Source organism: Crossiella sp. NPDC003009 (assembly GCF_053591555.1).
On the sequence record NZ_JBSFUA010000027.1, the window covers coordinates 1 to 57,671 of the forward strand.

Consider the following 57,671-nt stretch of genomic DNA (forward strand, 5'->3'; position numbering starts at 1 on the left):
GGTTGCGGGGCTGAGCAGGCTGCCGACTCAAGACCCAGCGTGCTCGCGGTCCTCTCGTCTTCTCCGCACGACCTTCCGACAGCGAACCACATCCCGCCGAGCAGCCGCCGTCACGTTGCGAGGCTTTGGTTGCGCGCCTGTGAGCGTCTGCTCGGCGGGATGCGGTGCGCGGTCTCCAGGCCGTACGGAGAAGACGAGAGGCCCGCTTTGTGGGTTTTCACCCCGCCTTGTACCGCCGGCGCTGGTCACTCCGCGTGTCCTGATCGACACCCGACCGCAACCGCTCACCCGACCCCCGTCGTTGAGCCTTCAGCCGCCTTTAGTTAGCCTCACCTTAGTTGAGGTGCGCGAATGACGGAGGGGGCAAGCGGTGGTCTCGGCTGGTCGCGTCACCCGCAGTGCGGGGCTGGTCGTGGCTGTGGGCTTGCTGGTGCTGGTGTGCCTGCTCAGCATCGCCGTCGGCGCCAGGAGCATTCCGCTGCCCGAGGTCTGGCAGGCCCTCTGGACCCGGGACGGCTCCACCGAGTCCCTGGTCATCCACGACCTGCGCATCCCGCGCACCCTGATCGGCCTCGGCGTCGGCGCCGCCCTGGGGCTGGCCGGCGCGCTCATGCAGGCGCTGACCCGCAACCCGCTCGCCGACCCCGGCCTGCTCGGCGTCAACCTCGGGGCCTCGGCCGCCGTGGTGATCGGGATCGGCTGGTTCGGGGTGGGCAGCGCCTCCGGTTATGTCTGGTTCGCCTTCGCTGGTGCGGCGGTGGCCTCGGTGCTGGTGTTCCTGCTCGGGTCGGCGGGGCGGCGGGCGGCGACGCCGGAGCGGCTGGTGCTCTCCGGGGTGGCCATCAGCGCGGTGCTCAGTGCGTTCATCTCCACGCTGATCCTGTTGGACAGCAAGACTTTCGACCAGTTCCGCTACTGGGTGGTCGGTGCGCTCGCCGGGCGCAAGATGGAGACCGTCTACGAGCTGGCCCCGTTCCTGCTCGTCGGGATCGTGCTCGCGCTGCTGCTCTCCCGCGCGCTCAACGCGGTTGCGCTGGGCGAGGAGGCCGGGCGCGCGCTGGGGGCCAACATCGGGCGGACCCGGTTCCTCGGCGCCATCGCGGTGACCCTGCTGTGCGGGGCCGCCACCGCGGCCGCCGGGCCGATCGGGTTCGTCGGGCTGGCCGTGCCGCACATGGTGCGCGGGTTCACCGGACCCGACCAACGCTGGCTGCTGCCCTACTCCACCATCCTCGCGCCCGTGCTGCTGCTCTCCGCCGACATCCTCGGCCGGGTGCTGCTCGCGCCGGGCGAACTGGAGGTCGGCGTGGTCACCGCCTTCCTCGGCGCGCCGGTGTTCATCCTGCTGGTGCGGCGCCGGAAGCTGGTGGCGGCATGACCCAGCTGGCCACCCGCCCCCGCCCGCGCCGGGTGCTGCGCAGCCGCGGCGGCTCCGTCTCGCTCCGGCTGCACGCGCGCAGCACCGCGGCCACCATCGGCCTGGTGCTGGCCATCCTGGTGATCGGCGTGCTCACGCTGACCATCGGCGAGTACGAGCTGACCGTCAGCCAGGTGCTCTCCGCGCTCGCCGGGGAGGGCGGCCGGGCCGCGCAGTACGTGATCACCGAGTTCCGGCTGCCGCGCTGGCTGACCGGCCTGCTGGTCGGCGCGGCGCTCGCGGTCAGTGGCGCGATCATGCAGAACCTGGCCCGCAATCCCTTGGGCAGCCCCGACTTCATCGGCTTCACCACGGGCGCGGCCACCGGCGGCATCCTGATGGTGCTGGCCGGGGCGGGCGCGGCGCAGCTGGCCTTCGGCGCGATCGCGGGCGGGGTGCTGACCGCGCTGGCCATGTACCTGCTGGCCTTCACCAAGGGCGTGCACGGCTCCCGGCTGGTGCTGGTCGGCGTCGGGGTCAACGCGATCCTGATCGCGGTCAACTCCTACCTGATCAGCCGCGCCAGCCTGCGCGACGCCACCGCCGCGCAGGCCTGGCTCACCGGCAGCCTCAACTCCCGTGGCTGGGAGCACGTGCTGCCGGTGACGGTCGCGCTGGCCCTGCTGCTGCCGATCGCCTTCGCCTACGGCCGCAGGCTTTCCCTGCTGGAGATGGGCGACGAGGCGGCCAGCTCGCTCGGCGTGCCGGTGCAGCGCAGCCGGGCCATCCTGATGATCACCAGCGTCGCGCTGGCCGGCGTCGCGGTCGCCTCGGCCGGGCCGATCGGGTTCGTGGCGCTGATGGCGCCGCAGCTGACCCGGCGGCTCACCAAGGCCGCCTCCGCGGTGTTGCTGCCGACCGCGCTGATGGGCGCGTTCGTGGTCTCCCTCAGCGACTTCGCGGCGCAACGGTTCTTCTCCCCGGTGGCGGTGCCGGTCGGGGTCATGACGGCGGCGGTCGGCGGGGTCTACCTCGCCTGGCTGCTGGCCACCGAATGGCGAGGAAGGTAGATCGGACCATGGCTGTGGAACGCACCGAACCCCGGCTGCACGCCGAGGATCTCACCCTGGCCTACGAGGCCCGGATCGTGGCCGAGGGACTCGGCGTGCGCATCCCGGACGGGTCCTTCACCGTGATCGTCGGCCCCAACGCCTGCGGCAAGTCCACCTTGCTCAAGGCGCTGTCCCGGATCCTCAAGCCCAAGGCCGGGTCCGTGCTGCTCGACGGCGCCGCGATCTCCTCCTACCCGGCCAAGGAGGTGGCGCGGCGGCTCGGCCTGCTGCCGCAGACCTCCATCGCGCCCAACGGGATCACCGTGGCCGACCTGGTCGCCCGCGGCCGCTACCCGCACCAGCGGCTGCTGCGCCAGTGGTCGCCGGAGGACGAGCTCGCGGTGTCCGAGGCGCTGCGGCTGACCGGGGTGGACGAGCTGGCCGAACGGTTCGTGGACGAGCTCTCCGGCGGGCAGCGGCAGCGGGTCTGGCTGGCCATGGTGCTGGCCCAGCAGACGCCGATCCTGCTGCTGGACGAGCCCACCACGTTCCTGGACATCGCGCACCAGGTCGAGGTGCTGGACCTGTGCGCGGACCTGCACGAGGACCGGGGGCACACCCTGGTCGCGGTGCTGCACGACCTCAACCACGCCTGCCGCTACGCCACCCACCTGATCGCCATGCGCGGCGGCCGGATCGTGGCCCAGGGCGACCCCAGGGAGATCGTCACCGCCGAGCTGGTGCAGGAGGTCTTCGGCCTGGCCTGCCGGGTGATCCCGTGCCCGGAGACCGGCACCCCGCTGGTGGTGCCCGCCCGCAGGGTCCGCGAGCAGACCCCGGTCACCGTCGTCGGCTGATCCAGTGTGGACGGTGGACCATTTGGGGCCTAAGGATCCGGTCCGAAAGACCACAGCGCCAAGCCTTGCCGCGCGGGCAGCGGTTTTGTCAGCATCGGCACCATGACCCGCCGCCCGGCCGCCGCGCTCCTGCTCGCAGGCGCGCTGCTGGCCGGGTGCGGCGCGGCCCAGCCCGGACTGGTGCAGCTGCGCTACAGCGCGGAAACCCCGGTGGCGGCGGCCGAGATCGCCGGATTCACCTGGGCCGTGCCGCGCGAACCGCGGTCGCTGGACTGGCCGCACGGCGGCGAGCCGCCTGAGGACACCGTCACCGCGAACCTGTGCGAGCCGCTGGCCGCCCTGGCCGCCGAGATCGACAACCCGGGACCGCTGACCCACGTCTACCGGCTGCGCCCCGGCGTCCGTCTGCACGACGGCACTACGCTGACCGCCGCGGACGCGGTGGCCAGCCTGCGCCGTTCAGCCGACCGGGCCTCCGGTGGCAGGCTGTCCCGCGGCTTCGACAAGGTCGAGAGCATCACCGAGACCGGCCCGCTGGAGGTCACCCTCCGGCTGCGCGCCCCCGACCCGCTGTTGAGCCGCACCCTGGCCGGGCGCGCCGGCACGGTGGCCAGCCGCGAACACCTCGCCGCCGGAGCACCGTCCACTTCGGATGGTTGCAGTGGACCGTTCCGGCTCGCCGAGTGGGTGCCCGGCTCGCACATCCTGCTGACCCGCTTCGATGGCTACTGGAACCCGGCGGCCCGCGCGCTGGCCGGCGCCGTCCGGTTCACCTTCGCCAGCGGTCCGGCGCTGGTCAACGGCCTGCTGGACGCCTCGATCGAGGGCAGCTACCTGGACAGTCCCACCGCCGTGGTCCGGCTCAGCCGCAGCCCCAGCGGCCGGGTCTACTTCGGCCACGGCAACTCCGTCGCCGCCCTGGACCCGGTGCCCGGCGGCGCGCTGGACAACCCGCGCCGCCGCCGCGCGCTGGCCCTGGCACTGGACCGCAAGGCCATCGCCCGTGAGGGGTTCGCCGGACTGGCCCAGCCCGCCGACCCACCGGTGCCCGAGGGCGGCGGCACCATCCTGGCCGCGGGCCCCAGCCCCCGGCTGCCGCTGACCGTGCTGGACGAAGCCCGCCGGCTCATCGCCGAGACCGAGCCGCTCGGCCAGGACCTGGTGATCCAGGGCGGCGGGGGAGTGGAAGCGGTCGCGACCGCCGCCGAGGTGCTCGCCGCCTGCGTCCGCATCGGCCTGCCCGCCCGCATCGGTTCGGACCAGCCGGACCTGGCACTGGTCAGCGGCGCGCCCACGCCCGCCGATCCGGCCTGGACCAGGTGGATCCCGCTGGTCCAGCTGCCGAACACGCTGTACCTGAACCACCGCATCACCGGCGCGCCCACCGGCGCGGGGTATCTCGATGAGGCCTGGGCGGCCCGGATCGGCCGCAGCAGGCACTGAGTGCGGGTCAGTGCAACGCGGCCCGCACGTCGTCGAACAGCTCGAAGGTGCGGAGCAGCCCGGTCGCGGCCAGCGGCCGGGTGACCGAGCGGGCGGTGGACACCAGGCGTAGCTTGACCGAGTTGGCCGAGGTGGAGCGTTCGAACTCCACCAGCGCGGCGAGTCCGCACGAGGCGAGGAAGGACACCCCGCTAAGGTCGAGGACCAGCAGCTTCGGCGCGGTGGCTAGTTGTTCGTCCAGCGCGGCGCGAAGACTGTCCACAGTCAGCAGGTCGACCTCGCCCACCGCGGTGAGCACCACCGCATCACCCGTGGTGCGCGAGGACAGCTGCAACATCTGCTGGCTGTCCTGCGGCTCGCCGGGTTCGTGCGTAGCTGGAATCACCCGCTCACCGTAACCCCTATGTTTGCTGAGCGACAACTAATGCGCGTCCGCTGAGCGACGTGTCCTCGATCGCCCGGACAAAACAGTCGGCCACCTCGGCGGCAGGCACCCCCCGATCCGCCACTCCCAGCGTCTCCCGGACCCACCCCGGCGCGATCAGGTTGACCCGCAACCCTCGCGGCAGTTCCGCCGCGGCCGCCGCCACGAACCCGGCCAGCCCCGCGTTGATCAACGCGCCAAAACTGGCCCCTGGCAACGGTTCGGTGAACGTGCCGCCGGTCAACGTGACCGACCCGCCGTCCCGCAACCGGGGAATCGCGGCGCGCAGCAACCGCACCTGCCCGAGCAGTTTCCCCTCCAGTCCCGTGGTGAACTCCGCCTCGTCCCCTTCGTGCACCAAAGTCAGCCCCCCGCTGGCCGCGCAACACACCACCGCGTCCAGCTCCGCCACCCCATCGAGCAACGCCACCACCGACTCCGCACGCGCCAGGTCGACCACAAGTTCACCCGACCGAGAAGCGCCCAGCACCGAATGCCCCCGCGCCCGCAACGCCCGCGCCACGGCCGTCCCGATGGTCCCGGACGCCCCCACCACCAACACCTTCACCAGACCTCCAACTCCGGCCAACGCGGCGCTCGCACCGGCGTCTCGGCCGCCATCGCTCTCGTCCAACACTCCCTCGATCGTGGCCGCCGACGGGTGGGCGTGCCTGCCCCTGTCAGGTGCAGGATGCTGACGGCATGGACACGGTGCTGGGCGAGTTCCTGCGGTCGCGCCGGGCGCGGCTGACGCCGGCCGCGGCCGGACTCACCGACTACGGCGACCGGCGGCGCGTGCCGGGGCTGCGCCGCGAGGAGCTGGCCCAGCTGGCCGGGGTGAGCGTCGGCTACTACACCCGCCTGGAACAGGGCCTGAACCACAACGCGTCCGAGTCGGTGCTGGACGCGCTGGCCGCCGCGCTGCGCCTGGACGCCGACGAACGCGCCCACCTGCACACCCTGGCCCGCCCCAGGCCCAAGGCCGGCCGTAGGCACGGCCCGGAACACCTCCAGCCCCACCTGCGCAGCCTGGTAAGCACGGTCAACCTGCCCGCGCTGATCCTGGGCCGTCATACTCACGTGCTGGCCTGGAACCCGCCGGCGCACACCCTGCTGGCCGCCCACCTGGACTTCCGCGCCCCCGAGGACCCGGCCACCCGCCCCAACTGGGCCAGGCTGTTCTTCCTGGACCCGCGCCTGCGCGAGCTGTTCGGCGACTGGGCGGACAAGGCCAAGGACACCGTGGCCGATCTACGGCAGATCGCCGGGCGCGACCGCGGCGACCCGGGACTGGCCAGGCTGATCGACGAGCTGACCCGGTGCAGTCCCGAGTTCGCCGAGCTGTGGTCCGGCCACCCGGTGCGCGGCTGCGCCAGCCACACCAGGGAGTACCGGCATCCGCGGGTTGGCCCGCTCGTCCTGGCCGACGACCTGCTGACCCTGCCGGACACCGACGGTCAGCGGCTGGCGCTCTTCCACGCCGAGCCCGGGTCGGCATCGGCGGCCGCGTTGGCGCTGCTCAGCGGTACTGCCCGGCGCGCCGGGGAGGTGCTTGCGGTATGACAAATGCTTAAGGTTAGAATCCTTGCCTCATGGCAAAGAACTGGTTGGGTTAGCTCGCGGAGGGTGGGAATGCGATGGCTGCTAGGCCGTGTCCTCCCGCTGTGCTTCCAGCCCACCGGACGCCGAGTGGAAGCTGGCGAGCCCGTGCAGCAGCGCGGTCTGCTCAGCCGGGTTCATGGCCCCCAGCACCCGTCCCAGCTCGGCCTGTCGCGCGCCCCGCAGCTGCTCCAGCAGCCGGGAACCGTCCTTGGTGAGTTCCAGCGACACCTCTCGCCGGTCCGCCAGGTTCGATCGCCGCGCCAGCAGTCCCGCGGCCTGCAGCCGGTCGCACAACCGGCTCGCCGAGGACGGGATCGCACCGAGCTCCTCGGCCAGCTTGCCCAGCGTGATCGACTGGTGCCGCTCGACGACGACCAGCGCGCCCAGCTGCGAGGCCGAAACCTTCGGGTGGACACTCTCCGCGGCGCGCCCCCACACGATGACCAGTGTTTCCGCCGCAGCCTCCACCGCGGCCGCAAGCTCGGCCGGACGGTGACTGTGGTTCCGAACCAGGGCTTTACTCCACTCAGGCAGGTGTCGTGACATGCGAACCAACCGTCTCGCCTTCGCTGAGCGTGCCATGCTCTGCGCCCCGGCGCACGATCTGGGTGATGTCCTGGCAGACATTCTCCACACTGAGTATGGGGCCACCAGCACTGAGGTGTTCCTCGCCGACTACCGGATGCTCGCCCTGCAGCCGCTGCGCGCGGAGAACCCGGCCCCGATGGCCATCGCGGGCACCCCGGCCGGCCTGGCCTTCGGCGGCCAGGAGCCGGTGCGCCGAACCGAGGGCGCCGAGGAGGTCTGGTACCTGCCGATGACGGTGCGTGGCGACCGCTTCGGCGTGCTGCGGGTCACCTTCGCCGACCCGTCCGACGACGACACCGCCGAGGAACTGACCGACCTGGCGCACGCCGCGACCCAGGCCTTCCAGGTCGCCGAGGCCGCCACCGACCGCTTCCGCCTGGCCCGCCGAGCCGAACGCCTGACCCTGGCCGCCGAGATCCAGTGGCAGCTGCTCCCCGGCCGGGGCCTGGACCGCGAGGAGTTCAGCCTGGCAGGCCAGCTCGAACCGGCCTACGCCGTCCGCGGCGACAACTTCGACTGGACCGCCGACGCCGACGCCCTGACCATCGCCGTCACCAACGGCATGGGCGAAAGCGTCGACGCCGCCCTGCTGACCAGCCTGGCCATCAACGCCCTGCGCAACGCCAGGAGAGCGGGCGTCAGCCTCCCCGACCAGGCGGCCCTGGCCGACCAGGCCATCTGGTCCCAGTACGGCGGCCGCCAGCACGTCTCCACCCTGCTGCTCCACCTGGACATCGCCGACGGCCGGGTCACCGCCATCGACGCCGGCTCGCCCCGGATCTGGCGCCTCCGCGATGGCGAGGTCGAACCCGTGCACCTGGAGCCCCAACTCCCGCTGGGCATGTTCGACAGCACCGTCTACGTCGAACAGGAGTTCAACGTCCGCCCCGGCGACCGCCTGTTCCTGCTCAGCGACGGCATCTTCGAGTCCGTCTACGAAGGCCGCCGCTACGCCGACAACCTGGAACGCATGCTCCGCGCCACCGCCAGCCTTCCCCCGGGCGAGGCGATCCGGGCGCTGCTGCACGACCTGCGCGCCTTCTGCCAGGACCAGTACCTGGACGACGACGCGGTGGGCGTCTGCCTGGACTGGACGGGGAAGGACTAGCGACCGCAGGGCGAAGCCCGCGAGCAGGCGGCGGGCTGGCTTTTCAAAACCTGTCCGAAGTCTTGAGGTTCCCCATGCCCGTCAACCTGGAGAAAACTAACCACATCCCAGCCCACGGACGCACACAGCAACCGCCGCCAAGGCCACGCAACGCAAGGGCGGCCGTGGGCTGGGATGTGGTTTGATTTCGGAAGGTTGACGGGCATGGGGAACCTCAAGACCACGCCTGCGTCTTGGCCTTTGACTTTGATTTTCCCCCCCATGCTTTGATCTCTGCCCGTCCGGCGAGGACGCTCTTGACTTTGATCTTCGCTTGAAAACCTAAGATCAAAAGCAAAAGAATGTCCTCGCCGGACGGGCAGACCCCCGGAGGGGTTGACAAGTCAAAAGCCGGGACGAGCAGGTTGCGGGGCGGGGTTTGGGTTGCCGACTCAAGACCCAGCGTGCTCGCGGTCCTCTCGTCTTCTCCGCACGACCTTCCGACAGCGAACCACATCCCACCGACCAGCCGCCGTCACGCTGCGAGGGTTCGGCGGCGGTTGCTGTGAGCGTCTGCTCGGCGGGATGCGGTTAGCAGTCTCCAGGCCGTACGGAGAAGACGAGAGAACCTCTTCGTGGGTTTTCACCCCGGCCCAACTACACCAATCCGTTCAAATGCGCGTACACCACCGCATGTACCCGATCCCGCAATCCCAGCTTCGCCAATATTCGCGACACATGCGTCTTCACCGTCTCATCCCCCACGTGCAATGCCGTCGCGATCTCCGCATTGCTGTGCGCCCGGGCCATCAGCAGCAACACTTCCCGCTCCCGAGCCGTCAGCGAGTCCAACCCGGGTGCCGACGCGGGCGGCGCGATGCTCCCCGCGAACCGGGAGATCAACCGCTGCGTCACCGACGGATCGATCAACGCGTCCCCGCGCGCCGCCACCCGGATCGCGGTCAGCAGCTCCTCCGGCGGCAAGCTCTTCAACAGGAACCCGCTCGCCCCCGCGCGCAGTGCCCGGTACACGTACTCGTCGTTGTCATAAGTCGTCAGCACCACGACTTTGGTCCGGTTGTCGGGCGCGGCCAGGATCGCCTCGGTGGCGCTCAAGCCATCCACCTTCGGCATCCGGATGTCCAGCATCGCCACATCCGGGCGCAACCGGGCCACCTCGGCCACTGCCGCGCGGCCGTCCGCCGCCTCGCCGACGCATTCCAGGTCCGGTTGTGTGGTCAACAGCGCTCGCAGTCCGGATCGCAGCATCGCGTGGTCGTCGGCCAGCAGTACCCGCACCGTCACGCCCGGACCTCCAGTGGCTCCAACGGAAATGTCACCGAGGTCTGCCAAGTTCGGCCGTCCTCGGTGACGCCGTAGGTGGTGACTCCGTCGAACATGCCTGCCCTGCTCCGGATGCCGGCCAGGCCGCGTCTGCCGCTGGACTCCGGGTCGCGGGTCGTCTTGGCGGCCACCGTGTTGCGGGTGGTCAGCTCCAGGGCGCCCTCGCGGAACTCCAGTGCCACGTCGACTCCGCGAGAGTCGCCGTGCCGCAGGGCGTTGGTGAGCATCTCCTGGATGATCCGGTACAGCGTGATGCCCAGGGAGTCCGGTACCGCGCGGGGTTCGCCGCCGGTGCGCAGGCGGGCCGGGATGCCTGCCGCGCGTACGCCGTCGAAGAGTTCGTCCAGGTTGTCCAGGCCTGGTTGGCGGGCGCCGTCCAGGTTGTCGCCGTGCAGCAGGTCCAGCAGGTGGCGCAGGTCGATCATGGCGGACTGGCTGGCGGTTTCCACCGCGCTCAGGGAGCTGGCCACGGCCTCGGCGCCGGGGGCCAGGTTCAGGCGGGCGGCGCCGGCGTGCAGGTTGATCGCGCTGACGTGGTGGGCGATCACGTCGTGCAGGTCCCTGGCGATGGCGCTGCGCTCCTTGGCGATCGCCTGTGCCATGGCCTCTTCGGCGTCCCGGCGTTCCCGTTCGGCGCGCTGTTCCAGCTCGGCCAGGTGGGCGCGGCGAGCCGTGGTGTAGCGGCCGACCAGCCAGGGCAGCACCGCGCCGGAGAGCACCGCCACCGGCCACAGGTGCCAGACCTCGGGGCGGCGCATCAGCTGGACGGCCACCCTGCTGATCACCAGCACGCCCAGCGCGGTCCACGCGTGCCAGCCGGAAAGCCAGGCCCCGGCCCGATATCCGGCGATCATCAGGCCCGCGTCGTTGCCGTGCACCGGCAACATCGCCGCGGTCATGTGCACGATTCCGTGCAGGGCGGCCATGATCCCGGAGTTCCGGGCCGGGCCGGCCAGGCCGGCGTCGGCCAGCACGATCGCACCCAGCATCACCCAGGTGTCCCAGGTGGTGGCGCAGCCGGTGAGCAGGAACAGCACCGAGTCGGTCAGCAGGGCCACCGCCGCGACCAGCACCGACTGCCGGGACAGCGACCGGCTCGGCTCGTCGGTGGTCAAGCGCATCGCACCGCTCCTTCCCCTGGGCCACGGCAGCGGACCCTGAGATGATCCGGCACCGTCCCCCGGCGCCGAGTCCCCCGTGTGGGGGAGGCCGGATCACCCGCCGCCGTGACGCCCCCGGCCCCCGGCCGACCCTAACGTCCAGCGGCGATGGACATCTCCGCGAACCGGCGGCGCGGCGCGCTGGTCACCCTGCTCTGCGCGCTCGGGCTGCTGCTCGGCGCCGGTGCCGCGCACGCCGACGGCGCGGACCGCGGCGCGGACATCCAGGTCGCGCAGACCCTCGGCGAGCGTGAGCTGACCGTGGTGATCCGCGCGGTCGAACCGGTGCCGGGGCCGGTGCACGTCGACGTGGTCACGCACGCCGGCAGTCCGCCCGGCGAGCTCGCGCTGCGGCTGTCCAGCTCGGGCGTGCGGTTCAGCGCGACCCGCGTCCGCCTGGGCGCTGTCCCGGGTTTCCACCGCGCCACACTGAGCGTGGACCGCGCCGGGCCGTGGGAGCTCGCCGTCGACGACGGCAGCCGCACCGCCACCATCCCGTTCGTGGTGCCCGCAAAAGTCAAGTCCCCAGCGGAGAACACCGTCTACGGCGGGTTCGTCGCCGCCGGGATCCTGTTGCTGGTGGCCCTGTTCCTCGCCCTGCGCGGCCACGCCCTGATCGCGCTGGCCCCGGCCGCGGGCCTGGTCGCCGCGCTCGCGGTCGCGGTCACCGCGGCGCTGCTGTCGGCCACCGTGCCGCCGCCGCCCGCGCCCGGCTCGGTGCAGGACCCGACCTACGACAGCGTCGCCGACCCCTACGCCCGCACCCAGCAACCTGCCGTCGACCCGGCCCGGCCACCGGTCACCGTGCTCGCCGACCAGGTCGGCGAGGACCTGCGGCTCACCCTCGCCGACAGCGCCACCGGCCAGCCCGTTGACGACCTGCTGGTGCACGACAACGCCTTGGTGCACCTCGCGGTGGTCTCGCCGTCGGGTCGCCTGTGGCACCTGCACCCGATCCGGGTCGGCCCCGGCGACTACCGCGCCCGGCTGATCGCGCCGGAGACCGGCCGCTACGCCGTGGCCGCCGAGCTCGCCCGGCGCGGCGGCGGCCGCCAGCTGGCCCGGACCTCGGTGCGCCTCAACGAGATCGCGCCCAGCACCGCCCAGCTGGAACCGGTCGAGCTGCACCGGCGGATCGAAGCGGCAGGCACGCCGAGCACGCTCACCGCCCGCTTCGGCACCGCGGATCTCCAGCCCTGGCTGGGCATGCTGGGCCACCTCATCGTGGTCGGGCCGGTGCGCGGGGAGATCGCGGACGCCCCGGTGTGGGCGCACGTGCACTCGATGATCCCGCCGACACCCGGGCAGCCGGGCAAGCCGGATGAGAGCGTGGCCGCCTACGGCCCGGACGTGCCGTTCACCTACACCTTCCCGCTACCCGGCCGCTACCTGGTGTGGGGGCAGGCCGAACGCGGCTACGCGGTGCGCACGGTCGCGGCGGAGATCACCGTGCCGGAGGCGGCCCGATGAAGAAGGTGGTTCTCCTTGCCGCGGCGGGACTTCTGCTGCTCGGCGGGGCGCTGTTCGTGTGCTGGCCGCGCGCCGGGGCCGGGGCCACCACCGCCCAGCAGAGCACGCCCAAGCACACCGTGGCGCTGTCCATCGCCGACCCGAAACCCGGCGACAACACCGTCACCCTGGCCGTCACCGACCGCGAGGGCAGGCCCGCCGCGGTGGACCGGGTCAGCCTGGAGCCGGTGATGCCGCAGATGGGCCACGCGCTCGCCCCGGTCGGCGCGCAGGCCGAGGCACCCGGCCGGTTCCGGGCGCACGGGTTCCTGTTCCACATGTCCGGTCCCTGGCAGCTGACCGTGGTGCTGCACGGGGCCGCCGGCACCGACCGGGTTGTTTTTCCCTTGCTGGTCAAGTGAAAGGGACACCAATGGAGACGACCGCGCCGAAAGGGTTGGTAGCGGCCGGTTTTGTGCTCGGCGGCAGCCTGCTCTCGCTGACCGGGCTGACCTGGGACATCCAGTGGCACAGCGATGTCGGTCCGGACACCTTCTTCACCCTGCCGCACCTGTTCCTGTACTCCGGCAGCGCGATCGCCGGTATCGCCAGCCTGGTGGTGGTGCTGCTGACCACCGCGGCCCAGCGCGGCGGCCGGCCGGTGGATCCGCTGGTCGGTGGCCGCGCGGTGGGCGTGTTCGGGCGCACCTTCGCCGCCCCGGTCGGCTACCTGATCTGCGGGCTGGGCGCGGCCTCGTTCCTGCTGTACGGCCTGTGGGACCAGTGGTGGCACTCGCTGTACGGCTTCGACGCGGTGATCGCCTCGCCACCGCACATCGGCCTGCTGCTGTCCATCTCCATCACCATGATCGGCGCGGTGATGGTGTTCGCGGTCGCCCGGTCCTACCGCTGGGGCGCGATCGGCACCCTGGTCGGCCTCGCCGTGCTGCTCGCCTTCAGCACGGTGATCACCATCGGCCTCGGCGAGCTGCCCGCCGCCCCGGTCAACCCGATCGCCACGGGCACCGCGTTCCTGTGCGTGCTGGTGGTGATCATCGGCGCGAGAGTGCTGGACCGGCCAGGTGGCGCGATCGGCGTGGCCGCGGTGCTGGCGGTGTTGCAGGCGGTGTTCTGGTGGTTCTCGCCGTGGGCGGCCAAGACCTACGCGGACGCGATTGGGCTGCCGGTGCGCGACTTCGTCAGTGAGGTGCCGGGCATGCCCTCGCTGTGGCCGATCTGCCTGCTGCTGGTCGGCGGTGGGCTGGAGCTGTGGCTGGCCGCGGCGCGGCGCGGCGGTGCTCGGCTGACCAGGGTGGGCGCGCTGGCGGGGGGAGTGGCGGGGCTGGTGGTCGGCGGTCTCGCCCCGGTGCAGGCCTCGCTGTTGCGCGGGCTCGCGCTGCCGGGCGCGGAAGTGTTGGTCAGCACCGCGATCGCCAGCCTGGTGCTCGGCGTGCTCGGGGGATTCCTGGGTGTGCGGTTCGGCGGGATGCTGCGGCAGCTCGCCCCGGTGCGGGAAGGGTGAACGGAATGCGCAGGACACTGGCCGCGCTGCTGGGCGCGATCGGACTGCTGGTCGGCTCGGCCGCGCCGGCACTGGCCTACGAGCCGGTGAACGTGGTGCACGCCGAGCCAGTCCAAGCTGGGCCGTACAAGCTGACGGTCGGGTTCAGCACCTGGCCGGTGAAAGCCTTGCAGTCACTGGACTTCAGCTTCATGCCCGAGGGCGGCATCCAGGGCCGCACCGGCACGCTGAGCATCATGGGGCCAGGCGTGAGCCGGGAACGCCCCCGGCCGCTGGTGCGGCACCCGCGCAAGCGGGAGGTGTGGGGACTGGACGTGCAGAGCCTGCCCAGCGAGGGCGACTGGACGTTCAAGTTCACCGTCAACGGCGCCGAGGGCTCCGGCACGGGGCAGCTGACCCTGCCCGTGCTGGAGCAACCCGGCCCGCCGATGGCGCTGAGCTGGTCGATCAGCACCCTGCCGCTGTTCGGTCTGGTGGCACTATTGGTGATCGCTTGGCGCCGCAGCACACCCGAAGCGGCGCCCGCGCCCGGCTAGCGCCGGATCTTCCGCAGCAGCAACAACACTACGAGCACCGCGAGGCCGCCGAGGGCCAGCGGCACGAACTCGGCGGCCTTGTGCATCTTCTCCTCGGCCCGCCGGTTCAGCTCGTCCACGGTCTGCCCGAGCTGCGCCCGGGTGTGCTCGACCTGGTGCTGCAGTTCCTCAACCTGGTCGGTGCCGCTCATCGCAGCGTCCCTTCCTGGATCAGCTCCATGTCCTTGCGCACGTTGGCCCGTGCCTGCTCAGGGATCGGCGGCACGGCCCGCTTGAGCTGCGCGCGCCCGGCCAGCGCCAGAATCCCGGCGATCACCAGGATCCCCGCCCCGACCACAAGTGCGGACGCCCACGGCACCAGCACCGTGGCCAGCAACAACACCAGCCCCGCGATCACCGCCGCCAGTCCGTACAACGCCAGCAACCCAGCCGCGCCGGCCAGCCCCGCGCCGACCCCGGCCTTCTTGCCCTTCTCCTGCAGTTCGGCCCTGGCCAGCGCCATCTCTTCCCGGACAAGCGTGCTGACCTGCTCCGTCAAGCTCTTGACCAGCTCTCCAGTGGACCGCTGGTCAGCGTGCTCCACAACGGGTCTCATCCTCCGCGCTCCTTCCAGCGACTGCAATCGGAGTAACCCCAGGGCGCGAAGCGAAACCCCCCGTTTCCGCAGGCAGCATCCGGGGCACTGCCAGCACATGGAGACCATCGAACCCACACCCTTACGCCGCGCCTCCGCGACCGCAGCCGACGAGGGCCGAGCCACGCCCGAACAACTGCACGCGGAGGCGCTGGCAGCGTGCCTGTGGCATGCCGTGACCGAGGCCGCCGGGAGGCTGAAGCTGGAGCCGGGGGAGTTCACGGTGGAGGTGGAGTCGCAGATCGCCAGCGGCTTGAACGGTGAGTACAGCGTTGAGGTGGTGGCGAAGGTTGCGGTGCCGGGGCTCGATGAGAGGGACAGCCACCGGTTGGTCCGGGAAGCGGATCGCTTGTGGCCGTATACCAGCGGCAACTGGGGACGGATCGCGATCAGAGTTGGACTTGTCGATAGTGAACATTAATCGAGCGGTGAGTTTTGTGATTTTGTTTGGGGGGAGGCCATGCCTTAAGCTAGCCCGGCGATTGGGCAGGCCTGCGGCGCCTGCCCCTTCAGCCCAATGTGGCATGGCCTAGGGGCCCCAAACCAAATCGCAAAACTCACCGAGCAGCGCGAACAGGTTGCGATAGCCATATCGCGGACCAGCGGTAGATTCTATGATTTGGTTTGGGGTCCCTAGGCCATCCCTGATTGGGCTGAAGGGGCAGGCTGGTGAGGCCTGCCCAATCGCTGGGCTAGCTTACGGGATGGCCTCCCCCCAAACAAAATCACAGAATCTACCGTTCGCTTATGGTGATGCTGTTCCTGGCGATCCTGAAGCCCACATCGTCGATGGCGTAGGTGGGATGGCTCTTGCGGCGCACTCCCGCTCGGACGCTCCAGTGTTCGTCCAGCCAGCCGCCGCCTCTGAGGACTCGGTAGCTGCCATAGACCTCTGGGTCGTACAGGTCCCAGCACCATTCCCAGACGTTGCCGAGCATGTCGTGCAGGCCCCAGGCGTTGGGCTGCTTCTCGCCTACTGGGTGGACTTGTTCGTTAGAGTTGTCGCGGTGCCAGGCTATGTCGTCCAGGTTGCCGTATCTGGGGGCTTTTGTTCCTGCTTGGCAGGCGTATTGCCATTCGGCTTCAGTGGGGAGTCTGTAGCCGGTTGCGGTTTTGTCCCATTCGATGTTTTCACTGTCAAGATGGTATGCTGGAGTTAGTCTTTCTTGGTGCGAGAGTTTGTTGCAGAAGGTGATCGCGTCCCGCCAGGAGACTGATTCCACCGGGAGGTTTTCGCCCTTGGTGGTGCTTGGGCGGGTGCCGGTGACTTCCGCGTACTGGGACTGGGTGACCTGGTGGGTGGCGATTTGGTATGGGGCCAGGTCGACCTGCCAGGTTTGCTGGGTTCGGCGGTCGGTGAGGGTTACCTGTCCTGGGGGGACGGCGATCAGCTTCATGGTCAGAAGGTGCGGATCACGGCGAAGGACTCCGGGGGGAGGAGGAGGGTTTCGCCGGGTTCCACCGGTGCGGAGGACAGCAGGACGGTGGTGGACGGGTAGGGGAGCTCGGTGGGGGTGGCGGCCAGGTTGACTGCTACCCGGAGGTCTCCCCGGTGCATGACCAGCCAGCGTTGTTGTTCGTCGTAGTCGATCTGGAGGCGGTCCAGGCGGGGGTCGGACAGTGCTGGGTGGTCGCGGCGGAGGTGGATCAGGTTGCGGTACAGGGTGAGCAGGGTTGCGTGGGGTGGCTGGGCCAGCTCTGACCAGTCCACTGTGGACTGTTCCAGGGTTTCTGGGGCCATGGGGTCCGGGACGTCTTCGGCGGACCAGCCGTGGTCGGCGAACTCGCGGCGGCGGCCGGTGCGGACCGCTTCGGCCAGGGCCGGGTCGGGGAAGGTGGCGAAGAACTGCCAGGGGGTGTTGGCGCCCCATTCCTCGCCCATGAACAGCATGGGGGTGTACGGGCCGCACAGGACCAGGGCGGCGCCGCAGGCCAGCAGGCCGGGGGACAGGGTGGCCGAGAGGCGGTCGCCGGTGGCGCGGTTGCCGATCTGGTCGTGGTTCTGCAGGTAGGCCAGGAAACGGTGGCCGGACTGGCGGTGCGGGTCGATCGGGCGGCCGTGGGTGCGGCCGCGGAAGGAGGACCAGGTGCCGTTGTGGAAGAAGGCTTCCCGCAGGGTGCGGGCCAGGGACTCCAGGGAACCGAAGTCGGCGTAGTAGCCCTGGCGTTCGCCGGTGAGGGTGGTGTGCAGGCAGTGGTGGATGTCGTCGGCCCACTGGGCGTGCAGGCCCAGACCGCCGGCCTCGCGTGGGGTCACCAGGCGGGCGTCGTTGAGGTCGGACTCGGCGATCAGGGTCAGCGGGCGGCGCAGGTGTGCGGACAGCGACTCCACCTCCACCGCCAGCTCCTCCAGCAGGTGCGTGGCGCGGCGGTCGGACAGGGCGTGCACCGCGTCCAGGCGCAAGCCGTCCACGTGGAAGTCGCGCAGCCAGGACACCGCGTTGTCGATGACGTAACGGCGGACCTCGCCGGAGTCCGGGCCGTCCAGGTTGAGCGTCGGACCCCAGATCGTCTCGCCGGCGAAGTACGGGCCGAACCGGTCCAGGTAGGCCCCGGACGGGCCAAGGTGGTTGTAGACCACGTCCAGGATGACGCCCAGGCCCTTGCCGTGGCAGGCGTTCACGAACCGCTTGAAGCCGTCCGGGCCGCCGTAGGACTCCTGCGTGGCGTACCAGAGCACCCCGTCGTAGCCCCAGCCGTGCGGGCCGTCGAAGGAGTTGACCGGCATCACCTCCACGAAGTCCACGCCCAGCTCCACCAGGTGGTCCAGGCGTTCGATCGCGGCGTCGAAGGTGCGGCCGGGGGTGAACGTGCCGATGTGCAGCTCGTAGATCACCGAGCCCGGCAACGCCCGGCCGGTCCAGTTCTGGTCGGTCCAGGCGAAGTCGTGCCGGTAGACCCTGGACAGCCCGTGCACGCCGTCCGGCTGGCGCAGCGAGCGCGGATCGGGCAGCGCAGTCGGATCGTTGTCGAGCAGGAAGCCGTAGTCGTTGCCGGACAACGGTTCCGCCGATCGCCACCAGCCGTCCTGGTGGCGGCGCAGGTCGTGCTCGGCGCCGTCGAGGCGCAGCCGGACCCGCTCGGACTTCGGCGCCCAGACGCTGAACTCGCTCATGACCGCACCAGCAGCGCCACCGGGTACGGGGACAGCAGCTCGGCCAGCCGGGGGCAGCCGGAGACCTCACGGCCGGTCAGCGCGTCCGTCCACGAGCCCTCGCCGATCGGTAGTGGCAGCACCGTGGACCGCCAGCCACCGGCCGCGCCCAGCCCCACCGGCAACCGGGTCGCCACCGCCACCAAGTTCAGCTCCGGCCCGCGCGCGAACACCAGCGCGTGCTCAGCGGAGGGACCCTCGGCGTCCAGCGGCCGGTAGCCGGTGAACAGCTCCGGCCGGTCCCGGCGCAGCCGCAGCACCCGGGAGGTCAGCAGCAGCTTGGCCGCGCCCAGCTCGTCCACCTCCGGCAGCCAGCCGGAGTCGATGCGCGCCAACAGGTTGCGCCGCGCGGCGAAGTCCACCGGCCGCCGGTTGTCCGGGTCCACCAGGGAGAAGTCCCACAGCTCGGTGCCCTGGTACACATCCGGCACCCCCGGCCCGGCCAGCTGGATCAGCTTCTGCCCCAACGAGTTCGACCAGCCGTGCACCCGGACCGCCTGAGCGAAGGCGGCGACGTCCGCGGCCAGCTCGGTGTCGGCCAGCACCCGCTCCGGCCAGGCCGCCACCACCGCGTCGAACTCGGCGTCCGGGTCGGTCCATGAGGTGGCGACCTTGGCTTCCTTGGCCGCCTTCGCCAGGTACTCGCGCATCCGCTCCGGGCTGATCGGCCAGGCCCCCACCAGGGTCTGCCAGGCCAGCAGGTTCAGCGAGGGCTCGGGCAGCCCGGCCCGGTCGGTCCACCGGCGCACCGCACCGGCGAACTCGTCCCGCACCTCGGCCAGCACCGCCAGCCGGGCCCGCACGTCCTCCGAACGCTTGGTGTCGTGGGTGGACAGCGTGGTCATGGTGGCAGGCCAGCCCGCCTCGCGCGCGGCGTTGCGGAAGTGCAGCTCGGCCACGGACACCCCGAACCGGTCCAGCGCCCCACCCACCTCGTTCAGCGCGGCGAACCGGGTGCACCGGTAGAACGCGGTGTCCTCAACGCCCTTGGCCATCACCATGCCCGAGGTCTGCTGCACCCGCTGGGTCAGCTCGCACTCCGGATCGGTGAGCATCCGCTGACCCACCAGGCTGATCACGTCGGAGAGGTCCGGCCGGGCCATGCTCGCCGCGGCCAGCGCCGCGCACAGCGGCCCACGCCCCTCCGGCAGATAACTCCGGTAGACCCGGAAGGACGACAGCAGCTCGGCGATCCCGGCCTCCGCGCGGGCGGGGTCGAACTCCGGCAGCAGCCGGGCGATCCGCCGCACCTCCGCGGCCAGGATGGTGCCGGCCGCCCGGCGACGGCAGCCGCGCTCCACCTCGTGCACCTGCACCGGCACACCCAGTTCCGCCGCCAGCCTGGTGAACACCGGCTCGCCCTTGGGATCCACGAACACCCCGCAGATCTCCCGCAGCGCGTCATAACCCGTCGTGCCCGCCACCGGCCAGGAGGTCGGCAGCGCCTCGTCCACGCCGAGGATCTTCTCCACCACCAGCCACACCTCCGGCGCGGCCGCGCGCAGCCGCCGCAGGTAGCGGCCGGGATCGGTGAGACCGTCCGGGTGGTCGATCCGCAACCCGGTCACCTGCCCGGCGGACACCCAGCGCAGCAGCTCGCCGTGAGTGGCCTGGAAGACCTCCTCGTCCTCCACCCGCACCGCGGCCAGCTCGTTGATGTCGAAGAACCGCCGGTAGTTCAGCTCGGTGGAGGCCCGCCGCCAGTCCACCAGCCGGTAGTGCTGCCGCTCGTGCACCACCCTCGGCGAGCCCTCCTCGGTGCCCGGCGCCAGCGGGAACCGCAGGTCGCCGTAGACCAGGCAGTCCTCCTTGATCTGCAGCTCGTCCAGCGCCGCCTCGTCATCGGCCAGCACCGGGATCAGCAGCGGCCCGTGCGACCACTCCACGTCGAAGTAGTGCGCGCACGGCGAGGACTGCCCGAGCTTGAGCACGTCCCACCACCACGGGTTGGCCGCGGCGTCGGCCACCCCCATGTGGTTGGGCACGATGTCCAGCACCAGCCCCAGCCCGCGCTGGCCGAGCCTGGTGCTCAGCGCGGCCCGCCCGTCCGGCCCGCCCAGCGCCGCCGAGGGCTGGGTCGGGTCGACCACGTCGTAGCCGTGCGTGGAACCGGGGGCGGCCTGCAGCACGGGGGAGGCGTACAGCGCGCCCGCGCCCAGCTCGGCCAGGTAGTCGGCCAGTTCGGCCGCTGCGGCGAAGGTGGTCTCCGCGTTGAGCTGCAACCGGTAGGTCGAGCTGGGCGTGGTCATCGGTGGTAGCCCCCGTGTGGTGTGTGAGCTGGTCAGTCGGTGCGCTGGAGGACGAGCAGCGACCGGTCGACGACCTTGATCGTCTCCCCGCCGCGGACCGTGCGGGCCTGGGTGGGTGTGCCGCCTGCGATCACCCCGGTCACCACACCGCCGCCGGAGCCGGCCAGCGCCTCACCGGTGGCGGTGTCCAGCACGACCGCCCACTCCTGGCCGTAGTCCGAGTTGGGCACGGTCAGCTCCATCTCCCCGTCGTGGGCGTTGAAGCAGAGCAGGAACGAGTCGTCGGTGACCCGTTCGCCCCTGGCGTCCAGGTCGGTGATGCCGTCGCCGTTGAGGAAGACCATGATGCAGCGCCCGAACCCGGATTCCCAGTCCTGTTCGGTCATCTCCTCACCGGCCGGGGTGAACCAGGCGATGTCGCGCAGCTCCTCGCCCTTGCGCACCGGCCTGCCTCGGAAGAACCGACGCCGCCGGAACACCGGGTGGTCCCTGCGCAGCCGCGCGGTGGCCCTGGTGAAGTTCAGCAGGTCCACATTGGACTCCAGCAGCGACCAGTCCACCCAGGACAGCTCGTTGTCCTGGCAGTAGGCGTTGTTGTTGCCCCGCTGGGTGCGGCCGAGCTCGTCGCCGTGGGAGAGCATCGGCACGCCCTGGGCCAGGAACAGCGTGGCGATGAAGTTGCGCCGCTGCCGGGCCCGCAGCTCGTTGATCTCCGGGTCGTCGGTCGGCCCCTCGGCCCCGCAGTTCCAGGAGCGGTTGTCGTCGTGCCCGTCCCGGCCGTCCTCGCCGTTGGCCTCGTTGTGCTTGTCGTTGTAGGAGACCAGGTCGTTGAGGGTGAACCCGTCGTGCGCGGTGACGAAGTTGATCGAGGCGTACGGGCGGCGGCCGTCGTCCTGGTACAGGTCGGAGGATCCGGTGATCCGCGAGGCGAACTCGCCGAGGGTGGCCGGTTCGCCGCGCCAGAAGTCGCGCACGGTGTCCCGGTACTTGCCGTTCCACTCCGTCCACAGTGGCGGGAAGTTGCCGACCTGGTAGCCGCCGGGCCCGACGTCCCACGGCTCGGCGATCAGCTTGACCTGGCTGATGATCGGGTCCTGCTGCACGATGTCGAAGAACGCGCTCAGCTTGTCCACGTCGTAGAACTCGCGGGCCAGCGTGGAGGCCAGGTCGAACCGGAAGCCGTCCACCCGCATCTCGGTCACCCAGTACCGCAGCGAGTCCATGATCAGCTGCAGCGTGTGCGGGTTGCGCGCGTTGAGCGAGTTCCCGGTGCCGGTGTAGTCCATGTAGTGCTGCGGCTCGTCCTCCACCAGCCGGTAGTAGGCGGCGTTGTCGATACCGCGCAGTGACAGCGTCGGCCCGAGGTGGTTGCCCTCGGCGGTGTGGTTGTAGACCACGTCCAGGATCACCTCGATCCCGGCCTCGTGCAGCGCCCGCACCATCGCCTTGAACTCCTGCACCTGGTTGCCCTGTGCGGTGATCGCGGCGTAGCCGTCGTGCGGGGCGAAGAAGGCGACGGTGTTGTAGCCCCAGTAGTTGGTCAGCCCGCGCTCGGCCAGGTGGTGGTCGGTGATGAACTGGTGCACCGGCATCAGCTCCACCGCGGTGACGCCCAGCTCCTTGAAGTACTCGATCATCACCGGGTGCGCCAGCCCGGCATAGGTGCCGCGCAGCTCGTGCGGGACCTCCGGGTGCTGGATGGTCAGCCCGCGCACGTGCGCCTCGTAGATCACCGTCTGGCTGTACGGGGTGCGCGGCGGCCGGTCGCTGTTCCAGTCGAAGAACGGGTTGATCACCACCGACTTGGGCACGTGCGGCGCCGAGTCGAGGTCGTTGCGCTCCTCGTGGTCGTCGAAGCGGTACCCGAACAGGGACTCGTCCCAGTCGATCTGCCCGTCCACGGCCTTGGCGTAGGGGTCCAGCAACAGCTTGTTCGGGTTGCACCGCAGACCGTTCGCCGGATCGTGTGGTCCATATACCCGATAGCCGTACCGCTGGCCGGGTCCGACGCCCGGCAGGTAGCCGTGCCAGACGAAGCCGTCGACCTCGGGCATGCGCATCCGGGTCTCCGTGCCGTCCTCGTCGAACAGGCAGAGCTCGACCCGCTCGGCGACCTCGGAGAAGAGGGTGAAGTTGGTCCCCGCGCCGTCATAGGACGAGCCGAGGGGATAGGCGTGGCCGGGCCACGGCCGCATGGCTGCTCCAGGGTGAGTTGTCGCGGGACGACGCTGTCCTGTGGGTAATGCCCATAATCTGGCGCGACAACGCTAGCGAAGCGAACGTTCACCATCGCGGCGGGTAGGTGAACAGCTACCTCGGGCGCTCGAACTCCGCGACCCAGCAGCTGCCCCGGCTCGGCCTGCCGGTGTCCTCGGCCCGCTCCACCTGGCGTTCCCGCAGGTCATCGGCGGTGAAGAGGTCCAGGTCGGCCCGCACCAGCGGCCACGGCGGCCCGTCGGCCTCGGCCGGTGGCTGCTCGGCGGAGCGGGCGATCACCAGCAGCGTGCCGCCGGGCGCGACCAGCTCGCGCACCCCGGCCACCGCGCCTTCGCGCAGCTCACGGGGCAGGGCCTGCACGGTGAAGATCTCCACCACCAGGTCGAAGGCGCGGTGCCACTCCGGCGGCAGCGCGAACAGGTCCGCGGTGGTGTAGTGCACCGGCGAGTCCGGGCGGCGCTCCCGGTTGGTCCGGATCGCGGTCTCGGAGATGTCGAAGCCGGTGGTGGCGAAGCCCAGCCCGGCCAGGAACTCCGCGTCCGCGCCCAGCCCGCAGCCGACCACGACCGCCCGCTGCCCGGCCCCAGGCTGCCCAGCACCGGCCAGTCCGGCCCCAGCCTGCCCAGCACCCGACTGCCCGGCCCCTGGCGAGCCGGCCCCGGACAGCCCGTTCCCGGCGGCCCAGGCGGCCAGCAGCGGCTGCGGGGCCTGGCGGTCCCACGGCATGTCCACCCCGCCGTCCGCGCCGGCCTGGTAAAGCCGGTCGAACCAGGCGGTCGGGGCGCCCTCGGCCAGCGCCTCGTGCGCGAGCCTGCCCGCCAGGGGCTCCCAGTCGGTCATGCCTGCGGCAGCAGCTCTGGCGCGTGCTCGCGGACCGCGGCGGTGACCTGGCCGATGCTCGGGTTGACCATCGCGGCCGGTCCGACGAACACCGTGGGCACCACCTCGTTGCCGTTGGCCACCGAGCGCACCCGCGCCGCCGCCTCCGGGTCCTCCCAGATGTTGACCTTGCGATACGGCAGCCCCGCCTGGTTCAGCGCTCGCTCCAGGCTCATGCAGAAGCCGCAGCCCGGCCGCCAGTAGAACTCCACCGCGTTCTCGCTCATACCTCACGTTTACCCGCAGCGACCGTGCCTAGCCAAATCCGACCGATGGGCCAGCGCAGAGTGGCGGTTTTGACGACCTACCGTCACCGGCAAGCACCCTGTGTTGCTCTTTTCCGGTAGGACCTGCCTGGAGACAAGCGTGCGCTTTCGTGCGCTTCTAGGGTGTTCGATGTGTCGCGGCAGGGCGGGTTCATCGCGGCGTTCGGAATCGCCGAGTTCCGTGCGCTGTGGCTCGCGGAGCTCCAGTCGGTGGTGGGAGACCAGCTGGCCAAGGTCGCGCTCTCACTGCTGGTCTTCGAGCGCACCGGCTCGGCCCTGCTCACCGCGGGCGCCTACGCGCTGACCATGCTGCCCCAGCTGGTCGCCGGTCCACTGCTGTCCTGGCTGGCCGACCGCTACCCCCGGCGCCCGGTGATGGTGCACACCTCGCTTGCCCAAGCGCTGCTGGTCGGTCTGATGGCCGTGCCCGGCATGCCGCTGTGGCTGGTCGCCGCCCTGCTGGTGCTGGTCCAGCTCGCCCAGGCCCCGTTCGCCGCGGCCCAGGCGGCCACCGTGCCGGTGGTGCTCACCGGCGAGGTCTACCAGGCCGGGCAGGCGCTGCGGCAGATCACCGCGAACGCGGCCATGCTGCTCGGCCTGGCCGGCGGCGGCCTCGCGGTCGGCCTGCTCGGACCACATCTCGCGCTGGCCATCGACGCGGTCACCTTCGCCATGGTCGCGCTGCTCGTCCAACTCGGCGTCAAGCACCGGCCCGCGGCCCGCGAGACGGTCGCCGCCGAGGTCAGGAGCACCTCAGGGGTGCGGGTGGTGTGGCGGAGCAGGCGGCTGCGCGCGCTGCTCGGGCTGTCCTGGCTGGCCGGGATCGCGGTGGTGCCGGAGGGACTGGCCGCGCCACTGGCCCTGGAGTACGGCGCTGGCCCGGCCGCGGTGGGCTGGCTGCTCGCGGTGGACCCGGCCGCGTACGCGCTGAGCACCTTCCTGCTCACCCGCTGGACCAGCACCGAGACCCGGCTCCGGCTGCTCGGGGTGTTCGCGGTCGGCTCGGTCGCGGCCCTGCTCGGCTTCGCCGGGGTGGGCCTGGCGGGCGCGCTCGTGCTGCTCGCGATCTCGGGCGCGCTGGCCGCCTACCAGGTCACGGCGGCGGCCGAGTTCATGGCCGCGGTGCCGGACGCGGACCGGGGCGCGGCCTATGGCGTGGCTCGCACCGGGCTCCGCGTGGTGCAGGGTCTGGGCGTCGTGGCGGGCGGTGTGACCACGGAGCTGGTCGGGAGCCCGAGCACGACGGTTACCCTGGCAGGGGCCGTTGGCCTGGTCCTGGCGGTTCCGGCCGCGTGGGCATGGCGGCGGTCACGTCAGGAAGGTCCGGTGAGTCCGTCATGGGTGTGAGACTCAGCGGATGCCGGTCACACGGAGTGCAAAACGGGGTACACCGGTGTAACGACGCCGGGCTGCGGCGCCGACAAACCAAGCGAGAGTCACCAGTCGCGGTCAGTCACGGGAATCACCTCCGGTCGGCTGCGGTGGGTGCGGGCGAAAGGGGACGGCCATGACCTTCACCAGTCGCGGTCGGACACGGAGACCACCTCCCCGGGAGGTCAGCGCCACGCTCAGGCCGCAGCTACACGACACCCGTGTGCCGGGCACACGGGATAGAGGTATGAACAGTGTGGGGGGTCAGTCGCACACCGGCCAAACGAAGAAGCGGGAATCGTTCGCACGAATTCGCCCGAGTAAATGGGCGCTGTGGTCGCTGCCTCGGCGGGTAATCGTTTATCTGCTGGTAGTCGAGGCGGTGGTGCTGACTGCTCTAGTCACATCCGCGCTGGCCATGGACGCGCCCGCCGGCCGGGAATGGCTGACTTGTCTAGTCCTCATCGCCTGCGGTGCGGCGCACGTGCACCTGTCCCGGCGCACCGAGGAACAACGCCGGGGGAGCACACCGGGCCCGCATATTGATCTTACGAGTATCTGGACCCTGCCCGCGGTTCTGCTGTTGCCGGTGCCGCTAATGGCATTGGTCGTCATCGCCATTCGCACGCAGCGTTACCTCATCGCGCGCCGCCCGCTGTTCCGGTTCGCCTTCAGCACCAGCAGCATCCTGCTCGCCGCGCTGTCCGCGCACGAGGTGCTCGACCTGCTCGGCACCCCGGCCTGGACCAGCGCCCACCCGTTGACCATGCTCGCCGAGGCGGGCACCACCGCGGCCGCCGGGTTCAGCTACGGCCTGACCCAGCTGCTGGTGGTCGCGGGCGTGATCGCGCTGAGCACCCCCAAGCCCGACCTGACCGAGCTGTTCGGCACCGCCCCGGACAACGCCCTGGAGGCCATGACCGTGGCCCTGGGCGCGGTCGCCGCCGTGGTGCTGATCCACAACCCGTTCCTGGCCTTCGCCCTGGTCCCGGTCGCCGCCGTGCTGAACCGGATCGCGCTGCTGCGCCAGCTGGAGCGGGACGCCTCCACCGACGCCCTCACCGGCCTGCTCAACCGCAGGGGCTGGCTGGACCGCGCCAACCGCACCCTGGTCCGCGCCGACCACCAGGCCGCGCTGCTCATGCTGGACCTGGACCACTTCAAGTCGATCAACGACACCTACGGCCACGTGGCAGGCGACGACGTGCTGCGCGCGGTGGCCGAGGTCCTGCGCGAGAGCACCCGTGCGGGCGACCTGGTCGGCAGGTGGGGCGGCGAGGAGTTCATCGTGCTGCTGCCCGAGGTCAGCCGCCTGGAGGCGCACACCGTGGCCGAGCGCATCCGCGCCAGGGTCCGCGAGATGCAGGTCCCCACCACGCACCGCCGAGGCGGCCACGTGGTCATCATCGACGACCGCACCACCTCCGTCGGCCTGGGCATCTCCCCAGACCACGGTCCAGACCTGGACAGCCTGGTCGCCGCCACCGACGCCGCGCTGTACCGGGCGAAGGAGAGCGGCCGCGACCGGGTCGAGGCCGCCGAGGCCGCGGTCCGCCTGCCGGAACAACGCGAGGCCTGACCCCTCACCAGCTGAGCTTGTTGAGCCTGCGCATCAGGTAGAGGTCGGCCACGATCGCCTCCACCGCCAGCGCGGGCAACGCGGCCCACACCAGCACGTTCGCTGCCCGGTAGAGCCCCAGCGCCAGCCGCGGCCGCACCTGGGCCAGCCGAGGCCACCGCGGCCCGCGCAACACCCGCACCCGGTACCGGAACCGCAGCACCAGCCCGAACATCAACCCCACGACCAGCATCGCCAGCGCGAGCGGCGACAGGGAACCGGCGAGGGCCGCCTGCAGCAGCACGCCGGCGCCCTGGCCGCTCAGGTAGGCGAACAGCAGCCAGAGCAGGGCGGTGGTCAGCGCCGAGCCGAGGACGCGGAGGAAGTAGGAGGTCGGCATGGGGCGGCCACGCAGGTACTCGACGGAGGGCGGCCCCGGCGGCACGTACGGCACCGGCTGGACCGGCTTGGTCGCGGCCACCACCGCCAGCCCCGGCCACACCAGCTCCGGCGCGACCCGCACCGGGGGCTCCGCCACTTCCGCATCTGGCCGCACCGGCTCAGCTGCGCTCCGCACCGCGGGGTCCGCCACCTCCGCACCGAGCCGCACCGGCTCCAGGGCGGCCCGCACCTTGGCCTCCGCGCCCGGCCGCCCGGATTCCCGCCGCAGCAACAGGTCCCCGCTGGTGTCGCCCAAACTCCCCTTCGGCCGAGGCAGTTCCCGCCGAGCCAGCGCCGCCGACACCGACCGGAACAACTGCTGCACCGTCAACGGCGCATCCCGCAACGGCGACCCGTCCTGGAGCAGCCGGATCACCTCCCCGGTGAACGCGGTGTGCGCCTCACCCACCGGCGAGTGCGACCGCTCATTGCGCGGCGAGGACGCGATCACCGCCGTCCCCCGCACGTCCACCTCCTGGATGTCCACCCCCGCCGTCGACATCGTGCTCACCGCGAGCCCCGAGTAACAGCAGTCCAGCAACAGCAACCGGGTCCGCGCCGGCGAGCCCTCGATGATCTCCCTGACCGAGTCGAACGGCACCCCGGTACCCCACAGGCTGCGCTGACTCGTCTGCCGCACCCCCAGGAACAACCGCTCCTTGACCGCATGCCGGATCCCGTGCCCCGCGTAGTAGACCAGCAACAGGTCCTCGGCCTGCCCAGCCACCGCGGCCAGCCGGTCCAGCAGACTGGCGGGGGAGTCCGGGGTGTCGATCACCGTGCACTGGCCGCGGTCCAGGATGCCGGTGTCCGGATCGGTCAGCGCCCGGCGCAGGTCGGCGAGGTTGTTGCCGACGGCGGGCAGCGGCGGCAGCTCCTCGGCGTGCAGGTAGTCACTGGTGCCGATCAGCACCGCCCTGGACAACCGGCGCTCCGGCGGCCGGTGCACCTAGGCCTCGCCGGTGTTGATGGTGATCGGGCCGATCATCACGTCCCCCGCAGGGTCGATTACTCAAAGCGATGACGCTATCCCAGCGGGCGCGGCGGGAGTGTGCGGACAAGTCACGTTGCCGCAAAGCTTCGGCCACCACCGCCGGTGGCAACGGGAGGCCGAGCGCTCACCAGTGGAAGGCGTCCAGTGGGCGGCTTCGGCGGATGAACAGGTAGGTCACGCCTCCGATGCCCTCGGCTGCGATGAGGTAGATCGAGGATGGGGCGTCTCCGGGGTCAACGGCGATGCCGATCACGATCACGGCGAGGAGCAGCACCGCTGTCCACAAAGCCACGGTCCCCACTCGACCCAGGACGAGGGCGGCTCGTGGCCGCACGTCATCCAGCCGAGGGCGGGTCCGGCCGAAGCGCACCAGGTTCCGGTATCGCAGGTACAGGATGAGCCCGCACACCCCGGCCAGGGCGGGGCCCACCACGGCCAACGGCAGGTTGGTGCCCGTCACGCCGCGCATGCCGTCGAGGACGCTGGACAGGCCGAGGGAGGACAGCAGGATCAACAGTGTCCACAGCAGCATGGTGCAGAACCTGGACCAGGCCTCCAGGAGGAAGTAGAAGCGAGGCAGCTGGTCATCGGGTGACGGTGGCGCTGACGGCGGGAGGGGTTGCGGCGAGGTGGGCGGGGCAGTGTCCAGTGACCGAAGTCCGGTGTCCGACGGCGGCGGGCCGGCGCTCACCGGTGCGAAGGCGGGGACCGGGAGTGGGAAAAGGAAGTCCATCGGCAGGGGGGCCAGCCCTAGCTGTTCCGGAGGTGGGTTCGGGGTCGGGGCCATGGGGATCGTCGGCGGTGCGGGGCTTGGCGGTGTCATGGCGACCGGGGCTGGCTCAGGTGCCGCCGGTTCTCGCCGCAGCATCAGATCCCCGCTGGTGTCGCCCAGGTTCCCCTTGGGGCGCGGCAGATCCCGTCGGGCCAGCGCGGCCGACACCGACCGGAACAGCTGCCGCACCGTCAGCGGCGTGCCCGGCAGCGGCGACCCGTCCTGGAGCAGCCGGATCACCTCTCCGGTGAACGTGGTGTACCGCTCGCCCACCGGTGCGAGCGAGCGTTCGTTGCGCGGTGAAGACGCGATCACCGATGTCCCACGGACGTCGACGTCCTGGATGTCCAGCCCCGCGCCGGACATCGTGCCCATCGCCATCCCCGCGTAGCAGCAGTCCAGCACCAGCAACCGGGTTTGTGCCGAGGAGCTCTCGATGATGTCCCGCACCGACTCGAACGGCACCCCGGTGCCCCACAGGTTGCGCCGGGTCGTCCCGCGCACCGTGAGGAACAGCTGGTCCCGTCCGGCCTGGTTTCGCTCTCCGTGGCCCGCGTAGTAGACCAGCAACAGGTCCTCGGCCTGGTTCACCGCCGCGGCCAGCCGAGCCAACAGGCTCGCGGGGGAGTCCGGGGTGTCGATCACGGTGCACTGGTCCCAGCCCAAGATGCCGGTGTCCGGATCGGTGAGCGCCCGACGGAGGTCGCTCAGGTTGTTGCCGACCGCGGGCAGCAGCGGCAGCTCGTCCTGGTGCTCGTAGTCGCTGGTGCCGATCAGCACCGCGCGGGACAACCGGGGGTCAGGCGGCCGGACCATTCAGGCCTCGCTGTCGAGAACCTTGCGCACCTCGGCCAGCACGGCCTGCGCCTCGTCGGCTGACCCGCACTGCAAGGTGACTTCACCACCCTTGCTCGGCCGGATCTTCAACGACACCCGCCGCGCGTCCGTCCGCCGGTTCAGCCAGCCGAGCAACGACCGGGTCAGTGCGGCCGCCGTCCCGCTGGTCACCAGGATCACCACGGCCTCCAGCTCGGCGCCCATCTCGTCGGGACGTACCGGCCGGCTGGCCAGATCGACCCGCCCACGCAGGTCATCCTCGCCCCGCAACCACCCGGCCAGGTCCCGGAGCTCCTCGGAGTCCTCATTGCCTATCTCGATCTTCACGCCGGCCATTGCTCGCCCTCTGGGTACTATTGATTACTCAGAGCGATGACGCTAGCGCAGTGGACCCGATCCGGATGTGCGGACAAGTCACGTCCGGGCAAAGATTTCGCATATATCGACGGTGGGCCCGCGCGATGGTCACCGCGAGCCCACCGTCGGTGGCTCAGGCCCCGGTCTTGCGGAGCTGCTCGTTCATGATCAGGAACGCGCCCAGCCCGTGGAAGTCGTTCGTGTTCCGTGGTCGCTTCAAGTAGTACGACAGGTCCCCGACGTTCGTCCCCTCGCTGATGTCCCGCACGTTGGTCAGCCCGTCCGAGCCCACGCTCGCCTTCGCCAGCACGCCCTGGTACCCCTTGCGGCTCACCGCGCTGAAGCTGGCGTCCAGGTACCCCCGCTCCACCCCGCGCGAGAGCATGAAGGTGTACATCGCCGAGGCGGAGGTCTCCGTCCAGTTGCCACTCGCGGTGGGCTTGTCCACCACCTGGAACCAGCGTCCGGTGGCCGCGTCCTGGTAGCGCTGGTAGCCGCGGGCCAGGTGTTGCACCATGGCGATCACCTCGGCTCGGCGGGGATGGTTGGCGGGCAACACTTCCAGGATGTCGATGGCGGTCATGCCGAACCAGCCGATGGCTCGTGCCCAGTGCTCGGCGGAGTGCCTGCCGGGGTTGTTCGCCCACGGCTCGGAGCCGTCCTCGTCATAGGCGTGCCAGAGCAGGCCGTTGTCGTGCTTGAGGTTCTTGAAGTAGGCGGCCAGGTTGCGGACGGCTTCGTCGTAACCGTAGGTCTCGTTGTACTGCTTGGCATAGTCGGCGATGAACGGCTGTGCCATGTACACCCCGTCCGCCCACAGCTGGCCCACCTTGCCGGCCGCGTGGAACATGCCGCCGTCCTTGGTTCTCGGGTAGGCCGGGAACCGGTTGCGCAGCTTGTCCGCCGCCTTCTTGTACTTCGGCTGCCCGGTCTCGGCGTGCAGGATGATCAGCAGGGTGGCCGAGCGCATCGCGTCCAGGTTGGTGAAGTTGTTGCTGATCTCGCCGTTGGTGTTGACGAAGCGGTCCACCCACGCCTTGATGTAGTCGAAGTACTTTTTCTCCCCGGTGCGCTTGTAGACCAGGTACTGGCCGTACAGGTACAGCCCCCTGGTGTAGCTCCAGCCGCCCAGCGTGGCGGGGGTGTAGCGCTTCATGGTCGAGTCCACCACCGCCTTCGACCAGTCCTCCGGCGCGGGCGCGGCGACGGCCGCCGGGGTGCCCAGCGCGGTGGTCATGGCCAGCAGCAGGCCGAGCACCAGCCCGCGGGCGCGGGTTGTCGTGATCACGTCGTCCACCTCTCGATGTAAAGGTAATCATCCGATCTCATGGCGAACGGTGGCGGCGAGGCGGTGGCGGTTCGTCCAGCACACCGGGGGTCGGGGGAACCTGTCAAGGGCCAGAGGGCGTTGTCTTGCCCATGGAGTAGCCGGAATGACAGGTTGACGGCGGTTTTGGCCAGTCCTACGCTCGGGTCGGCCACACATCCGATCTTTGAGCAACGTTTGTATAAGTTGCCACGTACGGACGAGGTGCTGATGGACGAGGGGACCGCGGGCATCTCCCGCAGGGGCTTCCTGGGTGCGGCGGTGGCCGGCTCACTCGCCGGATCGCTGGCCGGGCCGCTGAGCGGGCAGGCCCTGGCCGCCGAGCCGGTCGAGGCCGCCGGGACCGGGCTGCGCGACCGGATGCGCACCGAGGCGGCCTGGGCGGAGTTCCTCGGCGCGCAGGACCTGCGCTGGGCCCGGGTGCCCCGCACCTGGTACGAGGGCCCGTTCCTGGGCAACGGCTTCCTGGCCACCAGCGTCTACCGCGAACCCGGCGCCAACGCGCTGCGCTTCACCGTGGACCACAGCCAGGTCCAGGACCACCGGCCCAGCTTCGGCAACGAGTGGGGCGTGGCCAGGCTGCCGGTCGGCAGGCTGCTGCTCACCCCGGTCGGCGCCATCACCGGCGTGGACCTACGGCTGGACCTATGGCAGGCCGAACTGCGCGGCACCATCACCACCGACCGCGGCAGCCTGGAGATCCGCGCGATCGTGCACAGCGTCCGCGCACTGCTGCGGATCTCGGTGCGCCCCAGCGCGGGCGAGCGGGACTTCACCCTCGCCTTCCACCCGGCCGAGGCGATCAGCCCGCGCACCATCCGCGAGGACCCGCCCAAGGACTTCACCCGGAACCCGGCCCCTGAGCTCCGCACCGCGGGCGATGTGCACCTGGTCGTGCAGCCCATGGTGGCCGGTGGCCAGACCGCCACCGCCTACCGCAAAGCCAAGGGGCGCAACGAGACCACCCTGCTGCTCTCGGTCGCGCACACCTACCCGGACACCACCGCCGAGCAGTTCGCCCGCACCACCGTGCGCCGCGCCGCGCTCACCGGCGAGGACGAACTGCTGCGCGAGCACCGGAACTGGTGGCACGACTGCTATCGCCGCAGCTTCCTGTCCATTCCGGACGGTCTGCTGCAGAGCTTCTACTGGATCCAGCTGTACAAGCTCGCCAGCGCCTCCCGCGCCAGCGGCCCGGTGATGGCCACCACCGGGCCCTGGCTGGAGCCGACGCCCTGGCCCTCGGTGTGGTGGAACCTCAACGCCCAGCTGCAGTACTGGCCCGTGCACGGCTCCGGGCACCCCGAGCTGGACCCGATCCCGCGCACCCTGGCCACCCACCGGCAGACCCTCGTCGACGGCCTGCGCCCGGAGTACCGGCACGACTCGGCCGGACTGCGCCGCAGCACCGACGCCCAGTTCGACGACGCCGGATTTGTCGGCGTGCCGGGGAAGACCTCGCCGGACCCCGAGGTCGGCGACCTGCCGTGGCTGCTGCACAACGTGTGGCTGACCTACCGGCACAGCATGGACGATCGGGTGCTGCGTGAGGTGCTGTACCCGTTGCTGCGCAAGGCGATGAACTACTACCTGCACTTCCTCGCCCCCGGACCGGACGGCAAGCTGCACCTGCCGCCCACCTTCTCCCCGGAGTACGGCAGCGCGCCGGACTGCAACTACGACCTGGCGCTGATCCGCTGGAGCTGCGCGACCCTGCTGGAGTCGGTGCGGCTGCTGCGCGTGCACGACCCGCTGGCCCCGCGCTGGCGGGAGGTGCTGGACACCCTGGTCGACTACCCGGTGGACGGCAACGGTTTCATGATCGGCGCGGGCGTGCCGTTCGCCAAGTCGCACCGGCACTACTCGCACCTGCTCATGGTCTACCCGCTCTACCTGGTCACCGCCGAACAGCCCGAGCACCGCGAGCTGATCGACCGCTCGCTCCGGCACTGGATCAGCTTCGAGGGCGCGCTGCGCGGCTACAGCTTCACCGGCGCCGCCTCGATCGCCAGCCAGTTCGGCCGCGGCGACGACGCGCTGAAGTACCTGCGCGAGCTGGTCGCCCGCTTCCTCCAGCCCAACACCATGTACTACGAGGCCGGGCCGGTCATCGAGACCCCGCTTTCGGGCATGCAGTCCCTGCACGACATGCTCTGCCAGAGCTGGGGCGGCATCATCCGGATCTTCCCCGCGGTGCCGGGCGAATGGGCCGAGGTCACCCTGCACGACTTCCGCACCGAGGGCGCGTTCCTGGTCAGCGCGGTGCGCCGCAACGGAAAGACCGAGTTCGTGCGCATCCGCAGCCTGGCCGGCGAGCCCTGCCGGGTCCGCACCGGCATCCCCGGCCGCCTCACCGTGCGCGACACGCACGGCCGCCCGCACCGGTACAAGCAGGGCACCGGCGACACCATCGAGATCGAGCTGCGCCGCGGGCAGGAGGTCATCGTGCACGCCGCCGGCGCCCGGCCTGACCTCACCATCGCCCCGGTCACGGTCACCACACCCGCCGCGCCCTGGGGCCTGCCGCCGCTGCCACCCGGCGGCGACATGGTCACCGTGGACCTGGAACCCTTCTACACCAACGACGGCATCACCAACGAGTTCTACCTCGGCGACGGCGACTTCGACGGCACCGGCCGCACCTACCCCTCCGGTGCGCTGCCGCAGAACGGTTCCCTCACCAACGACGGCGTGCCGTTCCGCTTCACCAACGGCCACGAAGGCACCAGGAACAACGTCATCGCCGCCGGACAGACCCTCGAACTGCCCGAGGGCAACTACCGGAAGCTGCACCTGCTGGGCGCCAGCGACAACGGCAACACCGACACCGCGGCCACCCTGCACTACGCCGACGGCAGCACCGCCCCAGTCCGCCTCGCCCTCACCGACTGGCTCTCCCCGGCCGCCTTCGGGGAGAGTGAACCGTTGCGCACCAACCAGATCCACACCCGAACCGGACCCGTGGACCGCAGAGCCACCGTGTTCCACCAAATTCTCGCCGCCGACCCCGCTCGGCGACTGCGCGCGATCACCTTGCCCGCCAGCACGAAACCCCGTTCGCACGTCTTCGCCGTGACATTGGAGAAAGCCACCAACCCCGACTGAGGAAGGGGAACTCCATGTCCGAGCAACCGCATCGGATAGACCGCAGGAACGCACTGAGACTCGGTGCCCTCGGCGCACTGGCCGCCGGGGGACTGGCCGCCCCGCAGGCCGCCGCCGCCCCGGCCCGCACCAGCGCGGTGGAGCCCGGACCGGCCGACTGGGTGCTGCGCTGGAACCCGAACCCAGCCACCGACAAGCTCCGCGCCTTCGAGGGCCTGGAGGACGACCGTTCCGGCTCGCACCAGGGCGTCAAGCACATCCACGCGCTGGCCGACCACTGGCGCTTCGACATGCACACCAGGGACCGCGACGGCTCCGACCGGCAGCGCAACGAGTCCAAGGGCATGCGCACCGGCGACACCCTGCACAAGATCCAGGAAGGCCAGACCTGGCGGATCACCTACCAGACCTACATCCCCAGCTCGCTCACCGCCACCACCCGGTTCAGCCACATCTTCCAGATGAAGGTGCAGGACGTGGGCGGACCGCTGATCACCATGACCCTGCGCGAGCGCAACGGACCCAAGATCGAGATGCTCACGCTGCGGGACGACGACGCCAACACCGTGCACGCCCCGGTGCCGCTGACCCCGTTGCAGAACAAGTGGATCGACATCGAGTTCGAGGTCAAGGCGGTCAACAGCGGCGGCTACGTGCGCTGGGTGATCAAGGACGGCGGCCGGGTGGTGCAGGACTACCGGACCACCGCGGTGGACATGTGGCGCGGCAAGAACTACCTGCGCCCCAAGTGGGGCATCTACCGCAGCATCGAAAGCGCGGGACTGAAGGACTGCTACCAGCTCATCCGTGGCTACCAGGGTTACATCCTCCAGTGACAGCAAGGGAGTAGCGGTGAACAGGTTGGCGCGCAAGCTGATCGCCTCGATCGGCGCGGCGGGCACCGTGCTCGGGCTCCTGGTGGCGCTGCCGCAGCAGGCGGCGGCGCTACCGGACGGGCTGGCGCTCACCCCGCCGATGGGCTTCAACAACTGGAACGCCACCGGATGCGCGGTGGACGAGAAGCTGATCAGGGACACCGCCGACCTGTTCATCAGCAAGGGACTCAAGGACTCCGGCTACGAGTACGTCAACATCGACGACTGCTGGGCCGCACCGGAACGCGACCCCGTCACCAAGCGGCTCACCCACCATCCAGAGCGTTTTCCCAGCGGCATCAAGGCTTTGGCCGACTACGTGCACGCCAAGGGCCTGAAACTGGGCATCTACACCAGCGCGGGCACCCTCACCTGCGCCAAGACCATGCCCGGCGCGCTGGACCACGAGGAGATCGACGCGCAGACCTTCGCCGACTGGGGCGTGGACTACCTCAAGTACGACAACTGCAACAACCAAGGCCGTCCCGCGCTGGAGCGCTACACCAAGATGCGCGACGCGCTGCGGAAGACCGGCCGCAAGATCGTCTACTCGCTGTGCGAGTGGGGCGAGAACAAGCCGTGGGAGTGGGGAGCCGAGGTCGGCCACCTGTGGCGCACCACCGGTGACATCACCGACACCTGGGCCAAGACCATGGACATCATGAAGCGCAACGCGGTGCTGGCCGAGCACGCCGGTCCCGGCCGGTGGAACGACCCGGACATGCTGGAGGTCGGCAACGGCGGCATGACCGACACCGAGTACCGCTCGCACTTCAGCCTCTGGTCCATCATGGCCGCCCCGCTGCTGATCGGCTCGGACCTGCGCAAGGTCACCCCGGCCACCTTCGACATCTTGAACAACCGCGAGGTCATCGCGGTCGACCAGGACAAGCTGGGCAAGCAGGGCAAGGTGCTGTCCAACAGGGACGGTCGCTGGATCTTCGCCAAGCCGCTGGCCAACGGTGACACCGCGGTCGCGCTGTTCAACGAGACCGAGGTGGCCGCCCGGATCAGCACCAGCGCCACCGAGCTCGGCCTGCCCAAGCGGGCCGGGTACAAGGTGCGGGACCTGTGGCAGCACAAGGACTTCCAGACCGCGGGCGAGGTCTCCGCGGTGGTCCCGCCGCACGCCACCGTGATGTACCGGATCTCCACCGGCGCGGACTGGATCTGGCAGCAGCCCGCGGTCACCACCGGCCTCGACCTGGCCACCACCGTCCCCGGCATCCCGGCCAACCTCACCCCGGCCGGGCGCACCTTCGAGGTCGGCGTCTCCGCCACCAACCTGGCCCGCACACCCGTCTTCGACCCCAAGCTCACCTTGACCGTGCCGCCGAAGTGGCACGCCAGGCTGGTGCGCACGGACCGCCGCCGGCTGCTGCACACCGGTGAGACCGTGCGCGCGGTCTACGAGGTCACCGTGCCAGCCGCCACGCCGGACGGGTCAGCGAAGCTCCACAATGGACTGGAGTTCGCCTGGGCCGGTGCGGGCAAGGTGATCCTGGGCGGCGAGCAGCAGCTCATCGTGCCGCCCATGGTGCCAGGCGCGGTCAGCAGCCTCGGCGACGTCCGCTCGGCCGTGGAGCACGGCGGCTACGGCCCGGTCGAACGCGACATGTCCAACGGCAGCTACCGGCCCGGCGACGGCAAACCCCTGACCATCAACGGCAAACGCTTCGCCAAGGGACTCGGCGGGCACGCGCCCAGCACCCTCACCTACTATCTGAACAACCGCTGTACCAACCTGACCGCCACCGTCGGCATCGACGACGAGCGCGACGAGCGGCAGCTCGGCTCGGCCACCTTCGAGATCTGGGCCGACGGCCGCAAGGTCGCCGACAGCGGCCTGCGCACCTGGCGCGACGACGCCGTGACCCTGTCCGCCGACCTCACCGGCGCCCGCTACCTCAAGCTGGTGATCACCGACGGCGGCGACGGCGTGCAGTTCGACCGAGGCGACTTCGCCGACCCCGTGCTCACCTGCCACCTGTGAGGAACTCCTTGACCCGCAAGCGTTACGCGCTCATCGGCACCGGACACCGGGCCACGATGTTCCTGCGCGCCCTGACCGTCGAACACACCGGCACGGCCGAACTGGTCGCGCTGGCCGATGTCAACCGGACCCGGATGACCGCGCACAACCGGCGGCTCTCCGGGCTCGGCGCGGCCCCCGTGCCCGAGTACCCTGCCGAGGACTTCCTGGCCATGCTGGACCGGGAGGCCGTGGACACCGTGCTGGTCACCACGGTGGACCGCACCCACGACGAGTACATCATCGCGGCCCTGCACGCCGGCCGCGATGTGGTCACCGAGAAGCCGATGACCACCGATCCCGAACGCTGCCAACGCATCCTGGACGCGGTGGCGGACACCGGGCGCACGGTCACGGTGGCCTTCAACTACCGCTACCAGCCGGTCTTCGAGCGGCTCAAGCAGATCATCGCGGCCGGGGAGGTCGGCGAGGTCGGCTCGGTGCACTTCGAGTGGCTGCTGGACACCCGGCACGGCGCGGACTACTTCCGCCGCTGGCACCGGGACAAGGCCAACTCCGGCGGCCTGCTGGTGCACAAGGCCACCCACCACTTCGACCTGGTCAACTGGTGGCTGGACACCGAACCGGCCGAGGTCTACGCGCAGGGCCGGCTGTTCTTCTACGGCCCGGACAACCTCCGGCGACACGGCCACGATCCGGCGGCCTTCCGGCTCGACCTCACCGAGGACCCATGGCTGCGCGAGCTCTACCACGAGGCCGCGCACGAGGACGGCTACCGGCGGGACCAGGACGTCTTCGCCGCCGGAGTGTCCATTGAGGACGATCTCGCGGTGCTCGCCCGCTACCACTCCGGCGCCACCCTGACCTACCACCTGACCGCCTACGCCCCGTGGGAGGGCGTACGGGTGATGGTCAACGGCAGCAGGGGCAGGGCCGAACTGGAGGTGGTGGAGGCCGATCCTGGTGGCCAACCGCACGCCAGCCTGTGGGTGCGCAAGTTCTGGCAGCCGCCACAGCAGGTACCGGTGTCCGCGGAGGAAGGACACGCCACCGCCGACCGCAGGCTGTGCGCGGCGCTCTTCGGCGCGGAAACCGAGGACAGCACCGGCAAACGCGCCGACCACCTGTCCGGGGCGCGCTCGCTGCTCACCGGGTTCGCGGCCAACCGCAGCCTGGTCACCGGCGGACCGGTGCGCACCAGCGAACTGGGGATTCGATTGTGCGGAGACTGGCGCTGCTGACCGCGCTGGGCCTGGTGTTCGGGGACCTGGCAGGACTACCTGGCCACCGCCAGCAAGCTGACCGAGGGCCAGCTGGCCGGCGCCCCAAGGGCGACGGCGCGGTCTACAAGCTCATGCAGCGGCTCAACGAGGAGGTCGTCTCCGGCCACAAGACCATCGACGAGGCGGTCCGCCAGTTCTTCACCGATGCCGCCAACCACCTGAAGTGAGCCCAGTGTGACGCGCCTCCCGCACAGGGCGGCGCGCACCGGCCATAGTGGGTGCCATGGCCGTCCTCGGTGCGCTGCTGTGGATCTGCTCGGCGCTGCTGTGCGTCGGCGGCCAGCTGATCACCGCGGCGGCCTGGGAACCGCCCTACTCCTGGTACCAGGACCTGGTGGGCCACCTCGGCAACACCGGCTGCGGCCTGTTCATCGAACCGCACGGCGGCCCCCAGTTCGTCTGCTCGCCGCTGCACCCGCTGATGAACACCACGCTGGTGCTGGCCGGGCTGTGCGTCATCGGCGGCACGTTGCTGCTGCGCGGGCTGTGGCCGCACGGCTGGGCCGGGTCCGCCTCCTTCGCGCTGATGCTGGCCACCGGCGCGCTGGAGGCGCTGACCGGCCTGGTGCCGGAGAACATCAACCGCACCGGGCACGCGCTGGCCGCGCTCAACCTCCCGGTCGGTGGGATCGCGGTCTTCCTGGTCAGCCTGGCCGTGGTGGACCGGGCGCGGTGGATCGGCGTGTTCGGCTGCCTGGCAGGCGGGCTCGCGGTGACCGCCTCGATGCTGTTCACCGCGGGGCAGTACTCGGCCCAGGTGCTGCACTTCGGGCTCGGCCCCGGCGGCATGGAACGGCTGGCCGGCTACCCGTTCCAGCTGTGGCTGCTGGTGATCGGGCTCATCCTGTGTACCGGGCCAGGCCGTGCAGGATGTCGTGCCTGCTCACGATCAGACGCTGCTGACCGGCGCGCTGCATGAGCAGCTGCACCGCCAGCGCGCAGGCAGGCAGCACGTCGGCCAGGTGCGGATAGGGCGTGACCAGCGCGCGCCGGGTGTCCGCGGGCATGGTGAGCAGCTCGGCGGTGGCCACGGTGACCTCCTCCTCGGTGATCACCGCGTGGTGCAGCGGCTGTTCGGGACCGGGCCGGTCGCCGAGCACGAAGGCGGCGATGCCGGCCACCGACTCCGACACCCCGACCAGCCGGGCGGTCCGCCAGCCCGGCACCGCGGCCAGCGCGTGGTCGACCACGAAGGTCATGTCCTGCCTGGCCTGCTCGATCTCGTCCTCGGTCGGCGGATCGTGCTGGAAGTAGCGGTCCGCCAGCGCCGCGCAGCCCAGGTCGACCGAGGCGATCCGGTCCACAGTGGACACTCCGAGGGCCAGCTGGGTGCTGTGGTTGCCGATGTCGGCGACCAGGTGCGTCACCTGGCCCGCGCCCGGCAGGTCGCCGACCGCGCCGGCGAAGGCCAGCTCGGCGCACTCGGCCGCGCTCAGGGTGTCCGGTTTGACGCCGAGGGTGTCCAGCGCGATCGCGGCCAGTGACTCGTCCGCGCCGGTGCCGCACAGCCGCACCTTGTGCACCTGGAGCTCGGCGATCACCTCGGCGTAGCCGGCCAGCACCGCGCGCGCCCTGGGCAGCGCCTCGTCGCCGGGCTTGAGCGGCTCGAACCGCCTGGTGACCTCGGTCAGGCCGGCGCCGTCGGTGGTAGCCAGGTCGGCGACCAGCAGCTGGATCGAGTCAGCGCCGCACTCAATGGCCGCGACCCTGCCGTGTGGCACCACAACTCTCCCCAGCACTCGACTGCTGCCGAGCCTAGGGATCTTGGCGAAGGGCCGGACAGGGCAGAACGGGTGACGACACTCACGCGAAACCGCCCCACTCAGCTGAGCAGGGACTCCGGGTCCAGCGTGTATCCCGTTTCGTCCACCAGTCGCCCGTCCTGAAGGAAGATCACCTGATCGGCCCACGCCGCATGGCGGGCCTCGTGGGTGACCAGCACCCCCGCCGCGCCCGCGTCGCAGCGCGCCCGCAGCAGTCGCAGCACCGCCTCACCACTGTCGGAGTCCAGCGCCCCGGTCGGCTCGTCGGCCAGGATCAGCCTGCGCGGGCCGACCACCGCCCTGGCGATCGCGATGCGCTGCTGCTGGCCGCCGGAGAGCTGGTCGGGGAACAGGTCGCCGATGTCGGCGATGCCCAGCTGGGTCAGCGTCTCCCGCGCCTCGGCCCGCGCGGTCCGGGCAGGCACCCCGTCCAGTTCCCTGGGCAACGCCACGTTCTCCGCCGCGGTGAGCGCGGGCACCAGGTTGTACTCCTGGAAGACGTAGCCGATCGTGTTGCGCCGCAACGCCGCCAGCTCAGCGGCGCGCAGCGTGGCCAGGTCGCGCCCGTCCACCGTCACGGTGCCCGAGGTCGGCACGTCCAGCCCGCCGGCCAGGTTCAGCAGGGTGGACTTGCCCGACCCGCTCGGCCCCATCACCGCGACCAGCCGTCCGGGCTCGACCGTCAGGGTGACACCGCGCAGCGCGTGCACACTCCGAGGCCCGCTGCCGTGCCTGCGGTGCAGATCGGAAAGAGCCAGCGTGGGCGGCCTACGGTCTGCCATGGCGAGCAGTCTGTCAGCTCAGGGTGGCTGGTCCATAGGCACAGCCCGGCTGTGCCTATGGACTGAATTTGGTCTAGACCTATTGACGAGGCTCCGTGTTGCGGGCAGGTTAGGAGCCGGTCACCGAGGACCCCTGCCGCCAAAAACCCTCGCGGAGACGCGAGGGAGTGGCAGCTCCCCGGGACCGGTCCCGCCGCGGCCCTGGGGAGCCGCCGCTCTCGGAGTTCTCAACCCGCCAGTTCCGCGTCGGTGATCCACGATCCGTGGAAGCCGGCCGGCACCCGGTGGGGCAGGTGCACGGTCGCCACCGGCCCGGCCGCCAGGTCGGTGGCGTCCAGCACCAGCAGGTCCGAGGCCGCGCCCGTCTCGCTGCTGGTCACCGACAACAGCCACCCGGCATCCTCGGATTCGCCGTGCCCACTTGGCACGAACACCGCCTCGCCCGGCTGCCAGGTCTCCGCGAGCTCATGCTGATCGGTCGATCCGTCCCGCAGGTCGTACTTGACGATGCCTCGCCCACCACCGGTCAGCTGCGCCCCCACGGTGTAGACGAACCGGTGCGCGAGCCCGGTCAGCCCTTCGTTGATGGTCGGGAACTCCACTGACTCCTCCCCGAGCGCCTGCTCCCGCGCCGTGCCCCGCACCGGATCCAGCACCCACCGGTGCAACGAGGTCGGCGCGGAGGTCTGGGCCTCGGTCAGGTCGGCATGCCCGCCGATCCGCCGCCAGGCCCGCTGGATGGTGGCGGGGGTGTAGCGCACCGCGTCGAAGGTGATGGTGCCGTCCGGGTTCTCCGCCGCGTTGGCCACGTGGAAGACGTAACAGGGATCGATCTCGATCCACCGCACATCCGCGCTGTTCCCATTCCGCGGCATGACCCCGATCCGCGCCGGGTAGTCGTCATTCCACCGGAACGGCAAACCCCCGGCCACCTCCAGGTCCAAGGTCATCGGCAGATCCAGCCACAACACGTGGTTCGCGGTGATCGCGAAGTCATGCATCATGCTCGGCCCCAGCACGTCGATCGGCACGCTGCGCACCAGCTCCCCAGCCGCCGACAACACGTGATAGGTCAAGAACGGCGGCCGCATGGCCACCCCGAAGAAGTGCAGCTCCCCGGTGGCAGGGTCCTCCTTGGGATGCGCGGTCATGGCCGTGGTCAACCGCCCCCCGAAGTCGCAGGGCCCCACGGTCTCCAACTCCGGCGTCAGCTCATACGGAAACCCCGACTCCACCAACGCCAGAATCCGCCCCGCGTGCGGGATGACATGCGTATTGGCATTCACCGCCGCGAGATCAACACTCCCATCCGCCCGAACATAAGGCCGATCCTCCCCGGTGAATCGAGGCGTCCGAACCCACCGATTCCGATACCACTGCGCCCGCCCATTCCCCAGCCGAACCCCGTGCACCATGCCCGGCCCGGTGAACCAGTGACCGGGGTCGCTGCCGGGGAGCGGGTTGGGTCCGTTGCGGAAGTAGCGCCCGTCGAGCTCCGGCGGGAGGTTGCCGGTGACGCGGAGGTCCAGGGCGGTGTGCTCGGTGGCGACGGGGGCCAGAGCGCCGGAGAGGTAGGTGGGGGGTGTCGTGGTGTTGGTCATGGTCCATTTATGACGTGTCATTTTTGACATGTCAAGATGGGAGTGTGCGGGGAGCGGTGGGTGTGGGCGTGCGTCGTCGGTGGCGGCTGCGCGTCGGACGGGGTCGCGGTGAGCGGCGGATGCGGGGCTTGGATGGGGGCTTTCGGGTTGCGGTTCGTGGGTGGCGGGTTTGGGGTGCGGGGCCGTTCGAGTTGCATGCGCGGGTGCCCGGTTCGGTGCGCTGGGTTTGGGGTCGGAGGAGGGGTTGATTGGCGATGGGATAGGCTCTGAGCTGCGGATACGTGGGAAGCCGATTGAGGCTGCCGAGTTGCTCGGAGGCCCGGGGCAACCAAATGGCCGCGAAAAGCGTTCCGCAGAAGAAGCGGAGGGCGCGGGCGGGCAGCCGGTAGGCACGGAGCCCGCGAGGCAGGCTCAGCCCTCGGCAGATCAGCAACGTGGCCAGTGCGCCAGGCACCGCAACCGGCGAGTCAGGCGCGGAGGCTGGGTGGCCACGTGCGGTGGTCGGTCCGCCGGGCGGCGCGGGCGGCAGGCCGGGTGCCGGTGCGGGCTGACGCGGGTGCTGGCCTGGTGCGGGTGCGGGCTGACGCGGGTGCGGGCCGGGTGCGGGGACGGGCGCGGTGCGGGCCTGGTGCGCGGCGGAGGCTCGTGCTCGCGCGCGGAAGTCGCGGAAGTCGCTGAGGTCGTCACGGGCAGGTCCGTCGGCGAGCCGGCGCCATGCGGCAGTCGCAGGTGTGATGAGTAGCCGCAGAGGTGCAAGTGGCCGTCGGCGGATCGGCAGCCGCCGGGATGCCGGGGGTTCGGGTGGCGGTGGCGCTGGCGGTCCTGGTTGTGGTGGAGCGTCTAGGCTCTGGGCGATCTTGTGAGGTGAGGAAGGGTTATGTCCCTGCGTCATGCGTTGCTCGGCATGCTGGCGTTGCGTCCCGAGGCCAGCGGGTACGACCTGGCCAAGCACTTCGAGGGCAGCATCGGCCGGTACGCCTGGAGCGCGCGGCACAACCAGATCTACACCGAGCTGAACAAGCTGGCTGACGACGGCCTGGTCGAGGCGGTGGCGGAGGGTGCCCGGGGGCGGCGGGACTACGTGGTCACCGAGGCGGGGCGGGCGGAGCTCCAGGCGTGGCTGGGGGAGGGGCCGCTGGAGACGGTCAACACCGTGCGCAACAAGGCGTTGTTGCGGATCTTCTTGATCACCGCGTTGGAGCCGGGGGCGGCGCAGGCGTTGTTGCGAGCTGAGATCACGCACAGCGAGCGGGAGATCGCCGAGATCGGGGCGGACATCGAGAAGATGGAGGAGGCGTCGGGGCCCGGGAGTGCGGCGTTTGGGCGGATCGCGGCGGAGTTGGGGCGGCGGCATTTCGCGGCGATTCGGGACTGGGCGGAGTGGGCGGTTGAGCAGCTTGACGCTCAGGGGGATGGGGACGAGGGGTCGGCGAGGTCAGAGGCGGGGCTGAGCTGAGTGGGGCGGAGGCTCTGAGGGTTGTGGGGGAGCGGCTGGCACTGGGGGACAGCGGGGGAGTGGCTGGCCGTGGGGCGTGGGCTAGGGCTGGGTGCCTTGGGGCAACGTGGGGACGGGTGTCGTGGGCGGTGGGTGAGGCTTAACGCTCGGCGGGGCTGATGCTCGGCGACGGGTGCCGGGCTGGCTGAGGGCTGAGGGGGATTGGGGCGGGCGGAGGACTGGCCGGGCAAGATGACCGGTCATATTCGAGGCGTTCGAGGCGTTCGAGGCGTCGCGGCTGAGGGCGGGGCGGTGGGTGAGCCCAGGTTTCCGATGTTCGGGTCGCCGATGCTGGATTCGGTGGGGCTGGTTCGGTGGGGCTCGAGTTGGTGGGGCTCGAGTTGGTGGGCCGGGTGGGGAGCGGCTGCCGAGTCGATGGGTGGGCTGGCCACGGGTGAGGTGGCTGGTGGGGCGGGGTGACGGCGGGGCTGCGGGCGATAGGTGGCGGGGCCATGGGCGGGGCTGGGTTGGGCGTGGCGGGGTGAGCCTGGGCGACTGAGGGTCGTTGCGTGGTGTTACGGAGGGTCAACTTTGGGTGACGTGTGGGCCATTCGACGTAAGAAATTCGCTCAAATCGTCAAATTGATGACGGGTTGAGGGTGGTTTGCTGGGAAAGTGGAATAACGGACAGGTGAACAGAAGGAGGCCCGTGGACGCCGAGTTGGCCGCACTTGCCGAGGCGCACGGGGTGTCCACCTGGTATGAGGGCAGTGGGCGGCGGCGGGTTGACATCGAGGCGGATGTCGTCGTTGCCGTGTTGGCACAGCTTGGGGTGGATGCCTCTTCGCCTGAGGCGGTTCGGGCGGGGCTGGCCGCGGCGCGGGCTGAGCGTGCGGCTGGTGCGTTGCCCGGCACGATTGTGTTGCGGGAGGGGCAGGAGCGGGCGTTGGACCGCACCGCCGAGTTGATCCTGGAGGACGGGACTCGGCGGGTTCTGCCGGATGGGCTTCCCGGGGACTTGCCGTTGGGGTGGCACACGTTGCGCATCGACGGGTCCGAGGTCACCGTCGTCGTGGCACCGCGGTCGTTGCCCCGGCCGCCGCGGAGCTGGGGCTGGATGGTGCAGCTGTACGCGTTGCGGTCCAACGGGTCTTGGGGGATCGGGGATCTTGCCGACCTCGGCGAGTTCGCGGGGTTGGCTGGGGCGGGTGGGGCGGATGTGGTTTTGCTCAATCCGTTGCACGCCATGACGCCGGTGCGGCCGGTGGAGGCTTCTCCTTACTCCCCCTCGAGCCGGCGGTTTGCCAATCCGCTGTACCTGCGGGTGGAGGACACCGAGGAGTACCTCGCGGCTGAACCCGGTGTGCGGCTTGAGGTTGACGCGGTGCGGCCGTCCTCGGACGTTGAACTGATCAACTACGACGCGGTGTGGGAGAGCAAGCTCGCGGCGTTGGAGTTGTTGTGGCCGTTGGCCCAGGGGCTTGATGAGCCGGTGGAGCCGGGGTTGCTGGACTTCGCGACCTTCTGCGCGCTGGCCGAGCGGCATGGGGCGCGGTGGCGGAGCTGGCCCGTTGAGCTTCAGCATCCGTCCTCGCCGGCGGTGGCCGCGGCGCGGGTCGAGTTGGCTGAGCGGGTGGCGTTTCACGTGTGGCTGCAACGGTTGTGCGCTCGGCAGTTGGCCGGGGCGCAGGCGGCCGCGCGGGACGCCGGGATGTCCGTCGGGCTGGTGCACGACCTCGCCGTGGGGGTGGCGGCCGAGGGGGCTGACTCGTGGGCGTTGCAGGACGTGCTGGCCGCGGGAGTCACCGTGGGGGCGCCGCCGGACGCGTTCAACCAGCAGGGGCAGGACTGGGCCCTGCCGCCGTGGCGGCCGGATCGGTTGGTGGCCACCGGGTACGCCGCCTATCGGGACATGTTGCGGGCGGTGTTGCGGCATTCCGACGGGATCCGGATCGACCACATCCTGGGACTGTGGCGGCTGTGGTGGGTGCCGCCGGGTGAGTCGCCGAAGCGCGGCGCGTACGTGCACTATGATGCGGAGGCGATGCTCGGCATCCTCGCGCTGGAGGCGGTGCGGGCAGGCGCGGTGGTGATCGGTGAGGATCTCGGCACCGTGCTGCCGCAGGTCACCGAATCGCTGCGAGAGCACAACATCCTGGGTTCGGCGGTGCTGTGGTTCCAGCGGGACGCCGATGCCGAGGGTGAGCCGATGTTGCCGAGTGCGCGCTGGCCTGCCGAGGCCGCGGCGAGCGTGTCCACTCATGACCTGCCGACGGCGGCGGGGTTCCTGCGTGGGGAACAGGTCCGGGTGCGGGCGGAGCTGGGTGTGCTGGCCGGGTCCGTCGAGGACGAGCGGGCGCGGGCGGAGGCGGACCGGGACGAGCTGATCGGGCTGCTGCGGTTTGAGGGTTTCCTTGGCGGGGAACAAGATCCGGGCGAGGAGGAGGTGGTGGTGGCGATGCACGCCTTCCTCGCCGCGACTCCGTCCCGGTTCGTGCTGATCTCGCCCTATGACGTGTTGCGTGAGCCACGCCAGCCCAACCTGCCGGGCACCGTGGACGTCTACCCCAACTGGCGGATACCGCTGCCGGTGACGGTGGCGGAGCTGTTCCGCGATCCGGTTGTTCGCCGGATCGTCGATGTGGTGAAGGAGGGTGTGGGTGCGCAAGACGACTGACCAATCGTCGCCCGCGCTGTCCCAGGCCGTGCGCCTAGGGGTGCTGGACGTCGGGTCCAACACCGCGCATCTCCAGGTCGTCGACGTCTACCCCGGCGGCTCGCCGGACCCGCTGCACTCGGTGAAGGCGCAGATCGGGCTGTCCGAGGACATCGACCGGCACGGGGTGATCAGCCCCGAAGGCATGGAGCGGCTGGTGCGCGCGGTGCGCCGGTGCGTGGCCGAGGCCGAGGCCTACGGGGTCGCCGAACTGGTGCCCTTCGGCACCTCCTCGGTGCGGGACGCGCCGAACCGGATCGAGGCGTGCAAGCAGATCCGCCGGGCCACCGGCATCGACATGTCCTTCTTCAGCGGCGAGGCCGAGGCCGGGCTGACCTTCCTGGCCGCACGCCGCTGGTACGGCTGGCAGGTCGGCCGGATGCTGATGCTCGACATCGGCGGCGGCACCGTGGAACTGGCCGCCGGGCGCGGCGAGGAGCCGGAGCTGGCGGTCTCGCTGCCGCTGGGCGCATGGCGGCTGACCCGCCGGTACCTGAGCCAGGACCCGCCGACCGCGCAGGAGGTCAAGAAGCTGCGGCGGCGGCTGCGCGAGGTGCTCGCACCGACCATCGCCGCCTTCCGCGAGCAGCCCGATCCGCAGCGGGTGGTCGGGGTGTCCAAGATCTTCACCCAGCTGGCCAAGCTGACCAGCGGGCCGGACGCTGAGGAACCGCTGGCCCTGGAGTACCGGGAGCTGCGGCGCTGGATCCCGAAGCTGGCCAGGATGCCCGCGGCCGAACGCGCGCAGCTGCCGGGGATCTCGGCGGCCCGCGCCCGCAACATCGTCGCGGGCGCGGTGCTCGCGCGGACCCTGATGGAGCTACTGGACGTTCCCCGCGTGGAGATCTGCCCGTGGGGCATCCGGGAGGGGATCCTGTTGCGGCACCTCGACGACAGCGGCGGGACGGCCGCCAACGGCGAGAGCGGCGAGTAGCGTCGTCAGCGGCACCGCGGCGATGATGCCCAGGCTGCCGACCAGCGCGCGCACCACCTCCTCGGCGATCGGGGCACTGGAGAGCACGTGCTGGATCGGCAGGCCGCGGATGGCGAAGAGCATCAGCAGCGGCAGCGCGACACCCGCGTAGGCCAGCACCAGGGTGTTCACCGTGGAGGCCACGTGCGCGCGGCCGACCCGCAGGCCCGCGCTGAACAGCTTGGCGCGACTGGCCGTCGGGTCCGCCGCGGCCAGCTCCCACACCACGGTGGCCTGGGTGACGGTGACGTCGTCGAGCACGCCCAGCGCGCCGATCACCAAGCCCGCCAGCAACAATCCCTGGAGATCGACGCCGTCCAGGTAGCCGCTGAGGAAGCCGACGTTGTCGCTGCCCAGGCCGGTGATCCCGGCCAGCTCCAGTGATCCGTAGCCGAGCACGCCGGTCAGGGTGAGGCCGGCGGCGGTGCCGAGCACGGCGACCGCGGTGCGCGCATTGAAGCCGTGCGTGATGAACAGCGCGGCCACCATGATCACCGTGCCGCCGACCACCGCGACCAGCAACGGGTTGGAGCCGTGAATGATCGCGGGCATCACGAACTCGGTCAACCCGGCCAGGCACAGGCCCAGCGCGCCCAGCGCAGCCAGTCCGCGCCAGCGGGACAGCGCGAGCACCGCGATGGCGAACACCAGTGCCAGCAGGGCCAGCGGCAGCGACCGGTCAGGGGACTCGATCTCGTAGCGCTCCCACTCGACCAGCCGGGTCGGGTAGTGCGCGGCGAGCACGGTCTGGCCGACGAACACCTTCACGCCGCTGCTGGTCGGCACCACCGCCTTCACCGTGCTGCCCGCGCCGGGGCCGTCGGTGAGCGCGAGGGTGGCGACCTGGCAGTCGGTGGGGGCCACCGGGCAGGGGATCAGCTCCTGCACCGTGCCCGCGCCGCGCGGGGCGTCCAGCACGTCCTGCACGATGCCGCCGCGCTCCGGCCACAGCAGCACCATCGCGGTGACCGCGATGGCGATCACCGGGGTGAGCACCCAGGCGACCACCAGGCGCACCCGGCGGGCCACCCGGGCGTCGGTGTCCACAGTGGACAGGTCGGGTTCTGACGCATGCTGTCCCATGGGCAGGAGTATGCGGGGCGGTGTGACCGGGGTTTGTTCGGCGAGCTGGGAAAACCGCGTTCCGCGCGGCCGGGCAATTCTCGGAACAGTCCGGGTTTCCGAAAGGTTCCCGCTGGTCGGCGCGGTGGGTGTTCCGAGAACAGCGGGGGTGGGTGTTCAGCCCGTTGAAAGTGCGCGAGCGGGCAATACCGTGCGGTGGGGAAAGCACCTCCCACCATCAGAATGAGGAGCTGACGTTCATGCGCCATCCCCTGGCCGCCTACGCGTTAGGTGGCGCCCTGTTGCTGGGCCTGGGCGCGTTTGCCACTGCGCCACAAGCCGTTCTACCCGTTGCCGCGCCGGTCGCGGCGCAGTCCCCCTCGGCGGATGTGACCGTGGTCGCCGCCGGTGACATCTGCGGCTCCAACTGCAAGGCTACCGCCGCGGTGGTCGGGCAGATCAACCCCGCGGCGGTGCTGACCGCGGGCGACAACGCCTACAGCAGCGGCACCCTGTCGGAGTACCGCACCAGGTACGACCCGACCTGGGGCAAGTTCAAGACCATCACCTACCCGAGTGCGGGCAACCACGAGTACATCACGTCGAAGGCGTCGGGTTACTTCGACTACTTCAACGGTGTCGGTGTCCAGAGTGGACGGGCCGGTGAGCGCGGGAAGGGTTACTACGACTGGGAAATCGGGTCGTGGAAGTTCTTCGCGCTGAACAGCAACTTCAGCAAGATCGACAGCGCGGCGCAGCTGAGCTGGCTGAAGGAGAAGCTGCGCACCAACACCAAGCCGTGCGTGGCGGCCTACTGGCACCACCCGCTGTTCACCCTGGGCTCGCACAGCGGTGAGACGCAGGCAAGGCCGCTGTGGCAGGCGCTCTACGACGCGCACGCCGACCTGGTGCTGGTCGGGCACGACCACAACTACCAGCGGTTCGCGCCGCAGAACCCGCAGGGCAAGGCGGATCCGGCCGGCATGCGGCAGCTGCTGGTGGGAACCGGTGGCAAGTCGAACTACGACTTCAGCCGCACGCTGCCGAACGTGGAGGCCAAGGACGCCAAGTCGCACGGCGTGCTGAAGCTGACGCTGTCCGGGACCGGGTACAAGGGAGACTTCGTGCCGGTGAGCGGACAGTCCTACAAGGACAGTTTCAGCGGCAGCTGCCACGCGAAGGGCTAGTCCCAGTCCCAGCGGACCCGGTAGATGCCGGGCACCGGGTCGACCTCGGTCAGTTGGGCGGTGCGGGACGCGCCGACCCAGAGCTCGGCCACGGTGTCCGGCTCGCTGACTGAGCGCCGGTGGCCGCGCACGACCCGGGCAGGGAGGGCGCCCGGCGCGAACTGCACCTGGAGGGAGAGGTCCCGGACGGCCTCGCCCACCCGGATGGTCTGTTCCGCGTCGGGCAACCCGCCCGGCAGCACGGTGTAGTCGAGCACGGTCAGCTCGCCCGCGCGCAGGGGGCGGTCGAGCAGCAGTTCGAGGACCCGGAAGCCGGTGGTGTCGTCGGCGCGCTGCCTGCCCACCCGGCAGCCGCGGGACTCCGGGACCTGGAGCGGGCCGTGGGCGTGGTCGCTGCGGAAGGCGACCAGGTAGCGGTCGGTGTCCCGTTCGGCGCGCAGGAGCTGGTGGTAGGCGATCGCGGCGATGCGGCGGGAGTCGTCGACCGAGACGGTGAGGTGGGTGCCGACCCGGCTGAGGTCGTGCAAGGACTCCGGGCGGGCGTCGAGGCGGTCCAGGGCGCGGGCCAGGCCGTCGGGGCGGGCCCAGGCCCGGTCGGCGGGGAGGACGCCGGCGTGGTGACGCAGCCAGCGGCCCCGGGGGCGGCGGGGGCCGAGCAGGGAGGTCAGCGAGTCCGGGGGGAGGTTGAGGATGTGTTCGAGGCTGGTGACGGCGCGGAGGGACTCGGGGCGCTCGGGGCGGGTGTGGCCGTGTTGCCAGTAGCTGAGGGCGGTTTTGCTCGCGGGGGTGCCTCGGGAGTGGAGGCGGGCCTGGAGGCGGTCGAGGCTGAGGCCGCTGGATTTGACTGCCAGGCGGAGGGCGAGGCTGAAGGGGCCGTTGTGGAGGGCGGCGGTCAGTCGGGCTTCGGTGGCGCGGTCTGTGGTGGTGCGGGTGGTGGCCTGGGTGGTGGGCATGACCTCTCCGCAGGGGGGCGGTTGGCGCGGCAGGCTCGGTCATTGTGCTTTGGTGCTGGGGATGGGGCAATGGCCGGATGTCGGTGATTTTCCACAGTGGGGTTTTTATTTGTTACCCAGTGGCGACGGGGTACTCTGGTTGGTCCGGTTTTACTTGCGTTCGGTCGCTGGTGAGCGGTGGATTGTGTGATTTGGTTTGGGGCCCCTAGGCCATGCCTGATTGGGCTGAAGGGGCAGGCTTGGAATGCCTGCCCAATCGCTGGGCTAGCTTATGGCATGGCCTCCCCCCAAACAAAATCACACAACCACCGCGGCGCTAATTGTTAATGAACGCTCGGTTTACTCTTCGCGATGTTTCGCTTGCCGTTGGTCTTGCCGTTGGCCTTGTCAGCTCAGCTCCGCTGTCGTCATTGGGGCTGCTTGGACTGCCAGCAGGGCGATGTCGTCGTGGTCTCGGCCGTCCAGCCAGGCGTCGATGCGTTGTTCGACTCGGTGGATGAGGGTGCTGGCGGGGAGGCCGGCGAATTCTTGCAGGGCGGCGCGGAGTCTTTCGCTGCCGAAGAGTTCGCGGCCGGTTTTGCCGCCTCTGGCTTCGGTTACGCCGTCGCTGTACAGGACGCAGACTTCGCTGGGGGCCAGGGTTACCGTGGCTTCGCCGAATCTGGCGTCGGGGAGGATGCCTACCAGGGCTCCGGGGACGTCGATTTCGTCTACGGTGCCGTTGGTTCGCACGACCATGGGGTTGGGGTGGCCGCCGCCGCCCAGGATGAGTTCCAGTTCGCCGCTGGGTTCTGGGGTCATGGAGCCGACCAGCATTGTGGTGAAGCGGTTGCCGCCGTGGGAGAGGACCGCTTGGTTCACCAGGTGGAGCAGGCGGGCTGGGGCTGACTCCACCAGGCGGAGGGCGTGCAGGGAGTGGCGGACCCGGCCTGCCAGTGCGGCCGCCTCTACGCCGTTTCCGCAGACGTCGCCCAGCAGGAACATGGCGCTGCCGTCGGCGCGGGGGTGGACCTCGTAGAAGTCGCCGCCCACGCGGAGGGGTTCTCGGGCTGGGCGGTAGCAGGCGGAGAGGACCGCGCCGGGGACCGTGGGCAGGGGCGGGGGGACGAGTTCGGCTTGCAGGGTGGTCGCGGTGTCCACTTGTTCGGCGTAGCTGGCCGCTTGGGACAGGGCCAGGGCGGCTCGGGTGGTGAAGTCCTCGATCAGGGCCAGCTCTTCGGGCTGGAAGCCGCCTCTGGCCTTGTAGCGGGACAGGGCCAGGACGCCGACGGTGCGGTTCTCGTGGGTCATGGGGGCCAGCAGGATCTCGCCGAAGCCTTCTGGGGAGTCCGGGAGCGCCCAGGCGGCGTCCGCGGGGAGGCGGGCCGGGTCCAGTTCGGTGAGGGTGCCGGTGAGGGCCTCGGCCAGGCCGGGGACGGTGCGCAGGACTCGGCGGCCGGCGCGACCCCGGTCGGGTGGGCTCGCGGCGGCGGAGCAGCGCCACCACTCGTACAGGCCCCGCCTGGCCGGGATGAGGACCGTGGCGGAGTCGGCCAGGGTGGGGACCGCGAGCTGGGCGATGGAGCGCAGGGTGCGGCCGCGTTGCAGGGAGCTGCCCAGCTGGCGGCTGGCCTCGGCCAGGAAGCTGACCTGGGAGCGCTGGACGAGCAGCTCGTTGACGTGGTCGATCTCGTCGGTGACGTTCTGGATGTACCAGGCGTAGAGGGACTCGCCGAGGCGGCGGTGTCTGGCGCGCAGTCGCCGGCCGTCGTGTTGCAGCTCGACCAGCTCGGTGTCCATGGCCTGACCTGCGCCCAGGGCTCTGATGTCCAGGTCTTCGAGTGAGCCGCCCACGTTGAGCTTGGGGAACAGGGCGGCGGCCGCGTGGTTGAGCAGGCGGATGGCGTTGTGCTCGTCGTGGACCAGCACCGCGTCCTCGACCCCGTCCAGCAGCGCCTGCCACATCCCCGTTTCCACGCTGGGGACGTGCGCCGGGGGCGGGCGTTCCGGGTAGCTCACGGCGAGCACTTCCCGTTCGCTGGAGGACAGGGATCGGGTGATCAGTCTAGCCGCGCCTGGCGAGCGCGCACCGCTCGGTCGTGAGCAAACGCTCGGCATGGGAGGCTAGGCACTCGGGGATGATGACCAACGGCGAGCGACACAGGACCAGGAGGCCGGCGTGGACGAGCCGTTCCTCGAGCGACTGCTCGATGCGATGGAAGACCTGCGGGATGGGAACTTCCGTCGACGTCTGGTGGCGGGCAGCAACGGCACCTCCGCCCGCATCGCCGAGGTGTTCAACCAGATCGCCGCGCGCAAGCAGTGGGTGATCGGGGAACTGGTCCGGGTCCGGCAGGCGGTGGCCGAGGAAGGCCGCCTCTCCGAGCGGCTCTCCAGCGGTGACGGCGGCCCCCGGGGCGGCTGGGCGCAGGCGATCGACGAGGTCAACGGCCTGATCGAGGACCTCATGCAGCCCACCGAGGAACTCAGCCGGGTGCTGGCCGCGGCCTCCCAGGGCGACCTGTCGCTGCGGATGACCGAGCAGACCGACCGGCGGCCGCTGCGCGGGGAGTTCGCGCACCTGGCGACCACGGTGAACGGGCTGCTCACCCAGCTCTCGCTGTTCGCCTCCGAGGTCACCCGGGTGGCCCGCGAGGTGGGCACCGAGGGCAAGCTCGGCGGCCAGGCCGACGTGCCGGGAGCCGCAGGCCAGTGGCGGGCGCTCACCGACTCGGTGAACCTGATGGCCTCCAACCTGACCAGCCAGGTCCGCGACATCTCCAAGATGGCCGCGGCGGTGGCCAACGGCGACCTGACCCAGCAGATCACGGTCAACGCCTCGGGTGAGGTCGCGGCGCTGGCCGACACGCTCAACTCGATGACCGGCACCCTGCGCACCTTCGCCGGGGAGGTCACCAGGGTGGCCCGCGAGATCGGCACCGAGGGCCGCCTCGGCGGTCAGGCCCAGGTGCCCGGCGTGGCCGGAACCTGGAAGGACCTGACCGAGAACGTCAACTTCATGGCGCAGAACCTGACCTCGCAGATGCGCAACATCGCCGAGGTGACCACCGCGGTGGCCACCGGCGACCTGAGCCGCAAGATCACCGTCGAGGTCTCCGGCGAGCTGCTCGGCCTGAAGAACACCGTGAACACGATGGTGGACCAGTTGTCCGCGTTCGCCGACGAGGTCACGCGTGTCGCGCGCGAGGTCGGCACCGAGGGCATTCTGGGTGGTCAGGCGCAGGTGCCGGGGGTGGCCGGTACCTGGCGGGACCTGACCGAGTCGGTGAACTTCATGGCGAACAACCTGACTTCTCAGGTGCGTTCGATCGCCGAGGTGACCACGGCGGTGGCCAAGGGCGACCTGGGCAAGAAGATCACGGTGGATGCTCGTGGGGAGATCCAGGAGCTGAAGAACACCGTGAACACGATGGTGGACCAGTTGTCGTCCTTCGCCGACGAGGTCACGCGGGTGGCCCGTGAGGTCGGCGGGGATGGGCGGCTGGGTGGTCAGGCGCAGGTGGCCGGGGTGGCCGGGACCTGGCGCGACCTGACCGACAACGTGAACTTCATGGCGAACAACCTGACCTCGCAGGTGCGTTCGATCGCCGAGGTGACCACGGCGGTGGCCAAGGGCGACCTCACCCAGAAGATCACCGTGGACGCGCGCGGGGAGATCCTGGAGCTGAAGAACACCATCAACACGATGGTGGACCAGTTGTCCGCGTTCGCCGACGAGGTCACGCGGGTGGCGCGCGAGGTCGGCACCGACGGCAAGCTGGGTGGTCAGGCGCAGGTCCGCGGGGTGGCGGGCACCTGGAAGAACCTGACCGACAACGTGAACGTGATGGCCGACAACCTGACCGTGCAGGTCCGCTCGATCGCCACGGTGGCCACCGCGGTGGCCGGTGGCGACCTGTCGAAGAAGATCGCGGTCGAGGCCAAGGGCGAGGTGGCCGCGCTGGCCTCCACCATCAACGGCATGGTGGACACGCTGCGCGCCTTCGCCGACGAGGTCACCCGGGTGGCCCGCGAGGTCGGCACCGAGGGCATCCTCGGCGGGCAGGCCACCGTGCCCAACGTGGCCGGGACCTGGAAGGACCTCACCGAGAACGTCAACTTCATGGCGGACAACCTGACCGCCCAGGTGCGCAACATCGCCACCGTGACCACCGCGGTGGCCAAGGGCGACCTGTCCAAGAAGATCGATGTGGACGCGCGCGGGGAGATCCTGGAGCTCAAGACCACGGTCAACACCATGGTCGACCAGCTGTCCTCCTTCGCCGCGGAGGTCACCCGAGTCGCCCGCGAGGTCGGCACCGACGGCAAGCTCGGTGGTCAGGCCCAGGTGGAAGGCGTGGCCGGGACCTGGCGGCGGCTCACCGAGAACGTGAACCAGCTGGCCGGGAACCTGACCACCCAGGTGCGGGCCATCGCCGCGGTGGCCACCGCGGTCACCGCCGGCGACCTGACCAGGCAGATCACCGTCGACGCCGAGGGCGAGATGGCCGATCTGAAGGACAACATCAACCAGATGATCGGCAACCTGAAGGCCACCACCACGGCCAACCGGGACCAGGACTGGCTCAAGACCAACCTGGCCAGGATCACCTCGCTGATGCAGGGCCAGCGCGACCTGGCCACCGTGGCGCAGCTGATCATGAGCGAGCTGACCCCGGTGGTCTCCGCGCAGCAGGGCGCGTTCTTCCTGGCCAAGCAGCTGGACGAGGGCGAGACCGTGCTGGAGCTGACCGCGGGCTACGGCTACCGGGCCGCCGACGACGAGCCGCAGCGGTTCGGCCTCGGCGAGTCGCTGATCGGCCAGGTCGCGGTGGAGAAGAAGACCATCAAGGTCAACGGGGCGCCGCCGGACTACCTGCGGATCAGCTCGGGGCTGGGTTCCACCGCGCCGGTCAACGTGGCCGTGCTGCCGGTGCTGTTCGAGGGCAGCACGCTCGGGGTGATCGAGCTGGCCTCGGTCAGCGAGTTCACCGGCGTGCACCAGGACCTGCTGGAACAGCTCAAGGACCTGATCGGCGTCAACGTCAACACCATCCTGGCCAACTCGCGCACCGACGCGCTGCTGGCCGAGTCCCAGCGGCTGGCCCAGGAGCTGCGGGCCCGCTCCGAGCAGCTCCAGGCCCAGCAGGAAGAGCTCCAGCGCTCCAACACCGAGCTGGCCGAGAAGGCCACCCTGCTGGCCACCCAGAACCGCGACATCGAGATCAAGAACATCGAGATCGAGCGCGGCCGCCAGGAGCTGGAGGAACGCGCCCAGCAGCTGTCGCTGGCCTCCAAGTACAAGTCGGAGTTCATGGCCAACATGAGCCACGAGCTGCGCACCCCGCTGAACAGCCTGCTCATCCTGGCCAAGCTGCTCGCCGACAACCTGGAGAACAACCTCACCGACAAGCAGGTCGACTACGCCCGCACCATCCACGACGCGGGCAGCGACCTGCTCCAGCTGATCAACGACATCCTGGACCTGACCAAGGTCGAGGCCGGGCACCTGCTGCTCCAGCCCGCCGCGGTCGCGGTCACCGAGCTGGTCCGCTACGTCGAGGCGCTGTGCCGCCCGCTGTCCACGGAGAAGGGCCTGGACTTCGCGGTCCTGGTCGACCCCGCGGTGCCCGAGGTGCTGCACACCGACGAGCACCGGCTGCAGCAGATCCTGCGCAACCTGCTCTCCAACGCGGTCAAGTTCACCCACGAGGGCCGGATCCGGCTGGAGATCCGCAACGCCGACCCGGCCGAGGTGCGCCGCTCCGCGCTGCGCGGGCAGTCCTCGCTGGTGGCCTTCGCGGTGCAGGACACCGGCATCGGCATCGCCGCGGACAAGCTGGGCGTGATCTTCGAGGCGTTCCAGCAGGCCGACGGCACCACCAGCCGCAAGTACGGCGGCACCGGCCTGGGCCTGTCCATCAGCCGCGAGCTGACCGACCTGCTCGGCGGCGAGCTCCAGGTGCGCAGCGCGCCCGGTCACGGCTCGACGTTCACGCTGATCCTGCCGGTGGAGGCGCCGAACGAGGCCACCGTGCCGGACGTGCGGGACGAGCCGCCGCTGGAGCCGGTGATCGACCAGGCGGCCGTCGGCGGCCAGGACCCCGAGCCCCCGGCCCCGCAGCGGGCGCCGCTGCCGGTGCAGGTGCACCTGCCGCAGGAGGACGGGGCCGACACGCCGGTGCGCTTCCACGGCGAGAAGGTGCTGGTCGTGGACGACGACCTGCGCAACGTCTTCGCGCTGACCAGCGTGCTCGAGCTGCACGGCCTGCACGTGGTCTACGCCGACAACGGGGTGGCCGGGGTGCGCGCGCTGGAGCAGTACGACGACATCGCGCTGGTGCTGATGGACATCATGATGCCGGAGCTGGACGGCAACGCGACCATGGCCGCGATCCGGGAGATGTCGGCCTACGAGGACCTGCCGATCATCGCGGTCACCGCCAAGGCGATGAAGGGCGACCGGGAGAAGAGCCTGGCCTCCGGC

Annotated in this window: 47 protein-coding genes (1 of these 47 running past the window's edge); 24 read left to right on the top strand and 23 right to left on the bottom strand. The window is 70.5% G+C overall.

Translation table 11 applies throughout. The annotated features are described in order from the left end of the window. Positions 1–412: 412 nt before the first annotated feature. The 4 genes from ACWDY5_RS25315 to ACWDY5_RS25330 all read left to right on the top strand — a co-directional run bounded on the left by ACWDY5_RS25315 (position 413) and on the right by ACWDY5_RS25330 (position 4,709). Entirely contained in the window at positions 413–1,378 is a 966-nt protein-coding gene (locus tag ACWDY5_RS25315; protein WP_449724648.1) for a FecCD family ABC transporter permease, read from the top strand. Beyond that, the gene (locus ACWDY5_RS25320) at positions 1,375–2,427 is read left to right on the top strand and encodes a FecCD family ABC transporter permease (RefSeq protein WP_449724649.1); all 1,053 of its coding nucleotides are present in this window, start codon (positions 1,375–1,377) and stop codon (positions 2,425–2,427) included. Before ACWDY5_RS25315 ends, ACWDY5_RS25320 begins: the two co-directional genes overlap by 4 nt. 8 nt (positions 2,428–2,435) lie before the next feature. Further along, positions 2,436–3,266, top strand: coding sequence for an ABC transporter ATP-binding protein (locus ACWDY5_RS25325; protein WP_449724650.1), 831 nt, complete (start codon positions 2,436–2,438; stop codon positions 3,264–3,266). A 102-nt stretch (positions 3,267–3,368) separates the two neighbouring features. Next, positions 3,369–4,709: an ABC transporter substrate-binding protein gene (locus ACWDY5_RS25330; RefSeq protein ID WP_449724651.1), complete on the top strand. Its 1,341-nt coding sequence runs from the start codon at positions 3,369–3,371 to the stop codon at positions 4,707–4,709. 7 nt (positions 4,710–4,716) lie between these two features. Here the strand turns inward: ACWDY5_RS25330 and ACWDY5_RS25335 are convergent, their stop codons facing one another. Both ACWDY5_RS25335 and ACWDY5_RS25340 read right to left on the bottom strand, forming a co-directional pair. Further along, complete coding sequence (locus tag ACWDY5_RS25335) at positions 4,717–5,094, bottom strand: STAS domain-containing protein (RefSeq protein ID WP_449724652.1); 378 nt, start codon at positions 5,092–5,094, stop codon at positions 4,717–4,719. A 16-nt stretch (positions 5,095–5,110) separates the two neighbouring features. Then, positions 5,111–5,686: an SDR family oxidoreductase gene (locus tag ACWDY5_RS25340; protein WP_449724653.1), complete on the bottom strand. Its 576-nt coding sequence runs from the start codon at positions 5,684–5,686 to the stop codon at positions 5,111–5,113. Positions 5,687–5,835: 149 nt separating this feature from the next. Between ACWDY5_RS25340 and ACWDY5_RS25345 the strand changes: the two genes are divergently transcribed. After that, positions 5,836–6,696, top strand: coding sequence for an MmyB family transcriptional regulator (locus ACWDY5_RS25345; RefSeq protein WP_449724654.1), 861 nt, complete (start codon positions 5,836–5,838; stop codon positions 6,694–6,696). Positions 6,697–6,777: 81 nt separating this feature from the next. Here the strand turns inward: ACWDY5_RS25345 and ACWDY5_RS25350 are convergent, their stop codons facing one another. Then, a complete protein-coding gene (locus ACWDY5_RS25350; protein WP_449724655.1) occupies positions 6,778–7,173 on the bottom strand; it encodes a MarR family winged helix-turn-helix transcriptional regulator in 396 nt (131 codons plus the stop codon). A gap of 106 nt (positions 7,174–7,279) precedes the next feature. Here ACWDY5_RS25350 and ACWDY5_RS25355 point away from each other — a divergent pair, with 106 nt between their 5' ends. Further along, the gene (locus tag ACWDY5_RS25355) at positions 7,280–8,431 is read left to right on the top strand and encodes a PP2C family protein-serine/threonine phosphatase (RefSeq protein WP_449724656.1); all 1,152 of its coding nucleotides are present in this window, start codon (positions 7,280–7,282) and stop codon (positions 8,429–8,431) included. 636 nt (positions 8,432–9,067) lie between these two features. On the opposite strand, the gene ACWDY5_RS25360 is transcribed toward ACWDY5_RS25355, so the two are convergent. Next, positions 9,068–9,715 carry a response regulator gene (locus tag ACWDY5_RS25360; RefSeq protein ID WP_449724657.1) on the bottom strand — a complete coding sequence of 216 codons (648 nt, stop codon included), beginning with the start codon at positions 9,713–9,715 and terminating at the stop codon, positions 9,068–9,070. Continuing rightward, positions 9,712–10,875 (bottom strand): sensor histidine kinase, encoded by a 1,164-nt coding sequence (locus tag ACWDY5_RS25365; protein WP_449724658.1) that lies wholly within the window; start codon positions 10,873–10,875, stop codon positions 9,712–9,714. The genes ACWDY5_RS25360 and ACWDY5_RS25365 overlap by 4 nt, the downstream gene beginning before the upstream one ends. A 147-nt stretch (positions 10,876–11,022) precedes the next feature. On the opposite strand from ACWDY5_RS25365, the gene ACWDY5_RS25370 reads away from it, so the two are divergent. The 4 genes from ACWDY5_RS25370 to ACWDY5_RS25385 are packed head-to-tail and all read left to right on the top strand — an operon-like array spanning position 11,023 to position 14,421. Continuing rightward, positions 11,023–12,384: a hypothetical protein gene (locus tag ACWDY5_RS25370; protein ID WP_449724659.1), complete on the top strand. Its 1,362-nt coding sequence runs from the start codon at positions 11,023–11,025 to the stop codon at positions 12,382–12,384. Next, positions 12,381–12,785: a FixH family protein gene (locus tag ACWDY5_RS25375; RefSeq protein ID WP_449724660.1), complete on the top strand. Its 405-nt coding sequence runs from the start codon at positions 12,381–12,383 to the stop codon at positions 12,783–12,785. Before ACWDY5_RS25370 ends, ACWDY5_RS25375 begins: the two co-directional genes overlap by 4 nt. Before the next feature lie 11 nt (positions 12,786–12,796). Next, complete coding sequence (locus ACWDY5_RS25380; RefSeq protein WP_449724661.1) at positions 12,797–13,885, top strand: hypothetical protein; 1,089 nt, start codon at positions 12,797–12,799, stop codon at positions 13,883–13,885. 5 nt (positions 13,886–13,890) lie between these two features. Beyond that, on the top strand, positions 13,891–14,421 hold the full coding sequence (locus tag ACWDY5_RS25385) for a hypothetical protein (RefSeq protein ID WP_449724662.1): 531 nt from the start codon (positions 13,891–13,893) through the stop codon (positions 14,419–14,421). On the opposite strand, the gene ACWDY5_RS25390 is transcribed toward ACWDY5_RS25385, so the two are convergent. Together ACWDY5_RS25390 and ACWDY5_RS25395 are read right to left on the bottom strand one after the other, a co-directional pair. Then, positions 14,418–14,612 (bottom strand): DUF3618 domain-containing protein, encoded by a 195-nt coding sequence (locus tag ACWDY5_RS25390; protein ID WP_449724663.1) that lies wholly within the window; start codon positions 14,610–14,612, stop codon positions 14,418–14,420. The two genes, ACWDY5_RS25385 and ACWDY5_RS25390, sit on opposite strands and share 4 nt — an antisense overlap. Further along, entirely contained in the window at positions 14,609–15,016 is a 408-nt protein-coding gene (locus tag ACWDY5_RS25395) for a phage holin family protein (RefSeq protein ID WP_252485576.1), read from the bottom strand. Before ACWDY5_RS25395 ends, ACWDY5_RS25390 begins: the two co-directional genes overlap by 4 nt. A gap of 97 nt (positions 15,017–15,113) precedes the next feature. On the opposite strand from ACWDY5_RS25395, the gene ACWDY5_RS25400 reads away from it, so the two are divergent. Beyond that, on the top strand, positions 15,114–15,476 hold the full coding sequence (locus ACWDY5_RS25400) for an OsmC family protein (RefSeq protein ID WP_449724664.1): 363 nt from the start codon (positions 15,114–15,116) through the stop codon (positions 15,474–15,476). Positions 15,477–15,789: 313 nt separating this feature from the next. On the opposite strand, the gene ACWDY5_RS25405 is transcribed toward ACWDY5_RS25400, so the two are convergent. The 6 genes from ACWDY5_RS25405 to ACWDY5_RS25430 all read right to left on the bottom strand — a co-directional run bounded on the left by ACWDY5_RS25405 (position 15,790) and on the right by ACWDY5_RS25430 (position 23,781). Continuing rightward, on the bottom strand, positions 15,790–16,452 hold the full coding sequence (locus tag ACWDY5_RS25405) for a formylglycine-generating enzyme family protein (RefSeq protein ID WP_449724665.1): 663 nt from the start codon (positions 16,450–16,452) through the stop codon (positions 15,790–15,792). A gap of 2 nt (positions 16,453–16,454) precedes the next feature. After that, the gene (gene treZ, locus ACWDY5_RS25410; protein ID WP_449724666.1) at positions 16,455–18,170 is read right to left on the bottom strand and encodes a malto-oligosyltrehalose trehalohydrolase; all 1,716 of its coding nucleotides are present in this window, start codon (positions 18,168–18,170) and stop codon (positions 16,455–16,457) included. Beyond that, a complete protein-coding gene (treY, locus tag ACWDY5_RS25415; protein ID WP_449724667.1) occupies positions 18,167–20,458 on the bottom strand; it encodes a malto-oligosyltrehalose synthase in 2,292 nt (763 codons plus the stop codon). The genes treZ and treY overlap by 4 nt, the downstream gene beginning before the upstream one ends. A gap of 32 nt (positions 20,459–20,490) precedes the next feature. Further along, the gene (gene glgX, locus ACWDY5_RS25420; protein ID WP_449724668.1) at positions 20,491–22,653 is read right to left on the bottom strand and encodes a glycogen debranching protein GlgX; all 2,163 of its coding nucleotides are present in this window, start codon (positions 22,651–22,653) and stop codon (positions 20,491–20,493) included. 115 nt (positions 22,654–22,768) lie between these two features. Beyond that, entirely contained in the window at positions 22,769–23,515 is a 747-nt protein-coding gene (locus ACWDY5_RS25425; protein WP_449724669.1) for a class I SAM-dependent methyltransferase, read from the bottom strand. After that, positions 23,512–23,781 (bottom strand): glutaredoxin domain-containing protein, encoded by a 270-nt coding sequence (locus ACWDY5_RS25430; protein ID WP_252485587.1) that lies wholly within the window; start codon positions 23,779–23,781, stop codon positions 23,512–23,514. The genes ACWDY5_RS25425 and ACWDY5_RS25430 overlap by 4 nt, the downstream gene beginning before the upstream one ends. A gap of 162 nt (positions 23,782–23,943) precedes the next feature. Between ACWDY5_RS25430 and ACWDY5_RS25435 the strand changes: the two genes are divergently transcribed. Together ACWDY5_RS25435 and ACWDY5_RS25440 are read left to right on the top strand one after the other, a co-directional pair. Further along, entirely contained in the window at positions 23,944–25,167 is a 1,224-nt protein-coding gene (locus tag ACWDY5_RS25435) for an MFS transporter (protein WP_449724670.1), read from the top strand. A gap of 622 nt (positions 25,168–25,789) precedes the next feature. Beyond that, positions 25,790–26,770 (top strand): GGDEF domain-containing protein, encoded by a 981-nt coding sequence (locus ACWDY5_RS25440; RefSeq protein ID WP_449724671.1) that lies wholly within the window; start codon positions 25,790–25,792, stop codon positions 26,768–26,770. Positions 26,771–26,774: 4 nt separating this feature from the next. Here ACWDY5_RS25440 and ACWDY5_RS25445 read toward each other — a convergent pair whose 3' ends face one another. The 4 genes from ACWDY5_RS25445 to ACWDY5_RS25460 form a co-directional block, all read right to left on the bottom strand. After that, on the bottom strand, positions 26,775–28,139 hold the full coding sequence (locus tag ACWDY5_RS25445; protein WP_449724672.1) for a caspase family protein: 1,365 nt from the start codon (positions 28,137–28,139) through the stop codon (positions 26,775–26,777). 169 nt (positions 28,140–28,308) lie between these two features. Then, a complete protein-coding gene (locus tag ACWDY5_RS25450; protein ID WP_449724673.1) occupies positions 28,309–29,772 on the bottom strand; it encodes a caspase family protein in 1,464 nt (487 codons plus the stop codon). Then, complete coding sequence (locus tag ACWDY5_RS25455; RefSeq protein ID WP_449724674.1) at positions 29,773–30,120, bottom strand: effector-associated constant component EACC1; 348 nt, start codon at positions 30,118–30,120, stop codon at positions 29,773–29,775. A 163-nt stretch (positions 30,121–30,283) separates the two neighbouring features. Beyond that, positions 30,284–31,387 (bottom strand): glycoside hydrolase family 88/105 protein, encoded by a 1,104-nt coding sequence (locus ACWDY5_RS25460; RefSeq protein WP_449724731.1) that lies wholly within the window; start codon positions 31,385–31,387, stop codon positions 30,284–30,286. 300 nt (positions 31,388–31,687) lie between these two features. Between ACWDY5_RS25460 and ACWDY5_RS25465 the strand changes: the two genes are divergently transcribed. Genes ACWDY5_RS25465 through ACWDY5_RS25490 form a run of 6 tightly spaced genes read left to right on the top strand, consistent with a single transcriptional unit; the run spans position 31,688 to position 39,652 of the window. Beyond that, positions 31,688–34,582: a glycosyl hydrolase family 95 catalytic domain-containing protein gene (locus ACWDY5_RS25465; protein ID WP_449724675.1), complete on the top strand. Its 2,895-nt coding sequence runs from the start codon at positions 31,688–31,690 to the stop codon at positions 34,580–34,582. A 14-nt stretch (positions 34,583–34,596) separates the two neighbouring features. Further along, positions 34,597–35,418: a Tat pathway signal sequence domain protein gene (locus ACWDY5_RS25470; RefSeq protein ID WP_449724676.1), complete on the top strand. Its 822-nt coding sequence runs from the start codon at positions 34,597–34,599 to the stop codon at positions 35,416–35,418. 16 nt (positions 35,419–35,434) lie between these two features. Then, the gene (locus tag ACWDY5_RS25475; protein ID WP_449724677.1) at positions 35,435–37,450 is read left to right on the top strand and encodes an NPCBM/NEW2 domain-containing protein; all 2,016 of its coding nucleotides are present in this window, start codon (positions 35,435–35,437) and stop codon (positions 37,448–37,450) included. Continuing rightward, on the top strand, positions 37,447–38,691 hold the full coding sequence (locus tag ACWDY5_RS25480; RefSeq protein WP_449724678.1) for a Gfo/Idh/MocA family protein: 1,245 nt from the start codon (positions 37,447–37,449) through the stop codon (positions 38,689–38,691). Before ACWDY5_RS25475 ends, ACWDY5_RS25480 begins: the two co-directional genes overlap by 4 nt. Next, the gene (locus ACWDY5_RS25485) at positions 38,670–38,900 is read left to right on the top strand and encodes a hypothetical protein (protein ID WP_449724679.1); all 231 of its coding nucleotides are present in this window, start codon (positions 38,670–38,672) and stop codon (positions 38,898–38,900) included. The genes ACWDY5_RS25480 and ACWDY5_RS25485 overlap by 22 nt, the downstream gene beginning before the upstream one ends. Before the next feature lie 56 nt (positions 38,901–38,956). Further along, positions 38,957–39,652 (top strand): hypothetical protein, encoded by a 696-nt coding sequence (locus ACWDY5_RS25490; RefSeq protein ID WP_449724680.1) that lies wholly within the window; start codon positions 38,957–38,959, stop codon positions 39,650–39,652. On the opposite strand, the gene ACWDY5_RS25495 is transcribed toward ACWDY5_RS25490, so the two are convergent. The 3 genes from ACWDY5_RS25495 to ACWDY5_RS25505 form a co-directional block, all read right to left on the bottom strand. Further along, on the bottom strand, positions 39,573–40,454 hold the full coding sequence (locus ACWDY5_RS25495) for a Ppx/GppA phosphatase family protein (protein WP_449724681.1): 882 nt from the start codon (positions 40,452–40,454) through the stop codon (positions 39,573–39,575). The two genes, ACWDY5_RS25490 and ACWDY5_RS25495, sit on opposite strands and share 80 nt — an antisense overlap. Positions 40,455–40,555: 101 nt before the next feature. Continuing rightward, entirely contained in the window at positions 40,556–41,278 is a 723-nt protein-coding gene (locus tag ACWDY5_RS25500; RefSeq protein WP_252485598.1) for an ABC transporter ATP-binding protein, read from the bottom strand. 227 nt (positions 41,279–41,505) lie between these two features. Next, positions 41,506–42,909 (bottom strand): carotenoid oxygenase family protein, encoded by a 1,404-nt coding sequence (locus ACWDY5_RS25505; protein WP_449724682.1) that lies wholly within the window; start codon positions 42,907–42,909, stop codon positions 41,506–41,508. An 847-nt stretch (positions 42,910–43,756) separates the two neighbouring features. On the opposite strand from ACWDY5_RS25505, the gene ACWDY5_RS25510 reads away from it, so the two are divergent. The 3 genes from ACWDY5_RS25510 (at position 43,757) to ACWDY5_RS25520 (ending at position 47,964) form a co-directional block, all read left to right on the top strand. Next, positions 43,757–44,335 (top strand): PadR family transcriptional regulator, encoded by a 579-nt coding sequence (locus ACWDY5_RS25510; RefSeq protein WP_449724683.1) that lies wholly within the window; start codon positions 43,757–43,759, stop codon positions 44,333–44,335. A 1,096-nt stretch (positions 44,336–45,431) separates the two neighbouring features. Further along, positions 45,432–46,991 (top strand): 4-alpha-glucanotransferase, encoded by a 1,560-nt coding sequence (gene malQ, locus ACWDY5_RS25515; protein WP_449724684.1) that lies wholly within the window; start codon positions 45,432–45,434, stop codon positions 46,989–46,991. After that, a complete protein-coding gene (locus tag ACWDY5_RS25520; RefSeq protein WP_449724685.1) occupies positions 46,975–47,964 on the top strand; it encodes a Ppx/GppA phosphatase family protein in 990 nt (329 codons plus the stop codon). Before malQ ends, ACWDY5_RS25520 begins: the two co-directional genes overlap by 17 nt. Here ACWDY5_RS25520 and ACWDY5_RS25525 read toward each other — a convergent pair. After that, complete coding sequence (locus tag ACWDY5_RS25525) at positions 47,851–49,086, bottom strand: YibE/F family protein (protein WP_449724686.1); 1,236 nt, start codon at positions 49,084–49,086, stop codon at positions 47,851–47,853. The genes ACWDY5_RS25520 and ACWDY5_RS25525 overlap by 114 nt on opposite strands. Positions 49,087–49,325: 239 nt before the next feature. Between ACWDY5_RS25525 and ACWDY5_RS25530 the strand changes: the two genes are divergently transcribed. After that, positions 49,326–50,252 (top strand): metallophosphoesterase family protein, encoded by a 927-nt coding sequence (locus ACWDY5_RS25530; protein WP_449724687.1) that lies wholly within the window; start codon positions 49,326–49,328, stop codon positions 50,250–50,252. On the opposite strand, the gene ACWDY5_RS25535 is transcribed toward ACWDY5_RS25530, so the two are convergent. Beyond that, entirely contained in the window at positions 50,249–51,205 is a 957-nt protein-coding gene (locus ACWDY5_RS25535) for a hypothetical protein (protein WP_449724688.1), read from the bottom strand. The genes ACWDY5_RS25530 and ACWDY5_RS25535 overlap by 4 nt on opposite strands. A gap of 387 nt (positions 51,206–51,592) precedes the next feature. Further along, on the bottom strand, positions 51,593–53,203 hold the full coding sequence (locus ACWDY5_RS25540) for a PP2C family protein-serine/threonine phosphatase (protein WP_449724689.1): 1,611 nt from the start codon (positions 53,201–53,203) through the stop codon (positions 51,593–51,595). 160 nt (positions 53,204–53,363) lie between these two features. Here ACWDY5_RS25540 and ACWDY5_RS25545 point away from each other — a divergent pair, with 160 nt between their 5' ends. Continuing rightward, positions 53,364–57,671 carry the 5' portion of a HAMP domain-containing protein gene (locus ACWDY5_RS25545; protein ID WP_449724690.1) on the top strand. 102 nt of this gene lie beyond the right edge of the window, so the window shows 4,308 of its 4,410 coding nt (coding positions 1–4,308); its start codon is at positions 53,364–53,366; its stop codon lies beyond the right edge, outside the window.

Bases quoted from the DNA above. Each gene is read 5' to 3' on its own strand.
- ACWDY5_RS25320 (WP_449724649.1), top strand. From the start codon at position 1,375: ATGACCCAGCTGGCCACCCGCCCCCGCCCGCGCCGGGTGCTGCGCAGC.
- ACWDY5_RS25325 (WP_449724650.1), top strand. From the start codon at position 2,436: ATGGCTGTGGAACGCACCGAACCCCGGCTGCACGCCGAGGATCTCACC.
- ACWDY5_RS25330 (WP_449724651.1), top strand. From the start codon at position 3,369: ATGACCCGCCGCCCGGCCGCCGCGCTCCTGCTCGCAGGCGCGCTGCTG.
- ACWDY5_RS25345 (WP_449724654.1), top strand. From the start codon at position 5,836: ATGGACACGGTGCTGGGCGAGTTCCTGCGGTCGCGCCGGGCGCGGCTG.
- ACWDY5_RS25355 (WP_449724656.1), top strand. From the start codon at position 7,280: ATGCGAACCAACCGTCTCGCCTTCGCTGAGCGTGCCATGCTCTGCGCC.
- ACWDY5_RS25365 (WP_449724658.1), bottom strand. From the start codon at position 10,875: ATGCGCTTGACCACCGACGAGCCGAGCCGGTCGCTGTCCCGGCAGTCG.
- ACWDY5_RS25370 (WP_449724659.1), top strand. From the start codon at position 11,023: ATGGACATCTCCGCGAACCGGCGGCGCGGCGCGCTGGTCACCCTGCTC.
- ACWDY5_RS25375 (WP_449724660.1), top strand. From the start codon at position 12,381: ATGAAGAAGGTGGTTCTCCTTGCCGCGGCGGGACTTCTGCTGCTCGGC.
- ACWDY5_RS25380 (WP_449724661.1), top strand. From the start codon at position 12,797: ATGGAGACGACCGCGCCGAAAGGGTTGGTAGCGGCCGGTTTTGTGCTC.
- ACWDY5_RS25385 (WP_449724662.1), top strand. From the start codon at position 13,891: ATGCGCAGGACACTGGCCGCGCTGCTGGGCGCGATCGGACTGCTGGTC.
- ACWDY5_RS25390 (WP_449724663.1), bottom strand. From the start codon at position 14,612: ATGAGCGGCACCGACCAGGTTGAGGAACTGCAGCACCAGGTCGAGCAC.
- ACWDY5_RS25395 (WP_252485576.1), bottom strand. From the start codon at position 15,016: ATGAGACCCGTTGTGGAGCACGCTGACCAGCGGTCCACTGGAGAGCTG.
- ACWDY5_RS25400 (WP_449724664.1), top strand. From the start codon at position 15,114: ATGGAGACCATCGAACCCACACCCTTACGCCGCGCCTCCGCGACCGCA.
- ACWDY5_RS25405 (WP_449724665.1), bottom strand. From the start codon at position 16,452: ATGAAGCTGATCGCCGTCCCCCCAGGACAGGTAACCCTCACCGACCGC.
- treZ (WP_449724666.1), bottom strand. From the start codon at position 18,170: ATGAGCGAGTTCAGCGTCTGGGCGCCGAAGTCCGAGCGGGTCCGGCTG.
- treY (WP_449724667.1), bottom strand. From the start codon at position 20,458: ATGACCACGCCCAGCTCGACCTACCGGTTGCAGCTCAACGCGGAGACC.
- glgX (WP_449724668.1), bottom strand. From the start codon at position 22,653: ATGCGGCCGTGGCCCGGCCACGCCTATCCCCTCGGCTCGTCCTATGAC.
- ACWDY5_RS25425 (WP_449724669.1), bottom strand. From the start codon at position 23,515: ATGACCGACTGGGAGCCCCTGGCGGGCAGGCTCGCGCACGAGGCGCTG.
- ACWDY5_RS25430 (WP_252485587.1), bottom strand. From the start codon at position 23,781: ATGAGCGAGAACGCGGTGGAGTTCTACTGGCGGCCGGGCTGCGGCTTC.
- ACWDY5_RS25440 (WP_449724671.1), top strand. From the start codon at position 25,790: ATGGCATTGGTCGTCATCGCCATTCGCACGCAGCGTTACCTCATCGCG.
- ACWDY5_RS25450 (WP_449724673.1), bottom strand. From the start codon at position 29,772: ATGGTCCGGCCGCCTGACCCCCGGTTGTCCCGCGCGGTGCTGATCGGC.
- ACWDY5_RS25460 (WP_449724731.1), bottom strand. From the start codon at position 31,387: ATGACCACCGCGCTGGGCACCCCGGCGGCCGTCGCCGCGCCCGCGCCG.
- ACWDY5_RS25465 (WP_449724675.1), top strand. From the start codon at position 31,688: ATGGACGAGGGGACCGCGGGCATCTCCCGCAGGGGCTTCCTGGGTGCG.
- ACWDY5_RS25470 (WP_449724676.1), top strand. From the start codon at position 34,597: ATGTCCGAGCAACCGCATCGGATAGACCGCAGGAACGCACTGAGACTC.
- ACWDY5_RS25490 (WP_449724680.1), top strand. From the start codon at position 38,957: ATGGCCGTCCTCGGTGCGCTGCTGTGGATCTGCTCGGCGCTGCTGTGC.
- ACWDY5_RS25500 (WP_252485598.1), bottom strand. From the start codon at position 41,278: ATGGCAGACCGTAGGCCGCCCACGCTGGCTCTTTCCGATCTGCACCGC.
- ACWDY5_RS25505 (WP_449724682.1), bottom strand. From the start codon at position 42,909: ATGTCAAAAATGACACGTCATAAATGGACCATGACCAACACCACGACA.
- ACWDY5_RS25510 (WP_449724683.1), top strand. From the start codon at position 43,757: ATGTCCCTGCGTCATGCGTTGCTCGGCATGCTGGCGTTGCGTCCCGAG.
- malQ (WP_449724684.1), top strand. From the start codon at position 45,432: ATGGTGCAGCTGTACGCGTTGCGGTCCAACGGGTCTTGGGGGATCGGG.
- ACWDY5_RS25525 (WP_449724686.1), bottom strand. From the start codon at position 49,086: ATGGGACAGCATGCGTCAGAACCCGACCTGTCCACTGTGGACACCGAC.
- ACWDY5_RS25530 (WP_449724687.1), top strand. From the start codon at position 49,326: ATGCGCCATCCCCTGGCCGCCTACGCGTTAGGTGGCGCCCTGTTGCTG.
- ACWDY5_RS25535 (WP_449724688.1), bottom strand. From the start codon at position 51,205: ATGCCCACCACCCAGGCCACCACCCGCACCACCACAGACCGCGCCACC.